46 protein-coding genes are annotated in these 45,244 nt (G+C 50.9%); 36 read left to right on the top strand and 10 right to left on the bottom strand.

The window, feature by feature from the left end:
* The first annotated feature begins 286 nt into the window (after positions 1–286).
* The 8 genes from AV656_RS03385 to AV656_RS03350 all read left to right on the top strand — a co-directional run bounded on the left by AV656_RS03385 (position 287) and on the right by AV656_RS03350 (position 9,254).
* On the top strand, positions 287–838 hold the full coding sequence (locus AV656_RS03385; protein ID WP_063178804.1) for a restriction endonuclease: 552 nt from the start codon (positions 287–289) through the stop codon (positions 836–838).
* Positions 839–943: 105 nt separating this feature from the next.
* Positions 944–1,897 carry an AEC family transporter gene (locus AV656_RS03380; RefSeq protein WP_063178802.1) on the top strand — a complete coding sequence of 318 codons (954 nt, stop codon included), beginning with the start codon at positions 944–946 and terminating at the stop codon, positions 1,895–1,897.
* 183 nt (positions 1,898–2,080) lie between these two features.
* Complete coding sequence (locus AV656_RS03375; RefSeq protein ID WP_063178800.1) at positions 2,081–3,625, top strand: AbgT family transporter; 1,545 nt, start codon at positions 2,081–2,083, stop codon at positions 3,623–3,625.
* Between the two features lie 22 nt (positions 3,626–3,647).
* Positions 3,648–4,856, top strand: coding sequence for a metal-dependent hydrolase family protein (locus tag AV656_RS03370; protein ID WP_156484784.1), 1,209 nt, complete (start codon positions 3,648–3,650; stop codon positions 4,854–4,856).
* Positions 4,819–6,018, top strand: a complete 1,200-nt coding sequence (locus tag AV656_RS03365) for a M20 metallopeptidase family protein (RefSeq protein ID WP_082818583.1) — start codon at positions 4,819–4,821, stop codon at positions 6,016–6,018. Before AV656_RS03370 ends, AV656_RS03365 begins: the two co-directional genes overlap by 38 nt.
* A gap of 123 nt (positions 6,019–6,141) precedes the next feature.
* Complete coding sequence (locus AV656_RS03360) at positions 6,142–7,878, top strand: helix-turn-helix domain-containing protein (RefSeq protein ID WP_197462192.1); 1,737 nt, start codon at positions 6,142–6,144, stop codon at positions 7,876–7,878.
* Between the two features lie 280 nt (positions 7,879–8,158).
* The gene (locus AV656_RS03355) at positions 8,159–8,683 is read left to right on the top strand and encodes a hypothetical protein (RefSeq protein ID WP_063178793.1); all 525 of its coding nucleotides are present in this window, start codon (positions 8,159–8,161) and stop codon (positions 8,681–8,683) included.
* 40 nt (positions 8,684–8,723) lie between these two features.
* A complete protein-coding gene (locus tag AV656_RS03350; protein WP_063178791.1) occupies positions 8,724–9,254 on the top strand; it encodes a hypothetical protein in 531 nt (176 codons plus the stop codon).
* A 41-nt stretch (positions 9,255–9,295) separates the two neighbouring features.
* Here AV656_RS03350 and AV656_RS16660 read toward each other — a convergent pair whose 3' ends face one another.
* The gene (locus AV656_RS16660) at positions 9,296–9,430 is read right to left on the bottom strand and encodes a hypothetical protein (protein ID WP_269447378.1); all 135 of its coding nucleotides are present in this window, start codon (positions 9,428–9,430) and stop codon (positions 9,296–9,298) included.
* 160 nt (positions 9,431–9,590) lie between these two features.
* On the opposite strand from AV656_RS16660, the gene AV656_RS03345 reads away from it, so the two are divergent.
* The 14 genes from AV656_RS03345 to AV656_RS03280 all read left to right on the top strand — a co-directional run bounded on the left by AV656_RS03345 (position 9,591) and on the right by AV656_RS03280 (position 22,786).
* Positions 9,591–10,892 (top strand): hypothetical protein, encoded by a 1,302-nt coding sequence (locus AV656_RS03345; protein WP_063178789.1) that lies wholly within the window; start codon positions 9,591–9,593, stop codon positions 10,890–10,892.
* A 212-nt stretch (positions 10,893–11,104) separates the two neighbouring features.
* A complete protein-coding gene (locus AV656_RS03340) occupies positions 11,105–12,337 on the top strand; it encodes an MFS transporter (protein ID WP_063178787.1) in 1,233 nt (410 codons plus the stop codon).
* A gap of 23 nt (positions 12,338–12,360) precedes the next feature.
* Positions 12,361–13,776 (top strand): M20 family metallopeptidase, encoded by a 1,416-nt coding sequence (locus AV656_RS03335; RefSeq protein ID WP_063178785.1) that lies wholly within the window; start codon positions 12,361–12,363, stop codon positions 13,774–13,776.
* A 79-nt stretch (positions 13,777–13,855) separates the two neighbouring features.
* Positions 13,856–14,857 (top strand): glutaminase, encoded by a 1,002-nt coding sequence (locus AV656_RS03330; RefSeq protein WP_231877229.1) that lies wholly within the window; start codon positions 13,856–13,858, stop codon positions 14,855–14,857.
* 214 nt (positions 14,858–15,071) lie between these two features.
* Positions 15,072–15,431, top strand: a complete 360-nt coding sequence (locus AV656_RS03325) for a hypothetical protein (RefSeq protein WP_063178783.1) — start codon at positions 15,072–15,074, stop codon at positions 15,429–15,431.
* Positions 15,431–15,715: a DUF5344 family protein gene (locus tag AV656_RS03320; protein ID WP_063178781.1), complete on the top strand. Its 285-nt coding sequence runs from the start codon at positions 15,431–15,433 to the stop codon at positions 15,713–15,715. The genes AV656_RS03325 and AV656_RS03320 overlap by 1 nt, the downstream gene beginning before the upstream one ends.
* A 12-nt stretch (positions 15,716–15,727) precedes the next feature.
* A complete protein-coding gene (locus tag AV656_RS03315) occupies positions 15,728–17,809 on the top strand; it encodes an LXG domain-containing protein (RefSeq protein WP_063178779.1) in 2,082 nt (693 codons plus the stop codon).
* 41 nt (positions 17,810–17,850) lie between these two features.
* Positions 17,851–18,384: a hypothetical protein gene (locus tag AV656_RS03310; protein ID WP_063178777.1), complete on the top strand. Its 534-nt coding sequence runs from the start codon at positions 17,851–17,853 to the stop codon at positions 18,382–18,384.
* A gap of 55 nt (positions 18,385–18,439) precedes the next feature.
* Positions 18,440–18,946: a hypothetical protein gene (locus AV656_RS03305; RefSeq protein WP_063178775.1), complete on the top strand. Its 507-nt coding sequence runs from the start codon at positions 18,440–18,442 to the stop codon at positions 18,944–18,946.
* Positions 18,947–19,105: 159 nt separating this feature from the next.
* Entirely contained in the window at positions 19,106–20,347 is a 1,242-nt protein-coding gene (locus tag AV656_RS03300; RefSeq protein WP_063178773.1) for a dicarboxylate/amino acid:cation symporter, read from the top strand.
* 174 nt (positions 20,348–20,521) lie between these two features.
* Positions 20,522–21,073 (top strand): GNAT family N-acetyltransferase, encoded by a 552-nt coding sequence (locus tag AV656_RS03295; protein ID WP_063178770.1) that lies wholly within the window; start codon positions 20,522–20,524, stop codon positions 21,071–21,073.
* A 118-nt stretch (positions 21,074–21,191) separates the two neighbouring features.
* Positions 21,192–21,641, top strand: coding sequence for a MarR family winged helix-turn-helix transcriptional regulator (locus AV656_RS03290; RefSeq protein ID WP_063178768.1), 450 nt, complete (start codon positions 21,192–21,194; stop codon positions 21,639–21,641).
* 16 nt (positions 21,642–21,657) lie between these two features.
* Positions 21,658–22,212, top strand: a complete 555-nt coding sequence (locus AV656_RS03285) for a GNAT family N-acetyltransferase (RefSeq protein ID WP_063178766.1) — start codon at positions 21,658–21,660, stop codon at positions 22,210–22,212.
* Positions 22,175–22,786 carry an FMN-binding negative transcriptional regulator gene (locus AV656_RS03280; RefSeq protein ID WP_063178764.1) on the top strand — a complete coding sequence of 204 codons (612 nt, stop codon included), beginning with the start codon at positions 22,175–22,177 and terminating at the stop codon, positions 22,784–22,786. The genes AV656_RS03285 and AV656_RS03280 overlap by 38 nt, the downstream gene beginning before the upstream one ends.
* 17 nt (positions 22,787–22,803) lie before the next feature.
* Here the strand turns inward: AV656_RS03280 and AV656_RS03275 are convergent, their stop codons facing one another.
* From AV656_RS03275 to AV656_RS03265, 3 genes are all read right to left on the bottom strand, one after another.
* A complete protein-coding gene (locus tag AV656_RS03275) occupies positions 22,804–23,376 on the bottom strand; it encodes a DUF488 family protein (RefSeq protein WP_063178762.1) in 573 nt (190 codons plus the stop codon).
* Positions 23,377–23,523: 147 nt separating this feature from the next.
* Positions 23,524–24,150 (bottom strand): YdhK family protein, encoded by a 627-nt coding sequence (locus tag AV656_RS03270; RefSeq protein ID WP_063178754.1) that lies wholly within the window; start codon positions 24,148–24,150, stop codon positions 23,524–23,526.
* 133 nt (positions 24,151–24,283) lie between these two features.
* Positions 24,284–24,610, bottom strand: coding sequence for a four-helix bundle copper-binding protein (locus tag AV656_RS03265; protein ID WP_063178752.1), 327 nt, complete (start codon positions 24,608–24,610; stop codon positions 24,284–24,286).
* 153 nt (positions 24,611–24,763) lie between these two features.
* Here AV656_RS03265 and AV656_RS03260 point away from each other — a divergent pair, with 153 nt between their 5' ends.
* The 8 genes from AV656_RS03260 to AV656_RS03225 all read left to right on the top strand — a co-directional run bounded on the left by AV656_RS03260 (position 24,764) and on the right by AV656_RS03225 (position 32,107).
* Positions 24,764–25,003, top strand: coding sequence for an indolepyruvate ferredoxin oxidoreductase subunit alpha (locus AV656_RS03260; RefSeq protein WP_063178750.1), 240 nt, complete (start codon positions 24,764–24,766; stop codon positions 25,001–25,003).
* A gap of 95 nt (positions 25,004–25,098) precedes the next feature.
* Entirely contained in the window at positions 25,099–25,884 is a 786-nt protein-coding gene (locus tag AV656_RS03255) for an SDR family oxidoreductase (RefSeq protein ID WP_063178945.1), read from the top strand.
* A 347-nt stretch (positions 25,885–26,231) separates the two neighbouring features.
* Entirely contained in the window at positions 26,232–26,645 is a 414-nt protein-coding gene (locus AV656_RS03250; protein WP_063178748.1) for a hypothetical protein, read from the top strand.
* Positions 26,642–28,111: a sodium:solute symporter family transporter gene (locus AV656_RS03245; protein ID WP_063178746.1), complete on the top strand. Its 1,470-nt coding sequence runs from the start codon at positions 26,642–26,644 to the stop codon at positions 28,109–28,111. Before AV656_RS03250 ends, AV656_RS03245 begins: the two co-directional genes overlap by 4 nt.
* 26 nt (positions 28,112–28,137) lie before the next feature.
* Entirely contained in the window at positions 28,138–29,709 is a 1,572-nt protein-coding gene (locus AV656_RS03240; protein ID WP_063178744.1) for a class I adenylate-forming enzyme family protein, read from the top strand.
* Positions 29,710–29,723: 14 nt separating this feature from the next.
* Positions 29,724–30,173, top strand: coding sequence for a MaoC/PaaZ C-terminal domain-containing protein (locus AV656_RS03235; protein WP_063178742.1), 450 nt, complete (start codon positions 29,724–29,726; stop codon positions 30,171–30,173).
* 152 nt (positions 30,174–30,325) lie between these two features.
* A complete protein-coding gene (locus tag AV656_RS03230) occupies positions 30,326–30,661 on the top strand; it encodes a hypothetical protein (RefSeq protein WP_063178740.1) in 336 nt (111 codons plus the stop codon).
* Between the two features lie 351 nt (positions 30,662–31,012).
* Positions 31,013–32,107: a branched-chain amino acid aminotransferase gene (locus AV656_RS03225; protein WP_063178738.1), complete on the top strand. Its 1,095-nt coding sequence runs from the start codon at positions 31,013–31,015 to the stop codon at positions 32,105–32,107.
* A gap of 110 nt (positions 32,108–32,217) precedes the next feature.
* Here the strand turns inward: AV656_RS03225 and AV656_RS03220 are convergent, their stop codons facing one another.
* Positions 32,218–32,682 (bottom strand): GyrI-like domain-containing protein, encoded by a 465-nt coding sequence (locus tag AV656_RS03220; RefSeq protein WP_063178736.1) that lies wholly within the window; start codon positions 32,680–32,682, stop codon positions 32,218–32,220.
* A 136-nt stretch (positions 32,683–32,818) separates the two neighbouring features.
* On the opposite strand from AV656_RS03220, the gene AV656_RS03215 reads away from it, so the two are divergent.
* Positions 32,819–33,553 carry a YqcI/YcgG family protein gene (locus tag AV656_RS03215; protein WP_063178734.1) on the top strand — a complete coding sequence of 245 codons (735 nt, stop codon included), beginning with the start codon at positions 32,819–32,821 and terminating at the stop codon, positions 33,551–33,553.
* A 59-nt stretch (positions 33,554–33,612) separates the two neighbouring features.
* On the opposite strand, the gene AV656_RS03210 is transcribed toward AV656_RS03215, so the two are convergent.
* From AV656_RS03210 to AV656_RS03200, 3 genes are read right to left on the bottom strand one after another with little or no spacing between them, the layout of a single operon-like run.
* Positions 33,613–34,260 carry a TetR/AcrR family transcriptional regulator gene (locus AV656_RS03210; protein ID WP_063178732.1) on the bottom strand — a complete coding sequence of 216 codons (648 nt, stop codon included), beginning with the start codon at positions 34,258–34,260 and terminating at the stop codon, positions 33,613–33,615.
* 18 nt (positions 34,261–34,278) lie between these two features.
* Positions 34,279–35,301, bottom strand: coding sequence for an ABC transporter permease (locus AV656_RS03205; RefSeq protein WP_063178729.1), 1,023 nt, complete (start codon positions 35,299–35,301; stop codon positions 34,279–34,281).
* Position 35,302: 1 nt separating this feature from the next.
* Entirely contained in the window at positions 35,303–36,028 is a 726-nt protein-coding gene (locus tag AV656_RS03200; protein ID WP_063178727.1) for an ABC transporter ATP-binding protein, read from the bottom strand.
* A 282-nt stretch (positions 36,029–36,310) separates the two neighbouring features.
* Between AV656_RS03200 and AV656_RS03195 the strand changes: the two genes are divergently transcribed.
* A complete protein-coding gene (locus AV656_RS03195) occupies positions 36,311–37,087 on the top strand; it encodes an SDR family NAD(P)-dependent oxidoreductase (protein WP_063178725.1) in 777 nt (258 codons plus the stop codon).
* A gap of 89 nt (positions 37,088–37,176) precedes the next feature.
* Here AV656_RS03195 and AV656_RS03190 read toward each other — a convergent pair whose 3' ends face one another.
* On the bottom strand, positions 37,177–38,916 hold the full coding sequence (locus AV656_RS03190; protein WP_063178723.1) for an AAA family ATPase: 1,740 nt from the start codon (positions 38,914–38,916) through the stop codon (positions 37,177–37,179).
* 224 nt (positions 38,917–39,140) lie between these two features.
* Here AV656_RS03190 and AV656_RS03185 point away from each other — a divergent pair, with 224 nt between their 5' ends.
* The 3 genes from AV656_RS03185 to recQ all read left to right on the top strand — a co-directional run bounded on the left by AV656_RS03185 (position 39,141) and on the right by recQ (position 42,672).
* Complete coding sequence (locus AV656_RS03185; RefSeq protein WP_063178721.1) at positions 39,141–40,061, top strand: NAD(P)H-dependent flavin oxidoreductase; 921 nt, start codon at positions 39,141–39,143, stop codon at positions 40,059–40,061.
* A gap of 299 nt (positions 40,062–40,360) precedes the next feature.
* The gene (locus tag AV656_RS03180; protein WP_063178719.1) at positions 40,361–40,879 is read left to right on the top strand and encodes a DNA topology modulation protein; all 519 of its coding nucleotides are present in this window, start codon (positions 40,361–40,363) and stop codon (positions 40,877–40,879) included.
* 14 nt (positions 40,880–40,893) lie between these two features.
* Positions 40,894–42,672 carry a DNA helicase RecQ gene (gene recQ, locus AV656_RS03175; RefSeq protein ID WP_063178717.1) on the top strand — a complete coding sequence of 593 codons (1,779 nt, stop codon included), beginning with the start codon at positions 40,894–40,896 and terminating at the stop codon, positions 42,670–42,672.
* Positions 42,673–42,808: 136 nt separating this feature from the next.
* On the opposite strand, the gene AV656_RS03170 is transcribed toward recQ, so the two are convergent.
* The gene (locus AV656_RS03170; protein WP_082818582.1) at positions 42,809–44,020 is read right to left on the bottom strand and encodes a TraB/GumN family protein; all 1,212 of its coding nucleotides are present in this window, start codon (positions 44,018–44,020) and stop codon (positions 42,809–42,811) included.
* Positions 44,021–44,171: 151 nt separating this feature from the next.
* Between AV656_RS03170 and AV656_RS03165 the strand changes: the two genes are divergently transcribed.
* Positions 44,172–45,155 carry a ring-cleaving dioxygenase gene (locus tag AV656_RS03165; RefSeq protein ID WP_063178715.1) on the top strand — a complete coding sequence of 328 codons (984 nt, stop codon included), beginning with the start codon at positions 44,172–44,174 and terminating at the stop codon, positions 45,153–45,155.
* Positions 45,156–45,244 lie beyond the last annotated feature (89 nt).

Raw genomic sequence — 45,244 nt, 5'->3', positions numbered from 1 at the left:
CTGCAAGAGTAGGACGTCGCTGGGCACAAGGCCGTCTCCTGATGGAGACGGTTTTTTTTGTGTTCAATAAACGGAGAGCCATTAAACTCTTCTTCTGCTCTGATTAAATTCACTTCTAGCGGAACTCTACCGGCCCCACACCTGTTATGTTAAAATATAGGTAAATTGTATGAATTAAGATGGTGTGGATGTACTGCTTGGGCGTCAGCCAGGCGGTTACGTTTGTTTTAAAGGGTGCTGTTGAGGTCTACTTTGTAGGCAATGTTATAGGTATGGAGGATTTTATATGGCGAAAAAGAAGGATGACCCCATTGAGCAGGCAATCTATATTTTTCCGCTTGCGGCTGGGGGTATTACATTTCTGATGACATTTTCCGTCAGGTCTGCTGCTATTATGTTTTTCGGAGTGCTTGTGTTGATTGTAAGCAGTTTATTCCTTTATTACAGACATAAAAACAGGAAATTGAGCGCTTCTGGTATTATGCAGGTGGATGAGATGTCCGGAAAGCAGTTTGAGGACTTTCTCAGACTCCGGTATGAGGCTAATGGCTACAAAGTGAGACAGACACCTTATCGCAATGACTTCGGCGCCGATTTGATCTTGGAACGAGATCGACAACGTATTGTTGTTCAGGCAAAGAGGTACAAAAGCAATGTTGGCATAAAGGCAGTCCAGGAGATTGTGGCAGCAAAATTGCATTACCGGGCGGATGCTGCCTGGGTCGTGACCAATAGCGGTTATACAAAAGCTGCAAAGAAACTTGCATCCAGTAATGGTGTTCGGTTGGTCGACAGAACGCAATTGATTCATATCCTTCTTGAGCAAAAGGCATCTTAAATTTACTTATTGTGTGATCCAATGTCTTTCGAAGGCATCTGATCATTTTTAAATGAAGGTTTTATGGAGTAGCACCGCAGTACCAGCTTTTTCATAGCCTACAGGATGAAGAAAGGGGGAGGGGACCTGTCCGCTTCCGCATTTATCCTGACGATGATCCCACTTTATCTAATGGCTGTAATCGGTTTTATTGTGAGGAAAATGAACATTCTCAGCAACCATGCCAATTCGGTGATCACCCAGTTAATGCTGTACGTTACATTGCCGGCACTGATTCTGTACTCACTGAATACGACCTTTTCAATTGAGCTATTGGTGGATTTTACTTGGCTCGTCTCCATGTCGGTCTTTGTGATGACTGTTTCCATCATCGCCGGTGCCTGGCTGAGGAAGCGGGCTGCCCTGCCGGATGGTCAGAAGAGCGTTTATGAGAGTCTGATTGTCTTCGGTAATCAGGGGTTTATCGGATTTGCGGTCATTTATATGCTGATGGCTGAGCAGGGGGTGGTCTACCTGACCCTGTTCAACCTCTTTTATCTGGTTCTGATCTGGTCCTACGGGATTTATCTGTTCACCCGTCATGATGTGTCTGTGAGCTGGCGGGTACTCTTTCTGAATCCGGGAATCCTTGCCACACTGGTCGGTTTGGCTATGCTGTTTCTCCCTTTCAGTTGGCCGGGCATGCTGTTAAGGACGTTTGAGGATATCGGGACGATGACGGTTCCTCTGTCGATGATTCTGATCGGCAGTCTGCTTGCAGACACCAGTATGAATGACTTTAGGTATTACAGCAGAAATGTGTATTTATGGACCGCATCTTCTATGAAATTGCTGGTCCTCCCAATGACACTGCTTATCTTTCTTCTTTTCCGAGTCCCCGAACATCTCCTCCTTATTGCTGTACTGACAGCCGGCATGCCGAGCGCCACAACCACTACGTTGTATGCACAGAAGTTTGGAGCAGATGCTGTTTTCGCCTCATATGGCGTGATTTATTCCACAATTCTTTGCATGTTTACCATTCCGCTGTTATACAGCCTTCTGCAATGGTTGTTATAACCGAGGATAATTGCCGAGTTTAGGGTGTCCCTCTGGGGCGCCTTTTTCGTTTCCTGCAGTTAATCAAAGGGATGTTGTTACTTCCCACAAACCTATCTCATGTTCTTTGGTACTTTTCCCATATCCCTTGTGAATTTATTGAGTTAATATTTAAACAATTCATTTTCAAGGGGGGTAGTTGTTATGACTAAACTTGCTGGTATTGAAGAACTTGGCCAGCCGAAAAAACCGAGCTTTTTCCAGAGAATGTTGAACGGAGTGGAGAAGGCCGGTAACAAGTTGCCGGATCCTGTCACGCTGTTTGCCATCTTTACAGTCCTGATTCTTATTGCATCCGCCATCTTCGGAGTGCTTGGCACCTCGGCCGTCCACCCGGGTACGGGTGAGACGATCAAAGTCGTGAACTTGCTTAACGCAGATGGCATACGCAGCATCGTGACGACACTCGTTCCGAACTTTACCGGATTCCCGCCTCTCGGTATGGTGCTTGTGGTCATGCTCGGGGTGGGGCTTGCCGAGTCCACGGGTCTGGTCACGTCTTTCATGAAGACGACCATTCTGAATGCACCGGTGAAAATTATCCTGCCCACCATCCTGCTGATCGCCGTTCTTGGAAACACGGCTGCCGATGCAGCACAGGTTGTTCTTCCGCCGATCGCAGCCATGATCTTCGCGGCTCTTGGACGGAACCCGATCGCAGGTCTCGTAGCCGGTTATGCAACCGTCACTGGAGCTTTCAGTGCCAATCTGATCGTTTCGATGTTGGATCCGCTCCTTTTCGGATTTACACAGTCGAGTGCCCAGATGATTGACCCCTCTTATGTGGGAAACCCGGCTGTTAACTGGTATTTCATGATTGCGTCAACATTCGTCCTGATTCCGGTTGCGGCATTTGTCACAACCAAGATTGTCGAGCCCAGACTGGGAACTTTCCAAGGTGAGGTAGAAAAGCTCGAAAAGACGACGCCGGAAGAAAAGCGTGGGCTTCTCTGGGCAGGAATCACCCTTGCAGCCTACTCTGCAGTCATTCTTTGGCTGGTCGTACCGGAAAACGGAATCCTGCGAGATCCTGAAACAAATGGCATCATCGTTTCGCCGTTCATGACAGGCATTGTTCCGATCATGCTGTTCGGCTTCCTGATTCCTGCACTCGCCTATGGCTTTGCCTCCGGTTCACTGAAGAATGATAAAGATGTCGCCGAGCATCTGGGCAAGGCCATGGCCGGAATGGGCGGCTATATCGTTCTTGCATTTGTTGCCGCCCAGATGATCTCATTTTTCGGAATGAGCAATCTCGGGCCGATCATCGCCATCAAGGGAGCTGCCTTCCTGAAAGGAATCGGCTTCGAAGGATTGTCCCTTTTCCTCGGGTTTATCGTCATCGCTGCACTGATCAACCTGCTGATTGCGAGTGCATCGGCTAAGTGGGCGCTGCTCGCTCCGGTGTTCGTACCGATGTTCATGCTCATGGGCTATGACCCGGCCGTTACCCAGGTTGCCTACCGGGTCGCCGATTCAATTACGAACCCGATCACGCCGATGCTTGCTTACTTCGCCATTCTCCTGACGTTTGCGAAGAAGTATGACAAAAACATCGGGATCGGCACACTGATCGCAACGCTTTTGCCGTATTCCATCGCATTCGCGATTTTCTGGGTGATTCTGTTCTCGATCTGGTTCTTGCTTGGCTTACCGCTCGGACCGGGCGGCGGCATTATGCTGCCATAACAACTGCTAAGGGGGAACTTGTGTGGTACTAAAAATACAGAACGTCACCATGTATACAGGCAATGGGGAAAAACGGCTGAACACATCGATTGTAGTGAAAGGTAAGACGATCCTTGCCACGGGCGAGGAGGCGGATCGCCTGGAGGCCGACACCGTTATTGACGGATCCGGCAAGACAGTGATTCCCGGTCTGTTCGACTTGCATGTCCACCTCGGTATGGACGGAGTCAGTGATCCGTTTGCACAGGTGGCCGGCGACTCGCCTGCCATCTCAGCATACAGGCATCATGTGAATGCGCAGAAACAGCTGAAGTCAGGTGTCACAAGTGTCCGAAACCTTGGTTCCAAGTGGCATATCGACCTGGATTACCGGAATTCGATTAGGGATGGGCTGATGTCCGGTCCGACGGTTTATGGTTCCGGGCAGGCCCTCGTCATGACAGGGGGCCACGGGTACCCTTTCTCCACTGAAGCCGACGGGGAGGACGGCGTAAGAAAGGCAACCAGGGACACACTTAAGGCCGGCGCGGACGTTATCAAGCTGATGGCCACCGGCGGTGTGATGACTCCCGGAGTCGATCCGGGATCTCCTCAACTGTCCGAGAAAGAAATGAGGGCAGCGGTAGAGGAAGCCCTCCATGCAGGCAAGACGACTGCAGCACATGCCCAGGGAACTGCCGGCATCCAGAATGCGGTCCGGGCAGGTATCACAACGATTGAGCACGGAATCTTCCTCGATGACGAGACGATCGACCTGATGATCAAACACGATACGGTTCTGGTACCGACCCTTGCAGCGCCTTATTACATCGTCCAGCATGGGGAGTCGGGTGGGATTCCGGCCCATGCCGTCAAAAAAGCGGTCGACTGCTTCCATACTCACAGGGAGAGCTTCCAAAAAGCGCTTGCTGCTGGAGTCAGGATTGCCGCAGGCACCGATGCCGGAACGCCGTTCAATGTTCACGGAGACTTTGCCAAAGAACTTGAATTGATGCAGGAGTATGGCATGAAAGTTAGGGATATTATTGCAGCTGCGACTTCACAGGCAGCAAAAACACTGAACGTCGATCGAACGGTCGGAACGCTTGAAAAAGGAAAATCGGCAGACTTTGTCCTCTTGGACGAAGATCCTGAATCCAATATCAGCGCATTCCGACAGGTCCATTCTGTATTCAAAGGGGGAATTTGTGTTCATGAGTCTGCAAACAAACTTGAAGCTGTCGTTGGATGAAGGACTCCAGGCATGTCTGGATACCCTTGAAACATTGCTTCCGGAGATGATCGAAATCAGAAGGCACCTGCACCAATATCCGGAACTGTCACACCGGGAAGTGGAGACGCCCAAGTTGATCGCGAAATTTTACCGGGACCTCGGAATTGATGTTCGGACAGAAGTGGGCGGACGGGGTGTTGTGGCCACATTCCGTGTGGAAAATCCCGTCAAGGCCATCGCGTTCAGGGCTGACTTTGACGCACTTCCGATTCAGGACGCAAAAGAAGTCCCGTACAAATCGAAAAACCTCGGAGTCTCCCATGCCTGCGGACATGACGGGCATACTGCCGCACTCCTGGGGTTTGCCAAAAGCCTGGTCGAAAACAAGGAGCGAATCCGGCACAACGTGGTCCTGATCCATCAATTTGGCGAGGAGCTGTACCCGGGAGGTGCCATGGCGATGATTGAAGACGGTTGCCTGGAAGGCGTGGATGCCATTTATGGCTGTCACCTTCAAAGCATGATGCCTTCGGGAACGATGTATTACCGGGAAGGCTATATCCAGGCGGCGGTGGATACATTTGAAATCAAGGTCAATGGTAAAGGGGGCCACGGTGCTGTGCCCCATGAAGCGGTCGATCCGATTGTCGTGGCTTCCCATATTGTGACGGCCCTGCAGACGATTGTCAGCCGGAGTACAGACCCTCTGGAGCAGCTTGTCGTTTCTGTCGGTTCAATTCACGCGGGGGATGCCAACAATGTCATTCCTGGCGAGGCGGTCATGACCGGTACCATCCGCTCTTATGCACCGGAAACCAGGAAAATGGCGAGGGAGAAGCTCGCAAATATCGCTTCCGGCGTTGCCGACGCATTGGGCGCACGTGCAGAGGCTAACCTGGAAAGCGGTTATGATGCGCTATGGAACCATAAGGCAGAAACGGCGGTCGTCAAGAATGCGATGGAAGTTATTTTTGATGAGGGGAACGTTTTGGAAACGCCGCCTGTCATGCCGGGAGAGGATTTCTCCTATTACACCCAGAAAGTCCCTGGCTCCATTTTCTTCGCCGGCGCGTGTCCGAAAGGGGGTCCGTATCCACACCATCATGCCAAGTTCGATTTTGATGAAAAAGCCATGCTGAGTACAGCAAAGACGTTTATGGCGATTCTCCATCAATATTGAAAGACACCCTGGGCAGGGTGTCTTTTTTTAGGATGAAATTTCTGTGATCGCCGTCAACTCAAGGATTCTATTTGTTCCGAATTATGCTACGATAATTAGAAGCATAAAAGGAGGGATCTGATGGTGAGAAGCGCTGAACACCATCTCTCGTCAGCCAGAGCTGAGGCCGTGATCAATGTAGCCAATGCCGTAAACTCCACATTGGAGCTGGACGAACTATTTGAACTGACCCTGTCCGAATCCATACGGGCGATACCCGATGCTGATGGCGGTGCACTGTTTTTATTTGATCCCGAATTACGCCTCCTGATATGCCGTGCTTATGTGAATTTCGATGAAAAGGTTGAGCAAATCCGGCTTTTGCCCGGAGAGTCATTTACAGGAGACTGCTTTAAGTCGAGAAAGCCGATCCTTCTTTCGAACAGAGCGGAAATCACCGGCTATCCCCAATCGATGAGGCCGGAAAACCGTCAATTGCTTGACCGTTCGATGGCGATGCATCCCAGCAATAATTCATACAGGGCTATGAGTGTTCCGCTGATCACTGCCAAAGGGGATTGCATCGGTGTCGTGACACTCAATGGGTTTGCCGAGGCGGGCATTTTTACCGTTGCGGATGTCGAGCTCCTGGAAACGATATCCGGACTAGCCGCAACCGCATTAGAGAGAGCTTCCTTGTATGAAGCCATCAAAATCAAAAACAGTACGTTCAAAACCATGATTGACTATCAGCAGGAGCAGCTGGTCAATATGAATTCCGGCCAAGGATTGGACGTGATGCTGGGACAGTTATTTTCCGTCATCAGGAAGCCCCTTTCCCTTCTCACGGTTTATGGTGAAGTCTTTAATACTTCTTATATCCCGGAATACACTCCGCCCGCCGACGAGTACTTGATCAGGGACGGGCGTCAACTTCTCGGCAAGTTGCTGATTTACGAGGAAGGACAGAATGTAACCAAGCAGACGGATGACTATTTCATCCAGCAGAGTCTTCTTTTTTTCGCCCTGGAGATCAACAGACAGGCAGCAGCCCGCCAAGTAGAGCAACGGTATAAAACAGAACTGATGGACAACCTGATGAACGGTATTTTGGCAGAAGGTTTCCTGAACAGAGCAAAAAGCCTGGGATTAAATACTGCAGGCGCTTTCCTGCCCGTAGCCGTACAAATTGGTGACCCTCGCCCTGCTAGTCCGATTGATCACCTGATGAGACAGAATGAAATGGCCAGCTTTCTTGAAATTGAAATCAGCAGGGCCTTCCCCGGAAGTCTGGTTGTACAGCGCGATCAAATTTATCTTCTGCTCCTGTCGGTGAGTCTTAATTCCGATTACAAGCAAATTTACCATCGTCTCTCTTCGATTGCCGAAGAGACAGGCCAATTTGTACAAAAGGGGAATGGACCGGCCGAAGAAGCCAGATTCGGTGTCGGAAGGCTGGTTCAGCGGATAGAAGAACTACCGGATTCACTCCAGTCTGCCACGATGACACTTAAGTTAATGGAAGAATCTCACTGCCGTGAACGGATTGCCGACAGTTCCCGTTTTCTTTTTCATCGCCTGATTGCCGGAAGCTCGGGCAAGGAGGTTGCCTCATTCATCGCTGCTTTTCTCGGTCCGATCAATAAGTACGACAGGGAAAAAGGGACAGAACTGACAAAAACGCTTCAGGCTTATTGCAGAAATCTTCAGCGGCCTGGCCAGGCTGCAAAGGAACTTCATATCCATCCAAACACGCTGCAGTATCGCATGAAGCAAATTTCCCGTCTGCTTGATGCGGACCTGGCGGATCCGGAAGTTCTATTGAATCTTCAGCTCGCCTGCAGGTTGGCCGGTGACCATCCAGAAGCCGTTGATTCATAAAAGCCGATGCGATGCTGACCTAAATGAAAACAAAGTGACGTCAGATATTCCGAAAGGCGGAAGTCTGACGTGTTTTGCATGTCCGGGGCATGCGTTCGGTAAGGGGGGATTAACGACCATTGTAGTAATATAGGGTAAACGTATATCGGAATTCTCTCTATCTGAGTCTTTGTTCTCATCCTTCAATCTTTTCTACTTTGATACATTGAGCTATGGAAACAGCTTGAATCGGTTCTTAGCCAATCATGGATCCTGTCTGATGAATGAGGGAGGTGCTTAAATGAAACGAATCCATTTTCAATTAATGATGATCATCTTGCCGATCTTTTCTATCGCGGCATGCAATCCCTCCGCTACAGACCAAATCGGTTTAGAAAAGGAATTTGAAGAATATCGGACGGAAGTAATTGAACCTTTAAATGATCGGGCGATCAAAACGGCGGAAATGGGCGGACGCTATACAACGATGCTCGAAGAGGCGGAAGAAGCATTTCAGTACATAAATGAAGAACTGATTCCCTATGTTGCAGAAACCAGGGACATGGCGATGGATGCACAGGACGGACTTGTCAATCAGGAGATTCAAGAGTTAAATAAAATTTTGATTAAAAATCTGGAGCTGACTCTGGAATCGTTTACGATGACAGCAGCCATGACTGAAATGAATATTCCACCAATCGAAGACGAGAAGGCCGTTTACGAAAAAACGGAAAACATCTATGCTGAGCTCATGGAGTTACAGGAGGAAATCGACCGAACATCAGCCGAGTATGAAAAGCGGGTAGAGGAATTAGCGGAAAACTAAATGACCCATTGAATAGAAGCTAGTACTGGAGTGAGGAAGAATGAACCGAAAAAGTGTTATCGTCAGTCTGCTGACGCTGGCTTTGATGGTCCTGGCCGCATGCAGCAATTCAGAGAGCAGCGGCGATCCCAGCCCCGCTGAAGAGTTCGATCAATATCGGACGGAAGGGATCGATCCGATCCATGAACGGTCTTTGGAACTCGCCGAAATGGGTGGCCATCTCAACGCCATGATTCCGGAGCCGGAAAAGGCCCGTGACTATATCACCGACGAGATGATTTCTTATATTGAAGAAACAAGGGTAATGGCCGAAGAGCTGCAGGACGGCCTGATCAATCAGGAAATCAAAGAAGTGAATCAAATTACGATTGATCAACTGAATCTGATGGCCGATTCGTTCAATAAGCAGGCGGAGTTCCTTGAACTGCACATCCCACCGGTAAGCGATGAATCGTATGCAGAGTCTGAAGCGGTCTATGCGGAGATCATGCAGCTGCAGGAGCAGATTGACGAAAAAACTTCAGAGTACAACACCAGCTTGGATGACCTGGAGCAGAAATACAGCAACTAATACGCGAAAAGAGCCGGTGCCCCGGGGCATCGGCTCTCTTTTTAGAAGTAGTTGACCATTTTGCTGACGACATAAATGAACGTTGCGGCAATGCCCGTCAGGTACAGGCTGCCGAGCAAGAAAAAGAGAAGGTCGACGAGGCGGGATTGCGTCTGTCTGGATGTCATGCCGGTCATGGTGAAGGCTGCCTCCTGTCTATCCGTTTAATTGGTTATAGGACGATTCATGGTCATCAGGGTTCCATACCTATTATGACTGTTCGGAGTGATGCAACAGCCTGTGTTATACTCCTAATAAATCATATTTGTTGTTTGAACAGAAGGTAGGAATCAAACCATGTTTCGAATCGGTGTGGTCGGTCCGGCTCCGTCCGTTGAACGGATTATCGGGGTGGCCAGGGAAATTGAACAAGAGATGGAACTGATCCCATATCCGTATCAGGAAACGAGGGAAGTTGCAGATATTGTGCGAAACCATGACCGCCAAGTTGATTACTGGCTTCTGTCGGGTTTCATTCCGTATCAGGTAGCCAAGAACATCATGCCTGCCGCTGACCGGCTGGTATACATTTACTCCACCGAAACCAGCATCTACAAAAGTTTTATGGAACTCGTCTATGCACAGGAGAAGCTGTTGGAACGGATCAGCATCGATATGATCCCGACTACAAATATTGGCGAAGGCGAAAGCCTGGAAACACTGAGGGAAATCGCACAGGAACTGTTTGTTCTAACGATTGAGGCCGATACGGAATCCGAAGAGCTGCTTCGCTTCCATAAGAATCTGTGGGAAGAGGGTAAGACGGATGGTGTCCTGACCTGTTATCCGACTGTACGGAATGCGCTGGAGAAAGCAGGAATCCCGGTTAGGCTCATGTCACCGACACGGATTGAAATCTTCCAGACTCTGCGGATCTTCTTTGAAAAGGTCAAGACATCTTATTATAAAGACACCCAGATTGGTGTAGAGAAAATCGAAATCAAGGATTTTGATTTAATCAAAGAAAAGATGGAAAAGACGTATCAGGTACAGTATTTGGAACTCCGCCTAAAAGAGACATTGATCCAGCTTTGCGAAAAGATTGACGGATCCCTTGTCGACGAAGGCAATGGCAGGTATTCCATCTTCAGTTCACGCGGAGCCATTGAGCGCGAGCTCCAGGCACTCAAGGATAAAGCCCGCTATCTGTCTGTTGAGGCCGATACTCCTGTTGCTGTGGGAATTGGATTCGGCAGTACGGTGCTGGCGGCGGAAATTCATGCCCACCGTGCCCTCCAGATATCGAAAAAGGACGACGGACAAGGGATTGTCATCATCCAGGATGACGGAACCCTCATCGAATCAGCAGGGGATCAGGAAGAACTGAACTATTCGTACCGGACTGATGATCAGGATATCCTGGAAAAGCTGAGTGAAGCCAAAATCAGCGTCAAATCCTATAAGAAAATTGATGCCCTTGTCCAAAAAATGGGGTGGCACCAGTTTACGACGAAGGATCTGGCCGCTCATCTCCAAATGACCGAACGGAATGCCCAGCGCATCGTTGCAGATTTGTGTGATGCAGAGCTGGCCGAGAATGTCGGGGAAGAAGCCCAGCATACCCGCGGAAGGCCGATAAAAATTTACCGGTTAAAATAGCACTGAAATGAGCATCCCAAATGGGGTGCTTGTTTTTTTTGAAAAATATATTGCGCAACAGAGAAACCTATTATAAAATCAATAACGAAAGTTTCGCTTTATCTTCGTTAAAGAAAGTTCGAAATTCGTGTAAACGCTTTTAATGAAGTGGAAGCGTTTCATCTCTAAACACAACATCAAGACCAACATCTCAGAGAATAGGAGTTGAAAGCATGCTTCCCAAGCGTGAACGAAATCTCATTTTGATTCTGCTCTTCCTCGGCTGGTGCCTGGGCAACTTGGACCGCTACATCATGAACTACGCAGTCCTTCAGATTACGGAGGATTTAAACCTGAGCGCTTCAGCTACAGGAATTATTCTCAGCAGCTTCTTCCTCGGCTATGCCATCATGCAGATGCCGGGCGGCTGGCTCGCTGACCGGTTCGGAGCAAGAAAGATCCTGCTGGCCTCAGTCATCTTATGGTCCATCTTCACAGGGTTGTCCGGTGCTGCATGGTCGCTTGCATCCATGGTTGTCATCCGCTTCCTGTTCGGAATCGGGGAAGGCGGCTTCCAGCCGTCGAGTTCCAAAATCATTTCTAACACATTCCCTGTGGCGGAGCGGGGAAGGGCGATGTCCGTCATGCTTTCTTCAAGCGGAATCGTGGCTCTGATCATCCCGGTATTGTCCGCATTTCTTCTGACTGCAATCGGATGGAGGACGACCTTCGTTGTTTTCGGAGCTTTGGGAGCCCTCATTGCCTTCCTTTATTGGAAATACGTCAGACTGCCTGAGGACAGGCCTGAAGAAAAACTGGCACGAGCCACCAAGCCTGCAGAAAAAGGTCTTGTCGGTTCATTGATGAAAACGCCGCTGATCTGGAATATGGTCATTGCGTATTTCTGCATTTATGCCGTGAACTGGGGACTGGCCACCTGGATTCCGACTTATCTCGTTCAGGATCGTGGCCTTGACCTCATCTCGATCGGCTGGGTACAGACGATTCCGGGCGTCACGATGCTGCTGGGCATCTTCCTGAGCGGTTATCTGGTCGACAAATTGCCTGAAGGACGGGAGAAAATTGTTGGTGCGATTTCTTGTGCACTGACCGGACTGATGCTCTATCTGATGTTCACTGCACCAAGTGTTGCGGCGTTCATCACCTACCAGACCATCGTCAATCTCTTCATCGCCTTTGTCATTACTTTGCTTCCGGTCATCATTCTCAAGCAGTTGCCTACTTCGGTCACCGGTACGGCAATGGGAATCGCCAATACAGGCGGTCAGCTGGCCGGATTCGCCACTCCGATGGCCATCGGGTTCATCGTTGATGCATTCGACGGCTCGTTCAATGCGGCATTCTGGATGCTGATCACATTCGCAGTCATCTGCATCATCGCCATCCTCACGATGCGCAATAAAGGTGAATTGTTCGACCGTGCCAAAGCGGAAGCATCTGCGTGAGCTAACTCAAGGAGGCGCTGATTGTGGGATATCATGAAATCATTTCGAAATTGATTGAACAGAAAAAAGACAGGTATATCGAACTGAGCGATCAAGTATGGAGCTGTCCAGAACTTTACTTTGCCGAACATCGCTCTTCAGAGATTCTGGCCGGTGCACTTGAAGAAGAGGGGTTTGAGGTGCAGCGCAAGGCAGCCGGTCTGGAGACCGGGTTTGTGGCAAGCTTCGGATCCGGAAAACCGGTCATCGCCGTACTGGGCGAATTCGATGCACTGGCCGGCCTGAGCCAAGAAAAGGGGCTCACCAAACAAAATCCGGTGGAAGCTGGCGGAAATGGACACGGCTGCGGCCATAACCTGCTGGGTACCGGCTCGCTCGCCGCTGCAGTTGCGGTAAAAGCGTACATGGAGGAAACCGGACTGAAGGGAACCATCCGCTATTACGGCTGTCCGGCCGAGGAAAATGGGTCGGGAAAAGCCTATATGGTCCGCGAAGGGTTGTTTGAAGATGTCGATCTCGCCTTTTCATGGCACCCGATGACCAAGCCGAGTGTCTGGCATGTCAGCACACTTGCTAATTACGCCGTGAGGTTCAAGTTCAAAGGGAAAAGCGCGCATGCGGCCGCAGCACCCCATCTGGGCCGGAGCGCACTGGACGCGGTGGAACTGATGAATGTGGGCGTGAACTACCTGAGGGAACATATAGTGCCGGAAGCCCGTATCCATTATGCGATCACCGATGCCGGAGGTGCTTCCCCGAATGTGGTTCAGGCAGATGCGGAAGTCCTTTACTTCATCAGGGCGCCGAAAAAGCAGCAGGTAAAGGAACTGACCGAACGCGTGAACAATATCGCTAAAGGTGCTGCCCTCATGACCGGAACATCGTTGGAAGCGGTGTTTGAAGGAGCGGCTTCGGACCTGGTACCGAACTCTGTCCTTGCGGAGACCATGTATCGGCACCTATCCGCAATTGGTGTTCCTTCGTATGACGAACAGGATTACCGGTTCGCAGAGGAAATTCAGGCTACGCTGTCTCGTGAAGACATCGAGGCGGACCTGACCGGACCTGATCGGGAAACGGTCCGGAAACTGAAAAACAAAGCCATTGCGGACTTTATCGCACCGTTTGCAGAGGAAGCTGCAATGGCCGGATCTACTGACGTTGGTGATGTCAGCTGGGTCGTACCGACGACACAATGCCTGACTGCCTGCTTTGCGCTCGGCACGCCGCTGCACACCTGGCAGGTCGTCTCGCAGGGTGCCATGCCGATTGCCCACAAAGGCATGCTGCAGGCGGCCAAAGTCATCGCCTGCACGGCAATTGATGCAATGGAAAATCAAGAAATCATCGAAAGCGCAACTGCAGAATGGAAAGAACGGCTGGACGGGGAATCGTACGTTTCCCTGATTCCCGATGATAAAACCCCGCCGAAAAGATAAAAACATAGGAAGAAATGATGAGAATCATCGCATTCTCATCATTTCTTTTGCCTGACAGAAAGGAGAAACCGGCATGACCATGGTGAAAGAAACGCTGCCGAATCATCATGAAACCACTCATGATCTGCAGCGGTTTGCCGCCCAACTGGACAAGTGGGTGGAACAAGACCGCTTCTATACAACTGAAGGGGAATGTGCTTCCTATATCCCCGCCCTCCAAAAAGCCGATCCTTCACAGCTTGGAGTGGTCATGGTCGGAGCGGATGGGACGGTCCTCCAGTCCGGAGACAGTGAAGCCGTGTTTACCCTGCAAAGCATTTCGAAAGTGATCAGCTTCATGGCAGCCTGCATCGATTTCGGAACGTCGTATGTCCTGGACCGTGTGGATGTCGAGCCGACAGGCGACGCTTTCAACTCAATTGTCCGGCTCGAACTCCATAAGCCGGGCAAGCCGTTTAATCCGATGATCAATGCGGGTGCACTTACAGTGGCATCGTTGCTCGGAAAGCGGACACCGCAGGAAAAAGTCGAATCGTTCATTTCGCTGATCAGCAATATGACCGGAAGACGCCCGGCGATTAATGAGGAAGTCTTCCAGTCCGAATGGATCACTGCCCACCGCAACCGTGCCCTTGCTTATTACCTGCAGGAAAACGGCTATCTGGAAGCCGATGTGGAAGAAGCACTTGAAGTGTACCTGAAGCAGTGCTCGGTGGAGATCAATGCCACGGACATTGCCATGATCGGCCTGGTCCTGGCACACGATGGCTATCATCCGATTCTAAAAGAACAGATTCTCCCGGTGCAGGTCGCCCGTATTACAAAAGCACTGATGGTGACGTGCGGCATGTACAATGCCTCCGGAAAGTTTGCTGCCTTCATCGGCCTGCCGGCAAAAAGCGGCGTATCCGGAGGTATCATGGCGGTGGTTCCTTCACACGCGGGCTCCCCACAGTCCCCGTTCCCGAATGGATGCGGAATCGGGATCTATGGGCCCGCCATCGATGAAGTCGGTAACAGTGTGGCAGGCAGCATGCTTCTGAAGCAGATTGCACAGGAATGGAATATGAGCATTTTCTGATCGGTCCTCCAATTTAGACATAATTTGTTAAACTTCAGGGTACAAAGAGAAAGGAGACACTGTTTCCTTTCTCTTTTTTATTTCTTTTGACCGAGTAGACAGCACTGCGTCTCCCGAAAGGAGTCTTTCGGCACCGGTCGTTATTCCTATATTTCCAGTCTTTCCAATTTGCTATGATAAAAGTAACTTTGTTTAGAAAAGGAGATTTCGCCCGATGGCCTTATTAGCTGCTTTGATCGCACAACTCCAACTGAAGAAAGAACAGTTGAGAAGACTGACTGTCTGTGCGGTGAATCTGGGCAATTTGGACGGAGACTTCTCGCAAAACCGAAGCCTTTTGGAGGAGCCGGAGCTAACGGCAAAAACCTGGAAAGGAATGCTTGCGGATAAATTTCTCGAATACCGTGACGTAATGGCTGTGCAATACGACGATATTTCCAGTGTCCAGCTCGCCCTTTCCAGACAGATGCTCAGTGAAAAGATTGCCCAAATCAAACTGGAAATCATGGCGCTGGAATCCAGCATCGCAGCGGAGCGGACAAGGCTGGCTGCTATTCGTGCAGGAAAGGACTGATGTCATTGACTAATCAGATTAAGGTCGAATATGAAACCGTCAGGCAGTCGGTTTCAAATATGGAAAGCATGACCGAGTCTCTGGACCCCGCCCTTCCCCAGAATCTCGCGGGAGACAATGTGCTTGAACTCGTAGAGAAGATCAACCAGCTCAACCTCATCCTTGAACAGCAGGGGGAGGAATTCAAGAGGATCCTGAGGCTTAATCACGAGGCGGTCAGGGAATCGGCGGATATGCTAGATGAAACAGATCATCAGCTCTCCATTTCAATGGATGCGAATTAAGGAGGTGAAGACATGAAAACGCTGGAGGTAAGCTCGCTGCTGGAAGGAATCGATTCGGTTGTCCGACAGATCGAGTCTCAGAAGGCACAGTTAAAGGAGCTTGAGAGAGCGGTTGCGTCATTCACCGATCTCGGAGATTCGTTCACGGGAGTAGGCGGGGATGCCATACGCCGTTATTACCGGGAATGGCATCTTCCTCTGATTGCCTACAGGTCACTGACACTGGAAAAGTTTGAAGGACTTTTGCAAAACCTGAAACAGGCGACATCAGCCCTTGAGCCTGCCCATGATGGATATATTCTGGAATCGCACCTTGAGGGGCCGCTGACGAATGGAGTAACAAAGTCGGAAAGTGTGACGGCAGCTCTGGTTGACGAAGGGAACAGCTACATGGATGCGGTGAGCGACATCATCAGCCTGCCGAGGCTAAAGGACGATGCATTTCGCGAGGGTGTCCGTGACGCAAAACGGCATATCCGCCAAACCATCCAAGATCTAAATACATATGATTATAGCCAGACCGGGGAACTGTCCGCACTTGACGCTGATTTAGATCTGATGGACGGCTACTTGAAAGACTTGTCCGGTATCTTTGGAAATCCGTCATTCCGGATTGAAACATATGATCTCCAGCTCCAGGATTTCAGCGGATATCAGAAGCTGCGTGTGAATCTGGCTCAGGAACAATTAAAGGAATTCGCTATGGGCTTTTCTATGTTCTTCTCGAGTTTGTGGTTGGTATTCGGCTCACATCTTATCCAGAGCAAAAAGTCTGATGAATTTGTGTATGAGATGCTCCGTGGTTACGAGCGGCGGTATGAAGAGCTTGAAAGGATTATTGAGTCTGGTGTGGAATCCCAGGGGGAGGAGTTTATCCGAGGTCCTCACCAGGTGGCACGTGGTAAAGAGATCAATCTGGCGGCTCTTGATGCAATGGACGGTGTTTCCATCGAAACATACAATTTGAGGGGGGTTCCCCTGCATTATTCCATCATCAATAACAAGCTGGTTATTTACCGTGATAATCCGAACCTCTGGTACTCCACGCAGAACGCGGAAGTCACACTTCTTCAGGAAGTCTTGGCAACGTCGGTGAAAACCGTCTCCACGATCCAGGGTGACCGGATGTTAGGCAAGATTGGCAGCAGGTTGCCCGGCTCATCTACAATCTCAGGGAAAATTAAGGGGTCTCCGGAAATACCATTTACCGGGAAGAAATCAGGAGAAATCGTCAAAGAAGAGATCTCAGAAAACATTCAGAAGAAGATCCCGTTCTGGGGTGAAATCATTTCTGCCGATGTGCCTAAAGCAGGAACCAAGCAGGTCATTGTTTACCTGTCCGGTGATGGTGTCCAGTATGATCGCCGGGTTAGCCTGACACTCGGCAAGGACGGGGTACTCTCCATCAAGGAGTGGTATACCGGTGAGCTGAACACCCTTAAGCAAAAAGATCACAATGAAGTTACGTTCAGCGATCTCTGGAACTGGACACAAAATAATACAGATCCGAACTTCAGTAAAGATTCACCGGAAGAAGCGAAACGGACTGTGGCTGATTTTGCGCTCAAAGGAAATCAGCCAGAAGGGTCTGTGCAGGGAATGGGCTTGGACCTCAACAAACTGGAATTTACAAAAGGCGTGGATATCAACACAACAACGGTCAACGACGTCCCGGTCAACTACAGTGTGGTCGGCCAGGAACTCGTAATCTTTCCGGATAATCCCGATGTCCATTACTCGATTCAAAACGTGGAGCACGGAAAACTCAATGAGGTGCTCGGAAGTCTTGCCAAGCGGGCGCTGGAGAGCGCAGTCGATGAGCAAATCGGCAATGGCATCGGCAAAATCAAGGGTATGGACGGTTTTGACGAGTATCTGAATCGCCTGCCTGGGACGGACACGTCTGAAGTGATCAAAAGCTCAGCCTCACAGTTTGCACAAAACCAAATTCCCGGCTGGGAAAAAATCAAGAATGCACCGGTTCCGTCAGCAGGTGAAAAGGAAGTCCTCCTGACCATCAGCGGAGATGGGAAAAAACCGTCGGGCGTCAAACTGTTCAGGCTGAAACCGGACGGAACCATCACTCTGTATTAAGATAGACAGAGTGAAATCGCTGAAGTTTAGGAGTGAAAGCAATGAAACGATCTATATTTAAGTATTTCCTAGTGTTTCTGTTGGCGTTATTCCTCGCTGCCTGCAACAGCGGCAACGGAGCAGAAACACAGAATATCAGTGTGGAAAAAGAATTTGAAGAATATCGGAAGAACATTTTTGAGCCTCTGGATGAGCGATCATTTAAGATTGCAGAAATGCTCAATCACTATACATCCATCATCGAACAACCCGAGGAAGCCCACCGCTATATGGAGGAAGAAGTGATTCCCTTTATGGAAGAATCCAAAAAAATCGCTTCTGATGCCCATGATGGACTGGTGAATGAAGAGATCAGGGAGCTGAACGAGACCACGATTGAGTATTTGAATCTGACGCTCGATTCCCTTCAAAAGACAGCAGACTTATCGGCGCTCGAATTTGTTGATCCGGTGACCGAAGAAACGTACCAAGAGGCTGTCAAGCTAAATGAGGAGAACATGGAGCTGCAGGAAAAAATAGAACGAACCGGAGTGGAAATGGACCGGCAAATCGATGCACTCGTCAATGAACAATGATTCGGGACGTATGGCCGGCACCGCGATTAAGAGACCGGTGAATTGGAGGTGCATCATGAAAAATCTGATCCGGCTGATGGGGATGTTGCTGGTGTTCGCACTGGCGGCTTGCGGCGGTCCGGGAATTGCAGCTGAGTACAAGGAATACAAAGAAGAGGGCAGCACTCCGATTTATCAGAATTCCATTGAACTGATCATGATGAGCAATCAGTTGAATGCCATTCTGGACAGTCCGGAGCAGGCCAATCAGTACCTGAAAACAGAAATGCTCCCGCTGCTTGAAGAATCCAAGGCATTGTCGGAAGATTGGCAGGGCCGTCTGACCCACGAAGAGCTCAAGGAACTGAACGGACTGAAAGATCAGGAACTGGCCTTGCAGATTGACTACTTAGGAAAGCTTTCCGAAGTACTGGAACTGACCGCAGAGCCCGGGGAAGACTTTGAAAAAAAGATAGCTGAACTGTCCGGGGAAATTTCTGATAAACAGGAGCAGCTCGATAAGATTACGGATGATTATGCAGCGAAGTATGAGGAACTGGACCGTCAATACGGATCTGAATAACACAAGAATTTCCCGGGAAGCCACGCTTCCCGGGTGTTTTTTATTCAGGCAAAATAACGGCAAATCTTGTTGTTGTTTTGCACACTTCAAAGAAGGGGATGATTTAGGAAGGGATACATAACCGGTACATCCGGAAGAAAGATGAAGGGAGGTTTATGAATGGGGGCAATCTGGAGATTTTATCGGGACCAGTCATTCATGCTCAAAATGTCCGTCGGTTTTCTGTTGGGCATCGTTGTCGGACTCATTTTTGGGGAATCGGCAAGCGTGCTGTCGCCGCTTGGGGATCTGCTCCTGAGGCTCTTGAATCTGATTGTAATTCCGCTCGTCGTCTTCACGCTGATTGCAGCGGTGGACCAGCTGAATCCTGCGAAACTCGGAAGGGTCGGCGGGAAGGTGTTCACCTTTTATTTCATCACCACAGGGATAGCGATCATATTCGGGATTGTGCTGGCATTAATGATTAGACCAGGTACTGGGCTTACACTTCCGAATGCTGAAGTGGAGGTGCCTGAACGGCCGTCCGTTGTCGATACCGTGCTGTCGATCGTCCCGGACAATTTGTTTTCTGCATTAGTAAATGCTGACATACTGGCGCTTATTTTTGTGTCTGTCGTTGTTGGGCTATCGTTTTCTTCCATGATCCATTCCGGTGAGGAACGGATCAGAAAGATGGGGCACTTCCTGAGTGATCTGACTGCAAGCCTGAGTGAAGTCACATTCCGCGTGCTCAACGGTATTCTTCAGTACGCGCCGATTGGCATCTTCGCCATCGCTGCGTCGGCGATCGGTTCACAAGGACTCCAGACATTGATTTCTCTGGGGAAATTGACGGCAGTCATTTATGGAGGCATTGTGCTCCAGTTTGTATTGGTCTATTTTGTAATAATGAAGCTGTTCGGCGTCCGGATCCGTGAATTCTTGAGAAATGTCAAGGATGCGATTGGCACGGCGTTTATGACTTCATCCAGCCTGGGGACGCTTCCCGTCACCATGAAGGCTGCAAAGCGTGCAGGAATCAGTGACGACGTAGCCTCATTCTCTTTGCCTCTGGGCGCTACGGTCAATATGGACGGAGCGGCGATCCGTCTTGGTGCATCGGTCGTGTTTGCAGCGGACATCGTCGGGCTGGACTTGGGCTTCGCGGCCATTCTCGGAATTATTGTGACCGGCACGCTTGCTTCCATCGGTACTGCAGGGGTTCCCGGGGCCGGCCTCATCGCCCTGTCGATTGTTCTCACCCAGGCGGGTCTGCCCATAGAAGTCGTGGCACTTGTCGCCGGGATCGATGCGATTCTCGGGATGGGCGCAACCGCCACGAATGTCACCGGAGACCTGGTCGGTGCATCAGTCGTGGACAAAAGTGAGAAAAAGCGTTTGGCTAAGTTTGAGCGGGCGTGATTACAGCGATTCGTCTTATAGTGGCGAATCGCCTTTCTATGGAGTTTTATGAAGTGATGGTTAGATAAGACGTTTCAACTTGCTTGTGAAACTTTTCACAGGCCCTGTCCGTATAAAAGATATAGGGTGAAAAGTTGTACGAAATAAAAACTCAGATGGCAGGGGGAATGGCGAGTGGAAATATTGATCAGACAAAGTTTGCCGAGGGATTTCGAGACAATCACTGAAGTTGTGGAGCAAGCTTTCCGGGATGCAGAGATGAGCGATCACAGTGAACATATCCTGGTCGGCCGGCTCCGTGTATCCGATGCCTACGTTCCGGAACTATCTATTGTGGCGGAGAATGAGGCCGGGGACATTGTCGGCCATATTCTGTTGTCCAAAATCCGGATCGTTGACGGGAAGAACTCAGAAGAATCATTGGCACTGGCTCCGGTATCCGTCCTGCCGAAACTTCAGAACATGGGAATCGGGAGCCGGCTGATCCAAACGGCATTGGACAAAGCAAGGGAACTCGGATTTCGCTCAGTAATCGTTCTCGGACATCCCGGTTATTATCCGAGGTTTGGTTTCAGAAAAGCATCGGAGTGGGGGATTCGTCCGCCGTTCGATGTTCCGGACGATGTGTTTATGGCACTTGAACTGTCAGAAGGAGCGCTAAATCAGGTAAGCGGTATTGTGGAGTATTCAAAGCCTTTCAATGAAGCAGCTACCGAGCCGATGTGAAAAAGCATCGGCTTTTTTGTTTGTTATAATAAATGTTGCGTTTGCACTTATTTAAAAGTAAAATAAGTATAATAGAAATGTTGCAAATACAACATACAGATAGGAGGCAACTAATTAGATGGAGCATCTCCGGGAAATCGGGGTGATTGCAAGGTCGCTGGATTCCCTCAGCAACATTGAGTTCAAGGAAGTCGATCTGTCAAAGGGACAATATCTTTATATGGTGAGGATCTGCGAGAATCCGGGGATCATACAGGAAAAGCTTGCCGAGATGATAATGGTTGACCGGACAACGGCTGCAAGGGCGATCATGAAACTGGAGGAGAAAGGGTTTATCGAGAAACGGGACGATGAAAGCAATAGGAGAATCAAGAAACTCTTCCCGACTGAAAAGGGCTTATCAGTTTATCCGTTTATCGTAAGAGAGCATGAGCATTCCAATGCAGTGGCGCTTGAGGGCTTTTCTGAAGACGAAGCGGATATTCTCCTTCGTCTCCTTCGCCGGGTCAGAAAAAACGTAGAAAAAGATTGGGAGTACGTAAAGAAAGGAAACAAGCGAAGCTATTGAACGAGGAGGGACCGTCATGACTGTTGAAATCAGGCTGTGTGGATTGGACGATCTGCAAGCGCTCCGGAACATCAGCATTGAAACTTTCAGGGAGACGTTCAAGACGCAGAACTCACCTGAAAACCTGAATGCCTACCTGGAACAAGCATTTGATCCGGAGCGGCTAGAGGAAGAAATGAGCCACCCGGGATCCCGGTTTTTCTTCATAGAAAAGGAGGGGGAAACCGCCGGCTACCTGAAGGTCAATACAGAAAATGCACAGTCAGAGAAGATGGGCGACCATTCGTTCGAAGTGGAACGGATCTACATCAGCAGCAGGTTCCAGAAGCAGGGGCTGGGGAAAATTCTGTTTGACCACGCGTTGGACCTCGCGAGAGAAGAAGGAAAAGCAAAAGTCTGGCTGGGCGTCTGGGAGAAAAATGAGAATGCCATCGCATTCTATGGGAAGCTGGGTTTTATTCGTACAGGCGCACACTCGTTCTTCATGGGGGATGACGAGCAGACTGACTACATCATGGAAAGGAAAATCGATTTTGTTCATACCGAAGCTGTTCAAGGTTACGGACTTTGAAGAAATCAGAGGATTTGTAGAGGAGCACTCATTCGGGTCCATTGTGACCGTACATAATGGGAGGCCGGTTGCGACCCACATGCCTTTCCAGTTCCGCCGGGTCGGTGAAGATTGGGGGGTCACGGGTCATTTCGCCAAGGCGAATCCTCAGTGGAGAACCCTCGAGAAGCAGGAGGTGCTTGTCATAATCCAGGGCCCGCATGCGTATGTCTCGTCGTCCTGGTATACCCATGAAAATGTCTCGACATGGAACTATCAGGCAGTCCATCTATATGGGGAAGCACAGCTGATGGATGAAAACGAGCTCGAGGAAGAACTGTCCTTGCTGATGAAGAAATATGAGCAGCACCGGGAGAATCCCGTTTTGTGGGAAAACCTCTCTGAGGATACGAAAAAGCAAATAAATGCCGTTGTCGGCTTTAAGATTAGAGTGGATGAAATTCAGGCCGCTTACAAGCTGAGCCAGAACCGAAACAGCACCGATTACAAAAACATCATTGACGGTTTGCGGGGCGAAGGCAGTGCTGATGCAAACCGGATGGCGACACTGATGGAGACAAAGAGAGAAGAGTAAAACAGGAAGCCGATGCGTCAGTCCGCATCGGCTTCCTGTTCGTTGATCTCCGGGTAGATGACTTCCCCGTCCTCCCGCCTGACCGGCTCAGCCCCCCAGCGGCCTGGCTGATGAGGCTCGACGATGGTCTCTCCTTCATTGCCGTCGAGTATATGAAATACCTCACCTCCGTGAAGGGCGATGTAATTGCTGATGAGCATACGGTGACAGCGGGCGGGGTGGTGCTCCGAACAGCAAACTGCCGACCGCTTTCCAGCTGCTGCATCTTGGAGCTTTTGTATTCCTTCTTTGAATTCATCATCCTGCGTATAGTCTGCGTAGTTGTGGAAGGAGCGGTTATTCCAGCCTTCATTCACCCCGTCGCTGACAATTTTGGACTTCCGTCGCCGTCCTCCAAGTTCGGGGACATGTAAGTACTCGACCCCGTTATCCGGAAGCCACTCCTTCATGCGATCCGTATGGAACCATGGGAACTTCCGGCTGCCGGGGAAAGCACGCACATCGACAAGAAGTTCAACGCCTGCATCATGAAGCAGCTTAAGGAACTCCTTTTCATCATGTGTAGAGTGACCGATCGTGTACAGTTCCATATGTTCACCTTCTTTGTACGGCTGTTATAGATCCCGTTCCCTCAAACCGGTATCTGCAATCTTGTTGGTTTTATGGTTCGAGTGTACAGTACCCTGAATCGCAGAAAAAAAGCAAAGGCATCTCCTTTGCTTTCTTCTGATGATCGCTTATTCTGCTTTAGTCAGTTCATCTTCTGTGACCCACTTGTGATTCTCCACTTCTTCGCCGCTTTCACCCGATACGAAATCAACCATATAGACCGTCGTCTGCTGTGCAGACTCAATGATGGCTTCGGCTCCATCCATGCCAGGCATGTGGTCTGCGTTCAGGGTGACGGCTGTACCTTCGTCAAGGGGTTTTTCTCCCGGATCCTGCAGTTCTTCGTGGATCACCCATTTGTGATCCTCGACCGGCTTACCGCCATCCGTAGGCGTGTATGTGACCGAGTACACGGTTGTGGCATATGCACCGGTAACAGTCGCTTTCACGCCGTCCATGCCGGGCATATGATCTGCGTGCATCATGACTTCAGAACCGACGGGGAAATTCGGGTCCTGAGCCTCTGCGAGTCCTTCCGGGACCTCTCCGGAACCGCCATGCATATCATGCATGTCCGAACGATCGTCTGAGTCATGCATCTCATACGGATCGTTGGATTCATCGCGGTCGTATTGCTGTTCCTGACCGGTCGGATCTTCGGCCGGCTGTGCGTGATCCTGTCCGTCATTTGCTCCGCAGGCAGATAAGAACAAGATCAGTGTACTTAAAGGGATTACTGTTTTCCTAAAGGCCATGTCCGATTTCCTCCCGTATCGATAGTAGTTATAACTTGCCCGCTTACCAAGGATGGTATGTAAAATGAGGAACAGGCAGGGAACCGGGTTCCCCGCCTGCAGTCGCTCCTCAACATGTCATTTCGTCCTTGGCTTATGCAGCATTGCGGCATGCTTCCGCACACTTCATGCATGCTTCCGCACACTTCTGGCAGTGTTCATGGTCGTGCTTCCTGCACTCTTCGCCGCAGGCTTCGCAAACTTCCGCGCAAACTTGGGCGAGCTGTCTGACGAACGGTGAATTCCGGCTGATTGCGGCTTCCAGGAATCCGCAGATGTCTGCGCATTCACGGTCTAGCCGGATACACTCCGCCATCATCTTCACATTTTCTTCCTTCAGGCATGCATCAAAGCAGTGGTTGCAGGCTTCCATGCACTCGTGCAGCGTCCTCAACAGCTCTTGATGTTGTGCGTGAGCCACGTTGCCATCCCTCCAGTTTGATCCTGTTTGATTGTACATTCATGTTCTTCCCGATTGTCCGGTGATGAAACAAGAGAAATTTCGACAAGTTCGTGTTTTTTGGAGCGAAATAGCGGGAAATATGGTACCTTGAATAGGTAAGGAGTGATGAAGATGACACACGTGATTACGGCACCGTGCATCGGCGAAAAAGCCGGTGAATGTGTGGACGTATGTCCGGTAGATTGCATTATTGAGGGAGAAGATCAGTTCTTTATCGACCCGGATCTCTGCATCGACTGCGGAGCTTGCACAGCGGTGTGCCCGGTGGATGCAATCTTTTATGAAGACGATCTGCTTCCGGAAGACCAGCCGTTCATTGAAAAGGCGAAACAGTTCTTTATGGAAGCTTAAACCGGAGCCGAAAAGGCTCCGGTTTTCTTTTTGTCCGTTTTTCTTCATTCCATCCGGGGAATGCTAATAGGTAGCACTGAGGAAGGGATGAGATGATGACGAACCGATTTGAAGGAAAAGTGGTGTTAATGACAGGCGCGGGATCCGGCCTGGGCAGGTCGGCCGCACTGCAGGTTGCAAAGGAAGGCGCCAAACTGTCGCTGGTCGATTTGAATGAACAGGGGCTTGAAGAAACCAAACAGGCGATTATGGAGGCTGCTCCTGAAGCAGAAGTGCTTTTGCTGACAGCCAACGTGGCAGAAGAGGAGCAGGTCAAGAAGTATGTCGATGACACGGCTTCACATTTTGGCCGGATTGACGGATTCTTCAACAACGCGGGCATCGAGGGTAAACAAAACCTTACGGAAGAATTTGGAAGTGATGAATTCCAGAAAGTCCTCAGCATAAACCTGAATGGCGTTTTCTATGGAATGAAGTATGTACTGGCCGTCATGAAAAAACAGGGCTCCGGATCCATTGTCAATACGGCATCCGTCGGCGGCATCCGGGGAGTCGGCAATCAGTCTGGCTATGCGGCCAGCAAGCACGGCGTTGTCGGGCTGACACGCAACTCTGCGATTGAATATGGACAGTACGGTGTCAGCATCAAAGCCATCGCACCTGGCGCCATTATGACCCCGATGGTCGAAGGCTCCCTGCGCCAGATGGGCGGCGATAACTGGGAGGAAATCGGAAAGGAATTCGTCCAGCCAAATCCGATGAAGCGATTCGGCAAGCCTGAGGAAGTGGGCTATCTGGTCGCATTCCTTCTCTCTCATCAGGCCGACTTCATTAACGCAGCGGTCATCCCGATTGACGGCGGACAGTCCTATAAGTATTAAATAGGAAGAGCAGGAGGATCCCGATGTTCGGGGTCCTCCTTTTTGTGTTTGTGTACTACGGAATTCAAACAATTAATAATATGATTTTGAGCTTAATAAGTAGTATCCTTAAAAAGCTATTCCAGAGATTAATTGCTTGTAAGACTGAATGGAACGTGCAAATAAACCTATTCTTATAAACCTTCTTGATGAAAAGACAGGAGAGCCAACAAGATATTATTATTTAATTGAGATTGACAACCGGTTGCCTGTTCAATATATTTTATACATTCAGACTATTGTAAGCGCTTACCGTTGGGTTCAACGGCGGTTTTCCGTCGATTTCAAAATAAAGGGAGGTTGTTTGCTTGTACGTTTCGGACCGAATCATGTATCTGTTTTCCGGTCTCATTGTACTGTCTCTGGTCGGCATGTTCCTGGAATCCTGGCGGCTCATTCTGTATCCGTATCTCATTGTCATTGGAATCGCCATTACTCTCGGAATGTGGAACGCAGTCAAGAAAAAGCCGGGAATGCTTTGGGTCCCTATTGTGATTGCAGGCAGTTACCTGACGTTGTTTATCATCCTTGATGTGATTACCCGGAATGATCCTGCCGGAGGAAGTTCCTACATTCTTGGGATGACACCAAGCCTCGCGATTTATCTGCTCGGCATCCTGCCACTGGCCGTAATTGCCTCTCTGATTTATGCACTCATCTTTGACCCAGGCGATACGGAAGAGATGGAAAAGGAGTTTAGAACGGGGGAGGCTGCTGAATGAACGTCACGATTATCAGCATTGTTGCGATCTATCTGATCATCTGTATTTTGATTGGTGTATGGGCGACAAGAAGAACAAAGTCAGCCAGTGACTTCCTTGTTGCCGGCAGAAGCCTCGGCATGTTTGTCATGGCCATTGCGGCGTTCACGTCCATTCAGAGCGGCTTTGGTCTTCTCGGAGGAGCCGGACAGACCTTTACCGGAGGGATGGGATTTGCTGCCGGAGTCCTGATTGCGGCCCCGCTCGGATTTGCCCTGACCTGGTTCCTGGTCGGCAAGCGGATCTGGATGATGGGTGAGCACGGGGACGTCTTTACTCTTGGAGACGTGGTGGAGAAGCGTTATAAGAGCCGCTCAGTGCGCGGATGGCTCGGATTTGCCATCACGCTTGGCGTCATCGGCTATCTCGGCACTCAGGTACAGGCAATGGGCGTTATCATGCACTCGATCTTCGGCGTGTCCCCGGCCGTGGGGGCGCTGATCGGTCTCGGGATTTTGGCCTTTTACTCGGTCGGGGGCGGAATCATTGCCTCAGTTTATACGGACCTGTTCCAGGGCGTCATCATGATTGTCGTATCAATTATCATTTTCTTCTTTGCATTGAACCTTGGCGGCGGCATGCAGAACATCACGGAAACGCTGCAATCATCTGATCCGCTGCTCGCATCGCCATTCGGAAACTTCTCGCTGATCACCATTGCATGCTGGTTCCTGCTGTTCAGCCTCGGAGCTGCGGGGCAGCCTCACTTCATCAATAAATTCCTGATGATTAAAAGCGCAAAGGAACTCCGCTGGGGTGCTTTCACTGCAGGACTGGCATATGCGATCACTGTGCTTCTTGTTGTCAGCATCGGACTGACTGCCCGCTCGCTTCAGATCCAGGGCAGGTTCCCTGAAGTCGCATCTGCCGATGATTCGCTCGTCGTGTTTGTGACGGCGTTCACACCATCCGTCATCGGGGGATTGGTCCTTGCCGGCCTCCTGGCTGCGATCATGTCGACAGGGTCAGGTTTTGTTACGCTCGGTGCGGCCAGTCTCGTACGGGATATCCCGCGTGCATTCGGAAAGGAAGTCAAGAATGAACTGCTCTGGAATCGGATCGTCGTTTTCGGTTTGCTCGTCGTTTCTACCTTATTCTCATTCTATATGGATACACTCGTTGCGCTGCTGGGGGTATTTGGGTGGGGTACATTCGCAGCTGCCGTATTCCCGGCAGTTGTTCTCGGGCTAGTGTGGAATCGGGCCACAAAGCAGGGGGCAATCACCAGCATCATTCTTGGAGTATTCCTGAACTTTACATTTGAAATCCTCAAAAAGTACGGAATCATCCTTCTCCCTGAAGGGGTAGTAGTCGGAGCCATCTCGCTCGTCATTTCGATTCTCGGCTTTGTGGTCGTCTCTCTGATGACACAGCCTCAGGAAACAGCGGAAATGGAACAGCCTCCTCTCAAGGCGATGGAAGGCTGACGATCAACTGACAGGAGGGGTCGCACATGGATGTCGGATATTTGCTGGACCGGGTGGAACCCCGTCTGCAGACGCTCAGGTCGGATCAGGCAGCATTGGCAATGGAAACAGGAGAATTCTGGACGTATGGGGAACTCAATGAGAAAGCCAACCGGTATGCCAATGCGCTTCTGGACAAGGGCGTCCAAAAGGGAGATCGCGTCGGCATTCTGATGTTCAATTCACTTGAGTATTTTGCCGTTTACTTTGCGATTGCCAAAATCGGCGGGATTGCGGTCAGGATCAATTTTAGGCTGGAGACGGAGGAACTGAGGTACATCCTGAATGACTCAGGTTCGAAAGTGCTTTGTTTTGACGCGTCACTGTCAGATCGGCTTGAGCCGATTACTGACCGTACACCTGTAGAATCCTTCATTTGTTATGACAAAGACAGCGGGGAAACGCCGCACTGGGCAGAAGGCTGGGGTGCCCTCGAGAAAGGGGACAAGGAACTGGTCCGCCGGCCGATGATTGAGGAAACGGACCCGGTCATGCTGATGTATACATCCGGCACGACCGGCCGGCCGAAAGGCGCGCTCTGGACGCACCGGAACACGATCTGGTTTGCCGCAATGCAGTCGCTGAAATGGAACTTCAACGGCCGCACCGTGGGCATGACGACAGGGCCTCTTTATCATGTGGGGGCGATGGAAGATGTGGCGCTTGCTGTTCTGCTATCCGGAGGGACAGTCGTCATATCCAGGAGCGGCAACTTCGATATCAGGCGGACGCTCGAGGTGATCGGGGAAAAGCAGGTGTCAGACATTTTTCTGTTCCCGTTCATGATCTATGAAATGCTGAAGCTGAACGATATCGAATCGTATAAATTGGAGTCTCTGAATACGATTTATTCCGGAGGCGATCCCATCATTTCCTGGGCAATTGACCGCCTGTACGAGCTCTTCCCGCACATCGGGCTTGTACAGGTATACGGCCTGACGGAAGGAACGCCGATAGCTGTATCGCTTGATCCGGCAGATGCGAAAACAAAAGGCTACACGGCCGGCAAGCCGATGCCGTTCACTGAAGTGAAAGTGGTCGATGACCGCGGGGAGCGGCTCCCGGCAGGAGAGATCGGCGAAATCTGCACAAAGGGACCGGCAGTCGTCTCGGAATACTGGAACAAGCCGGAGGCGACCTCCAAGACATTCGTGGATGGCTGGTGCCATACAGGGGACCTTGGGGTTCTGGATTCGGAAGGGTTCCTGAAGATATCCGGGCGCAAAAAGGATATGATCCGGAGCGGCGGAGAAAACATTTATCCGGTGGAAGTGGAGGATGTGCTGATCCGGCACGATGCCGTCCAGGATGTCGCCGTCATCGGCATCCCGGATCCGAAATATATTGAGACGGTCTGTGCGGTCATTGTGACCAAGCCCGGACGGTCTGTTACGGAAAAGGAACTCCTGGAGTTCATCGAAGGAAAACTGGCACGGTATAAAAAACCGCGATCATTTGTTTTCTTGGATGAGCTGCCGAGGACCGCATCCGGAAAGGTCCAGAAGTTTCGTCTGCGGGACGAATACAAGCACTTGAGAGAACCGCAAGTGAATTCCTGAAGGGGGAGAAAGGCATGTTTGATAAATATTATGAGGAAATCAATGTCGGTGAAGAATGGGACTCCAAGGGACGCACGATTACCGAAACGGATATTGTGAATTTCGCAGGGGTGAGCGGTGATTTCTATCCGCTCCATATGGACCGGGAATATGCAAAAAATACTCCGTTCGGCAAGCCAATCGCCCACGGCATGCTCGTTTTGTCCGTTGCGACCGGCCTGATGAATCTCACACCCGGCATCATTGCTGCATTCTACGGTATGGATAAAATCCGCTTTGTCCGCCCGACATTCATCGGCGACACGATCAAGGTCAGGATGAAAGCCTCCGACAAGCAGGAACGGAATAACGGTACAGGAGTCATCGCCTGTAAGACGGAAATCATCAACCAGAACGGTGACACGGTGATTGCGGGTACACTCAGGATGCTGGTCAACCGCGTGCCTGTCGGCGCGGAAGTATAAATGTCTCAAGGACCTTCTGTAAAGATGGTCCTTTCTTTGTGTGTTGCCCGAATAGCAAGATCTCTCAAATCTAACATGTTGGTTAAATTCCGGTTTTCTCGGTTTGTTGTTTGGTTTAATGGGAATATTGTATGAAACGGGAGGGGATGTGGTTGGAAACCTTGAAAACCATCGATGAATTTATTGAGGCGGCGATGGGATTCGATGCGGAAGCGCATCCGGGGAACCTGTTCGTGAGCCAGTCGACCGAAAACGGGTTCGAAGCAGAAGAAGTGCTGATGGGTGATGAGGACTCGGTCAGGAAACAGGTCATGCAGGTTTTCGAAGTCCTGCTCGAAACCGAGCGGGGATCGTACTACTTCCATTATCCGTTCAGCGATCCGGCTGAGATTGAAGAGATTGTGGCCAAGCTGGAGCCGGTATATGAACGCTACCCGAAACTTGTCTTGCCCAGTGAAGAGATGGCCGATAAAGTTGCAGTTGCATAGTGCAGATTGACCGGCAGCCGGTGCTGCCGGTTTTGTTATGCCGTTTCCATAGCTAAACAGGATGACGCTCCTGTGGGAAGTTTGTGGGAACTGTCATCTTAATGTGCGAAAATTAGTTGCAACAAATTTCACTTCTGCTGAATGCAGATGTGCAAAGGAGCGCATTGTGCAGGCGTTGCAGAAAAAACGATGCTGATTTGGCCCGTTCAGCGTTTCTATTTAAATGTGAAATAAATAATTTGTGTAAAAGTATTTAAATCTGTCTGAAAATATGTATAATAAGGTCATTATTTCTTTTTCATGAGTATACGATATATCGCGTACCTTGAATATCAAGGAGGAAGATGTTTGATGGGGAACATGCAGATCAGCATCAATGAAAGCCAGGAGCGTAAAACGAAACCATCGACAGACGGCATCGCTTTCGGGCGCAACTTCACAGACCATATGTTCATTGCGGACTATACGGAAGGGATTGGCTGGCACGACCACCGCATTGTCCCATACGAGCCAATTACGCTTGATCCGTCCGCGATCATCTTCCATTATGGACAGACCGTGTTCGAGGGCCTGAAGGCATACCGTGCAAAAGACGGAGCGATCCGCCTTTTCCGTCCGGAAGAGAACTTCCGGCGGATGAATGAGTCATGCGATCGTCTCTGCATGCCTCAGGTTGATGAAGAAGACGCACTCGAAGCATTGAAAACACTCATCAAGGTCGAGCAGGACTGGGTGCCGGAAGCTGAAGGCACATCCCTTTATATCCGGCCTTATATGATTGCGACCGAGCCTCATCTCGGTGTCGCACCTTCGCTCACGTATAAGTTCATCATCATCCTGTCTCCGGTCGGGATGTATTACAAGGAAGGGATCGCTCCCGTCAAGATCCTTGTCGAGAACGAATACGTCCGGGCAGTGGCGGGCGGTACAGGTGCCGCGAAAACCGCAGGCAACTACGCAGCCTCGCTGAAAGCGCAGGCCGTTGCGGAGAAGATGGGCTACTCCCAGGTGCTCTGGCTCGATGGCGTGGAGAAAAAGTATGTCGAGGAAGTCGGCAGCATGAACGTCTTCTTCAAGATCGACGGCGAGGTCATCACTCCGGAACTCAACGGCAGCATCCTCGGCGGGATCACCCGCAAGTCGATCATCGAAATGCTGAAAGCTTGGGGTGTCCCGGTGACCGAGCGCCGCATCTCCATGGAGGAAGTCAAGACTGCCCAGCAGGAAGGCCGTCTTGAGGAAGCATTCGGAACCGGAACGGCGGCTGTCATTTCTCCGATTGGCGAGTTTAGCTGGAAAGGCGAGGCTTTCACGATCAACGGCGGTCAGGCCGGCGAACTGTCAACCAAGCTATATGAAGAATTGACCGGCCTGCAGAGCGGAGTGAAAGAGGATCCGTTCAACTGGGTGACGGAAATCCGGGAAGAAGCGGCTGTACGCAACTGAATATCATCAAAAAGCTCCCGTTAAGCGGGAGCTTTTCTTATGTTTGATGGGGAATACAGACGTCTGAGGCTGGCTTCACCTTCATAGAATGAACGGTTGCTGTCGGCGGCTTACCTATTCGGAAATGTTTCTCTGGTCAGGAGCGGCAAGTAAATTTCGACGTCTTCACCAAAATCTTTTGGAATATAGACCTCAATGATCAATTCATTCCTGTCGATCTGGTATCCGTTGCCGGCTGTCCAATCAAATAAATCGGCATGAAGATTGTTCAAATCTTCGATGTTGCCGCTTGCCGTTGCAAACTCGCCTTCAATTTCCATATACACCATTCCGGCGGGGACATTGTGAACGGGCTTGTCCACCATCAGACCGGCAATAAATTCCCCTTGGATATGGTCATCTGATAGCTTCGGTTGGAATACCGCAATTTCATGTCCGGTTGAAGATCCTAGCTCAGCCGATCGCACCAGGACTTCCCGTGCGACATCCGGCACAATAGTTCCGAACTCCGCAAAAGCTCCTTTTCCTTTTAAACCCACGAAACGAAACTGTCTATTCACTGTCCTGTCTGTCATTTGCCGCCTCCTTAGTCGATTGCCTATTATAAGTTCTGCATAGCTGAATCAATTCCTATCAAATTCTCAATGAAAATCGTTTTTGTCGTCCTGAAAAAGGGCATAATGGTATTAGAGATCAGACGGAGGGGTCACGATGAAAACCTTAGATAATAAGATGCTTGTAAAAGAAGATTTCAGTAACCGGGATGACCTGCCCGGATGGCTTATAAAGGAATACGAAACCTTTCGTCAGACCGTGACAAACAAAACATTCCCCTGTTATTTCGGAATGGCCGCGGAGCTCGGCGGGGAGCTCCGCTATGCCTACATTGAACGCGATGATTGGTCCAATCTGCCACAGGCGCTGACGGAATTCCTGGAGCTTTTCAAGAATCCGAAGCATAAGCGGTATGGTTTCTTTGTGTTCGTTGAACCGTTTGAAGAAGAGGGTTCTCTGGAAGACTACAGGAAAGAATTCTGGGATATCCTCCAATACCTGCACGAACAGGATCCGGTTGAGTGGCCCGAGGATGCCCCGAAAGACCCGGACCATTACCTCTGGGATTTCCGATTCGGAGGAGAGCCGATTTTCGTTTTCGGTAATGCGCCGGCCTATAAGCAGCGCAAAACCCGCGACCTCGGCAATGCGATGGTACTCGGTTTCCAGCCGCGCAAGATCTTCAAAGGGCTCGAGGGGACAGAACCTGGCGGCATCAATTCGCGCGAGAAAGTTCGGGAGCGCGTAGAGAAATGGGATAACCTCCCGAAACACCCGGACATCAGCCATTTCGGCGACCCGACGCACAATGAATGGAAGCAGTTCTTCATCGGTGATGACGCTGTGCCGATTGAGGGCAAGTGTCCGTTCAGACATAAGGATATGAAATGACAAAACGCCGGCAGTGCGCCGGCGTTTTGTCATTTTAAACTGGGAAAGACGATCATGATTTAGTTAGGTGAAAGTCCACGAATCAGGAAGCGGATGGTTTCTTCAATCTCTTTTTCATCTTCCCAATCCGCTTCGGGAAAAATGGTATACCGGGCAAGGAAATAACTTCCGATTGACGAGAGTGTCAGCCGAAGAACGGTTTTGGGCTCCATGTCGATAATCTGGCCTTTATTCTGATAGTGGGAGATGATTTGAATCATCCGTTCAAAGATGTTTTTTCCCACATGTTCTACAAATTGATCTTTCAGTTCGGGATGAAAGGGAATTTCTTGGAGTAGGATACGAATCAGTTTCAAGTTGTTTCGTATGAAATCCTTCCGGTTCTCGATCATTGCCCTCAGGAAGTCTTCGAATTGATCGAAGTCACGGTCCAGCACCTTATTCAGATCATTAATGATGAATGGGGCCATGAACCTAATCATAACTGGTTTGACGATGGTCATGAGCAGATCTTTCTTTGTCCGGTAATGGCGGAAAATGGTTCCCTCCGCAACACCGGCGCGGGTTGCGATCTCTTTGGTGGACGTTCCGGCATACCCCTGATCAGCGAAGCATTCGATGGCTGATTGCAATATTTTTTTCTGACGTTCCGTCAGACTTCCGTCTGCGCCGAACAGATTGTCAATTTCCGGGTCGTTGAGTTTCATTATATGTTCACCTGCTTTTCAGATCTTGCGGTATTTTCGAAGTAGAAGGATGTTCAGGCTGACGAAGAGCAGGGAAAAACAGGCTAATAGGACAAGATTCCATCCGATCGCTCCGACTCCTTCGCCTCTCACCATAATAGCGCGAAGTGCGTCCGCCGCATAGTAAAGCGGTGTCAGCCTTCCGATCCAGGAAAGCCAATCCGCTATGGTATCCAGATTAAACAGGCCGGAAAAGAAAATCTGCGGCACGATGACGAGTGGAATGAATTGGATCATCTGAAGTTCATTGTTGGCAAACGTCGAGAGCAGGATTCCGAGTGACAGGGCGGTAAACGAAAGCAGGACAATAACGAGCAGAACCAGGAGGAAGTTGCCTTCCATCACCATTCCGAGAACGTAAATGGTGTAGACCGCAATGAGCGAGGCTTGGATGATCGTGAATAGGCCAAACCCCAACATGTACCCTGTGACAATTTCCCACTTGCGGAGCGGACTCACGAGCAGACGATCCAGTGTCCCGGTTGTCCGCTCACGCAGGAACGATACGCCAGCGATGAGAAATACGAAGAAGAAGACGAAAAAACCGAGCAGAACCGGTCCGAAATAGTCAAAGACCCCCATGTCGGAAGAGCCGTGAAGATAATGGACCTCTGTTTTCGGGCCTGACTGTCCCGATTCCGGAAATGCTCCCCGGAGCCAAGTCATCACTTCGCCGTTTACAGTTGGGTCGCTTCCCTCGAGGACGAGTTGCGGAAGGCTTCCGTCGATGGTGAGATAGGCATCAAGGGACCCCTCTTCAAGATCCTTTCGTGCATCGGAAACGGCCTCATACTCACGGATTTGCGCTCCTTCCCGGTCGATTTGTTCCGTTAAGGGCACAGGGAGACCGGCAAAGCCGATATTCGGAACGTAGTCCTCTCCTTCAAAAACGAGGTATAGGAGAGTCATTACAAGAATAGGGGCCATGATCAGAAGCCCCATCGTCCTTTTGTCCCGGACAATTTGCCGAAGGATGCGCCGGGTCAATGCCATGATCCGCATCTTATGCACCTCCAAAAGTGAGGAAAACATCCTCGATCGAATGGGTTTTTGTTCGGGATTTAAGATCATCAGGTGTGCCGACGGCGATCAGGCCGCCATTTTGAATCAGTCCAAGCCGGTCGCATTTGGCCGCTTCGTCCATAACATGGGTGGTAACAAGTATCGTGACACCACTTTCCTGAAGTTGACTGAAGACCTCCCATATACTTTTGCGTAGCACCGGGTCGATACCCACCGTTGGCTCATCCAGAATAAGCAGGCGGGGTTCATGAAGAAGGGCGATGGCCAAAGACAGCCTGCGTTTCATTCCGCCTGAGAAGTTTTTGACAGGTTTATTGAGGTCTCCCGAAAGACGGACGATTTTCATGACTTCCTGGATCCGAGCCGTCTGCTGTTTTTTGCCCAATCCGTATAGTGAGGCAAAGAATTCGAGGTTTTCCTTGGCGGTAAGATCTTCATAGAGCGCATCAGATTGGGCCATATAGCCGATTTCGGAAAGCAGGGAAAGGTCCGGCACTTTCTTGCCGGAAATGATGACTTCTCCGGCATCCGGTGTCTCGAGTCCGGTAATATGCCGGACCAATGTCGTTTTGCCTGAGCCCGACGGACCGAGAAGGCCGAACACTTCGCCGCGGTTCAGAGAAAGATCGATATCGCAAAGCACCGCATGCTGCTTATACGATTTAGCAAGATTTTCGACGAAGACACAGACGCTGTTACTGCTCAAAGTAACCCCTCCTGTAAAAGTGAGTACTTACTCATTTTATGATAGACAACTATAAGAAATATGTAAAGTGAGTACTTACTCATTTTTTTATGTCGAACCCGGTTTTCTGCGGATGAAGAGACAAGCCTTGCAAATCACTGGGGCAGCGAAAAAACGCCTCCCGGCATCGGGAGGCGTCTGCTGTTCATTTATGCCAGGGAAGCATGTTTAGGCATATTTCGCTATCAAATTTGTTGCTTGGGTATAATGAATCATGGAAGACATCTTAGAGGAGGCAATCACATGGAACAGACATTTCCGGTTCTGGAAGGCAAGGTAGCAATCATCACCGGCGCGGCGATGGGAATGGGTGAAGCGACAGCAAGGCTGTTCGCAGAAGCAAAGGCCAAAGTGGTCATCGCCGATTTCAACGAAGAAAAGGGACAGGCCGTCGCTGAATCCATCAAACAGGATGGAGGCGAGGCGGAATTTGTCAAAGTGGATGTCTCCAACTCGGATCAGGTCCAAAAGATGGTCCAGTTCGCCGTGGACACATATGGGAAACTGGATGTCGCCGTCAACAACGCCGCGCTCACGCCTGATGATAAGCCCGTTGCAGAGTTTGATGAGGCATATTGGGACAGGCTGATGTCCGTCGACCTGAAAGGAGTCGCAATTTGCATGAAGCACGAGCTTCAGCAGATGCTCAAGCAGGGCAACGGCGGATCCATTATCAACATTTCCTCAGTCAGCGGGTTCCGCCCGCAGCCGAACACCATGGCTTATGTCGCAGCCAAGCACGGCGTAGTCGGATTGACTAAAGTAGCAGCTGTTGAAAACGGACCGCACAATATCCGCATCAACTCGGTAGCACCGGGTGCAATCGACACGCCGATGCTGCGCGGGGCACTTGAGCAATTTAACCTCAATGAAGAAGAGTACGCACCGCAGCTAAGCCTGCTGAACCGCTTCGGCCAGCCGAGGGAAATTGCGCAGGCAACACTCTGGCTCGCGTCTGATGCATCATCTTACGTAACAGGTACGACCATTCACGCGGATGCCGGCTACACGTCCCGCTGATATCCGGAAACCGCCTTCCTTTTTGGGGAGGCGGTTTATTGATTCCAAAAAGAAACGCCTCCCGGCACCGGGAGGCATTCGCTGTTCACTTATGATTCGAAAGCAACCAGATCGTCGCGGACGACTTTCTTGTATCCGACGATTTCCTGAATCTCATCGCCGTCGATTGTTTCCTTTGTCAAGAGTACATCTACGAGGCGGGCGTATTCGGACGGATGGCTCTTAATGAGCAGTTCTGCCATTTCAAGAGCTTCGTTGAACAGTTCCTGCATGCGAACTTCTTTTTCATTGTTGTTGAAGGTAAGCCTGAACCCGTCCTGCAGAAGTCCGGTGTCGACCATTTCCTCAAGCAGATGTTTGGCCTGCTGCACGTCCCCGCCGACACCCAGGCTGTGTTCACCAAGGTGGATCCGCTCGGCAACACCGCCTGCAAGAATCATGGCGACGCGGTCAAGTTGTTCGCTCACTGTAGACAGGTGCAGTTCCTTCTGGAGCGGGGCGACATAGCCGAGCGCCATGCCGCGCGGGATGATGGTCGCCTTCCGTACTGAACCCGGATTCGTCAGTGCCTGGACAAGCGCGTGACCCGCCTCATGGATCGCTACGCGGCGTTTGGTGTCCGGGTCGTTCAGTGAGCGGGCAGTGCTGCCGAGGATAGTGCGGTCGATTGCGAAGTCAAGGTCCGACTTGGCGATCTCGGTCCGGCCGTCACGGAGTGCCCGGCGGCTGGCCATTTCAAACAGTGAGCTCAGCTCGGCGCCGGAAAAGCCGGATGTGCTTTCTGCAAGAGCATCAAAAGACGCGGCGACTTCCGGTGCGAACACTTTGCCTTTTGTATGGATATCGATGATCTCACGGCGTCCATGGGTATCCGGAAGAGGTACCTGGAACTCGAAATCGATCCGTCCCGGACGGACGAAAGCGTCATCCAGCATGTCTTTCCGGTTCGTTGCGGCAATGAAGAGGATCCCATCGTTATCGTTTCCGCCGTCCAGCTGAACGAGAAGTTCTGTAAGAGTCTTTTCAGATTCCTCGCCGCCGTGCTGCTTCCGCTTTCCTGCAAGCGCGTCGACTTCATCGATAAAGATGACAGCCGGCCGCTGCTTGCGGGCATTTTGGAAAAGTGTCCGTACGCGGGATGCACCGACGCCGACGAACATCTCGGTGAATGCCGCACCGCTTGACGAGAAGAACGTTGCGCCAATTTCACGGGCAATGGCCTGTGCCAGAAGTGTCTTACCTGTGCCCGGAGGTCCGTAGAGCAGGATACCCCGGGGAGGCGTCAGGCCGACTTCCTCCGCGGCCTTCGGGTCCTTCAGGACGGCAAGCGCCTGGCCGATTTCGTCTTTCATCTCATCCGGGATGCCACCGATGTCGTCAAGGGTGACATCCGGAAGCGGAGCGGCTTTGGCCGTGCTTTGCTTCATAGAAGAAGCTGTGCCCAGCTTGCCCTTCCGGTAGAGGATAAAGAACGTCACTGCGATTGCACCGAAGATTCCGGCAAGGAGGAGCCGGTCGCCGGTGCTCTGTTTCGAGTACTCATAGTTGACCGCATGGTTCACGACGAGCTGTTCAACGCTCTGGCTGTTGGGCGGCACGTTGGTTTGGTAAGTTCCGTCCGGTGTCTTGAGGGTCAGCGTTCCGGAAGCCGATTCGGTGAGCGTCATCGTCGGGCCGGAGGCAGACTGGATCAGTTCCTGGATCTTGGCAAACGGAACCTCTGCAGGCCGGGTGCTGTCATACCAGAACCACCCTGCGCCACCGACTGCCGCGACGAGAAGAAATACGACAAGAAACAACTTTGAAGACAGTTTGGAAATCGGCTTCAAGACGTCAACTCCTAAGTCAGAATAAGCCCATTATAGCGGAATTTCGTTAAACTTTGTAGGAAAATATGTTGAGTTATATCTTACAATTTATTGTCGGTAGTTAAAGATTGGTAAATAAAGAAGAATGAACATTCATTCATTTCTTCTTGACAGGCTCTGAGTCGGGGTTGAGAATAAGAATGGAAGAGTCTTTATTTTCAAACGATTGTAAAGGGGTGGGGGATATGTTGAAGCTGCCGGTCATCGTGGCACCGATGTTTCTGGTGTCCAATCCGGAGATGGTCATCGAATCGGGGAAGGCGGGCGTCATCGGGACGTTTCCGCTTCTGAACGCACGGCCAGTGTCGGCGTGCGCGGAGTGGCTGCAGCAGGTGAAAGACGGACTGGGCGACATGCCCTGGGGGGTCAACTTCATCTGCCATAAAAAAGCGAATCAGCGTTACAATGAAGACCTGGAACTGATCAGGAAATACGAGCCGCCGATCGTCATCACCTCTCTCGGCCATCCCGGGGAGGTCGTGGAAGTCGTCCATGCATATGGGGGCAAGGTTTATTCGGATGTCGCAAACGTCAAACACGCGAAAAAAGCGGCACAGACAGGCGTCGACGGACTGATTCTCGTCTGCGCTGGCGCCGGGGGACATGGGGGCCTCTTAAATCCGTTTGCCTTCATTTCGGCGGTAAAGACATTTTACGAAGGGGCGATCATCCTCTCCGGCGCAATGTCCAGCGGTGCGGACGTAGCGGCAGCCCGTGCGATGGGTGCGGATTACGCCTATCTCGGCACCCGTTTTCTTGCCGCTGAAGAAAGCGGTGCGTTCGAGGACTACAAGCAGATGGTCATCGACTCGACGGTGGAGGACATCATCTACACCGATGCCATCAGCGGAGTGCCTGCGAATTTCCTGACTCCGTCGCTTGTCAGGCAGGGGCTGGATCCTGAGAACCTGAAAGGGACAACGGGCAAACTGGATTTCTCCGGTGAAGATGAAATCAAGGCCTGGCGGGATGCCTGGTCAGCCGGACAGGGCGTCACCAACGTCACCGGGCGCGAAACTGTCGCCCAAATTGTGGAGAAGCTTTCCGAGGAATACGAGGCAACCATCTCCCGGCTATCGGAAGACCGGAGCGGAATTGTTCATTAAAATAGGTGAGGCACCGGCTGATGCCGGTGCTTTTTTGTGCTAAGTAAGGAATGTTGGCTGCCGTCGCGAAACGGTGTGTTGCCGTCGCGAAAATGCTGGTCGCAATCGCGAACTTACGAGTTGCCGACGCGAATTGCCGATTTGCCGTCGCGAAATCCGAGCATGCGGACGCGAATTCAGCCATTGCCGACGCGAATCCAATTTCTTCGCTACAAATCACTCACATCCAAATAGGAGAATGGGAACCTGCCGGCTGATGCGTTATAATGAGAGTCACATTGAAGGATCGGGGGATCGTCATGGACCGCATCATGCTGATCGGATCAGGCGGGGCAGGGAAGTCGACGCTCGCCCGCCAACTGGGGGAACGGCTGGGCAGCGAAGTCCATCATCTGGATGCGCTTCTGTGGAAGCCCGGATGGACGCTCACGACACGGGATGAACAAAAAGAAATCCAGAGGGGTCTCTTTGACGGGAAACGCTGGATTGTCGACGGCAACTACGGAGCCACGATGGATCTCCGACTGCAGGCGGCCGATACGGTCATTTTCATGGATATGCCGAGACGTGTGTGTTTGTATGGAATTCTTAAACGACGAATCCGGTATCACGGAAAAACGAGGCCGGACATGCAGAAAAACTGCCCGGAACGCCTTGATTTTGAATTCGTCAAATGGGTCTGGAATTATCGGAAAAACAAACGGCCGGGAGTGCTCAGGAAACTGGAGAGCCTCGGCCCTGACAAACGAGTCATAATATTGAAAAGCAGAAAGGACGTCCGCAGATTCCTGAAAGGAATCGGGCGGCGTCCTTCATGATTGGAGTGTCAACCATGCTCGAGCAGGCGCAAGAACAACTGAGAACGTATTTTGGCTATCCGTCTTTCCGGCCGGGGCAGGAGCGGGTGATCGGACAGGTGCTGACCGCCGAGGACACCCTATGTGTGATGCCGACCGGCGGAGGGAAGTCGGTGTGCTACCAGATTCCTGCGCTCGTCAGGGAGGGTACGACGCTTGTGATCTCCCCGCTCATCTCTCTTATGAAGGATCAGGTCGATGCCCTGAACGAGATCGGCATCCCTGCGGCCTACATCAACAGTACATTGTCGCCGGATGAATTCCGGTATACGATGGAGCGGGCAAGGGCCGGTGCCTATAAACTTCTTTATGTTGCACCGGAACGATTTGAGTCAAACTACTTTCTCCAGGATCTGGTCCGGATGGATATTCCGATGTTGGCGGTGGACGAGGCCCACTGTATCTCCCAGTGGGGCCATGACTTCCGTCCGAGCTACCGGCTGATCGGAAGTGTCGTTGAGGCGCTTCCCGAGCGCCCGGTGATTCTCGCACTGACCGCCACGGCAACTCCCGAGGTGCGGGCGGACATATGCCGGCAGCTCCAAATCCCGGAGGGCAATACGGTCCTGACAGGTTTTGAACGGGAGAACCTTTCCTTCTCCGTCGTCCGCGGACAGGACCGCGGTAAATTCGTAAAGGATTTTCTGAAGAAAAACCGGGAAGAAGCGGGAATCATCTATGCCGCTACACGGAAGACAGTCGATTCGCTGTATGAAAACATGAAAAAAGCAGGACTCCCTGTAGCCCGCTATCACGCCGGGCTGTCCGAGGAAGAGCGCGGGGATGCACAGGAAGCGTTCCTGAACGATGAAGCGCGGATCATGGTCGCGACGAATGCATTCGGCATGGGCATCGACAAGTCGAATATCCGCTACTGCATCCACTACCAGGTCCCGAAAAATATGGAAAGCTATTATCAGGAAGCCGGCCGTGCCGGCCGTGACGGACTGCCGAGTGAGTGTATTCTGCTGTATTCCCCGCAGGACGTCCAGACGCAACGCTTTCTGATTGACCAGACGGACGACCGGAACGGCATCCCGCGCGAACTTGAAAAGCTTCAGGCGATGGTGGACTACTGCCACACCGAGGACTGCCTCCAGCAGTACATCGTCCGTCACTTCGGCGACTCGGATACAGTCGCCTGCGGACGCTGCGGCAACTGTACCGACGACAGGGAAAGCATTGATGTAACGGAAGACGCCCAGAAAGTGCTTTCCTGCATCATTCGGATGGGACAGCGCTGGGGCAAGGCAATCACCGCCAAAGTTCTCTGCGGCTCCGCCGACAAGATGGTGAAGGAACGCGGATTCGAGGAATTGTCTACTTATGGCATCCTGAAGGGCGACTACAGCATGAAGGAAGCGACCAACCTGATCGACTTCATGATCTCCCGTGATTTGATCGGAGTGAGCCAGGGAGAGTTTCCGACAATCTTCGTTACAGAAAAGGGCAAAGAAGTACTGACGGGCGGCGAGCGTGTCACCCGCAAGCAGGCAGTCGTGACTGTCGCGATCGCCGATGCCGATCCGCTTTTCGAAAAACTGCGTGATTTGCGGAAGTCACTTGCCGATGAAGCGGGGGTTCCGCCGTATGTCATCTTCTCGGACAAGTCGCTGAAGGATATGTGCGCGCGGAAGCCAATGGACGAGGAAAGTTTTCTTGAAGTTCATGGTGTCGGAGAAAACAAGCTGGCTAAGTACGGGGGTCCATTTTTGGAAGCAATCCGGGAGTTTCAGAGTACGGAAGTTCAATAAACCGTTGTTCAGCGTCACTGGGTAAATAATAATCCGGTGGCGCTTTCTTTCTCATGGAGAGCATATAATTTTTATGTAAACCTATTTGCATAAAGAAAACCCGTACAGAAGAAAAAACTGTACGGGTTTTCTTTGTTTAAAAGATATGCTGGAAAAACGATCGGATAACATCAGCGCCTCCAATGAAGGTGCCTAGGGAGCTGCCTATGTTGCCGAGGACGACGACAAGCAGCACACGTGTCGCTTTGTTCTGCCAGAAGCCTTTCACACTGAGGACATCATCCGTGAGTCTCTGGAAGTCCTTGACGCTCGGGCGGGTGAAGTAGGCCTGTACGAGTCCCGAAAACCAGCCGACGGCCAGCAGCGGATTCAGCGAGGTGAACGGAGCCGCGATAAAGGCGGTAAGAACGGCAAGCGGGTGGCCCTTTGCAAGGATCGTTCCGAGGGCTGCCAGTGAACCGTTCCACAGCAGCCAACTGAGCATCTGGCTCGTGGCGACATCGCTGTTCTGCATGAATGTGTAGGCGATAATCCCGATGATCAGGAGGGGAATCGTCCAACCGACGACTTTGGGCCAAACCGGTTTCGGCGGTCTTTCAGTCAGTTTCTTCAGGTCATGCTTCCGGTGTATTTCCTTTGTTATACCGGGAACATGGGCTGCCCCGAGAACTGCGACAATCTTTTTGCCCGGAGCAGTGCGGATCTTTTCGGCCAGATACTGGTCACGCTCGTCAATGAGCGGAGTTTTCAGCCGCGGGAATGCTTCCGTAAACTCAGCCAGCACAGCGTTCAGCGTATCCTGGGATTTCATCTTTTCCATTTCTTCTTCTGTGATGTCTTCCCGGCTGAAGATGCTGGCTACCACAGAGGTGAGCAGCTGAGCCTTCCCGCCGGGTCCAAGGTTGCCCCAGATGCGTGAGAACGTGGTCTGGATATTCCGGTCGGCGAGGACAAGTTTTGCTCCTGTCTCTTTTGCCGATTCAATGCCCTGGATCATCTCTGCTCCCGGCTTGACATCGAATTGTTTGGCCATCCTGTTCTGGAAGGAAGAGATGGCAAGGTTCATCAGAAGAAGGGAGGCTTTCTTTTCTTTGATGACCTTGAAGATATCCATGTCTTCCCAACGATTTCCGTTCGTGATGGCGTCAAAACGCTGTTTGTCCAGCTCGACTGCGACTGTATCGGGCTGCTCGCGGTCGATGACGTCCTTTACCTGCTGTGCGCTCAGTTTCGAAACATGGGCGGTGCCGATCAGAATGATTTCTTTATTATCCAGTTGGATTCGGGTGACATTTTCTTCCTCGATGGCAGATGCAGCCTCGGGCAGGATGTTTTGATTATCTTCCATATGATGTTCCTTCGTTTCTGTAGTAGTCATACCGTTAATGATGACTGAAGAACGGTTAAAGTTCAATATTCTGGGCAAAAGAATTGAAGAGAACAAAGAAAGAGCGTATACTTATCTCGAATTCAAGATATAAAACTTTGGAGGCGACATTATGCAAAGCTTGAAAGGGATGCACCACGTCACCGCCATTACGAGTTCGGCAGAGAAGAACTATGAGTTCTTTACTTATGTACTCGGGATGCGGCTTGTGAAAAAAACCGTCAATCAGGACGACATCAGCACCTACCACCTGTTTTTCGCAGATGACAAGGGCAGTGCGGGAACCGACATGACGTTCTTTGACTTCCAGGGGATTCCGAAAGGGACTCATGGTACCGATGAGATCCACCGAACCTCATTCCGTGTACCGGATGACGCAGCACTCGACTACTGGGTCAAACGCTTCGACCGGCTGGAAATCAAGCATGAAGGCATCAGGCAACAATTTGACCGCAAAGTTCTTCCGTTCACCGATTTTGACGGCCAGCTGTATCAGCTGATCTCTGATGAAGGCGACAGCGGCGTCGCGGCAGGCATTCCATGGCAGAAAGGGCCGATTCCTCTTGAATATGCCATCACGGGGCTTGGTCCGATCATCATCCGCGTCAGCAACATCGACTACATGAAGCAGGTCATGGAAAAAGCGCTCGGCTTCCGCGAGATCAATAAGGAAGGTTCCGTCTACCTGTTCGAAGTCGGCGAAGGCGGCAACGGCGCCCGTGTCATCATCGAGCACAATTCCGTGCTTCCGCGTGGCATGCAGGGCTTCGGAACGATTCACCACAGTGCATTCCGGGTGGAAGACCGTTCTGTGCTTGAAGATTGGATCGGTCACATGGAGGGCATGGGCTTCAGCACATCAGGCTATGTTGACCGCTTCTACTTTGAGTCCCTTTATGCGCGTGTCGCACCGGGCATCCTGTTTGAGTTCGCGACAGACGGCCCGGGCTTCATGGATGACGAACCATATGAGACACTCGGTGAAAAGCTTGCCCTTCCCCCGTTCCTCGAACCGAAGCGGGAACAGATCGAGTCCTATGTCCGGCACATTGATACGATGCGCAGCGACAAGGATTTAGAAAAAGAATATGAGTAAGGAATGAAACCGGGCCGGCGCCCGGTTTTTTTATTGAATTGAAATTCGCGTCGGCAGAGCAAGGATTCGCGTCGGCAATCCGCGTTTTC

This window comes from Bhargavaea cecembensis (genome assembly GCF_001619585.1).
Classification (GTDB): Bacteria; Bacillota; Bacilli; order Bacillales_A; family Planococcaceae; genus Bhargavaea; species Bhargavaea cecembensis_A.
This window is presented reverse-complemented; position numbering and strand designations above follow the sequence as displayed.

Excerpts from the sequence above, each read along its gene's own strand:
- AV656_RS03350 (WP_063178791.1), top strand. The coding sequence starts at position 8,724 with ATGAACCGAAAAAGTGTTATCGTCAGTCTGCTGACGCTGGCTTTGATG.
- AV656_RS03195 (WP_063178725.1), top strand. The coding sequence starts at position 36,311 with ATGGAACAGACATTTCCGGTTCTGGAAGGCAAGGTAGCAATCATCACC.
- AV656_RS03305 (WP_063178775.1), top strand. The coding sequence starts at position 18,440 with ATGAAAAATCTGATCCGGCTGATGGGGATGTTGCTGGTGTTCGCACTG.
- AV656_RS03275 (WP_063178762.1), bottom strand. The coding sequence starts at position 23,376 with ATGGAACTGTACACGATCGGTCACTCTACACATGATGAAAAGGAGTTC.
- AV656_RS03365 (WP_082818583.1), top strand. The coding sequence starts at position 4,819 with ATGAGTCTGCAAACAAACTTGAAGCTGTCGTTGGATGAAGGACTCCAG.
- AV656_RS03245 (WP_063178746.1), top strand. The coding sequence starts at position 26,642 with ATGAACGTCACGATTATCAGCATTGTTGCGATCTATCTGATCATCTGT.
- AV656_RS03220 (WP_063178736.1), bottom strand. The coding sequence starts at position 32,682 with ATGACAGACAGGACAGTGAATAGACAGTTTCGTTTCGTGGGTTTAAAA.
- AV656_RS03315 (WP_063178779.1), top strand. The coding sequence starts at position 15,728 with ATGAAAACGCTGGAGGTAAGCTCGCTGCTGGAAGGAATCGATTCGGTT.
- AV656_RS03325 (WP_063178783.1), top strand. The coding sequence starts at position 15,072 with ATGGCCTTATTAGCTGCTTTGATCGCACAACTCCAACTGAAGAAAGAA.
- AV656_RS03240 (WP_063178744.1), top strand. The coding sequence starts at position 28,138 with ATGGATGTCGGATATTTGCTGGACCGGGTGGAACCCCGTCTGCAGACG.
- AV656_RS03375 (WP_063178800.1), top strand. The coding sequence starts at position 2,081 with ATGACTAAACTTGCTGGTATTGAAGAACTTGGCCAGCCGAAAAAACCG.
- AV656_RS03380 (WP_063178802.1), top strand. The coding sequence starts at position 944 with ATGAAGAAAGGGGGAGGGGACCTGTCCGCTTCCGCATTTATCCTGACG.
- AV656_RS03215 (WP_063178734.1), top strand. The coding sequence starts at position 32,819 with ATGAAAACCTTAGATAATAAGATGCTTGTAAAAGAAGATTTCAGTAAC.
- AV656_RS03330 (WP_231877229.1), top strand. The coding sequence starts at position 13,856 with ATGGTGAAAGAAACGCTGCCGAATCATCATGAAACCACTCATGATCTG.
- AV656_RS03180 (WP_063178719.1), top strand. The coding sequence starts at position 40,361 with ATGGACCGCATCATGCTGATCGGATCAGGCGGGGCAGGGAAGTCGACG.
- AV656_RS03225 (WP_063178738.1), top strand. The coding sequence starts at position 31,013 with ATGGGGAACATGCAGATCAGCATCAATGAAAGCCAGGAGCGTAAAACG.
- AV656_RS03185 (WP_063178721.1), top strand. The coding sequence starts at position 39,141 with ATGTTGAAGCTGCCGGTCATCGTGGCACCGATGTTTCTGGTGTCCAAT.
- AV656_RS03255 (WP_063178945.1), top strand. The coding sequence starts at position 25,099 with ATGACGAACCGATTTGAAGGAAAAGTGGTGTTAATGACAGGCGCGGGA.
- AV656_RS03205 (WP_063178729.1), bottom strand. The coding sequence starts at position 35,301 with ATGCGGATCATGGCATTGACCCGGCGCATCCTTCGGCAAATTGTCCGG.
- AV656_RS03165 (WP_063178715.1), top strand. The coding sequence starts at position 44,172 with ATGCAAAGCTTGAAAGGGATGCACCACGTCACCGCCATTACGAGTTCG.
- AV656_RS03260 (WP_063178750.1), top strand. The coding sequence starts at position 24,764 with ATGACACACGTGATTACGGCACCGTGCATCGGCGAAAAAGCCGGTGAA.
- AV656_RS03340 (WP_063178787.1), top strand. The coding sequence starts at position 11,105 with ATGCTTCCCAAGCGTGAACGAAATCTCATTTTGATTCTGCTCTTCCTC.
- AV656_RS03385 (WP_063178804.1), top strand. The coding sequence starts at position 287 with ATGGCGAAAAAGAAGGATGACCCCATTGAGCAGGCAATCTATATTTTT.
- AV656_RS03210 (WP_063178732.1), bottom strand. The coding sequence starts at position 34,260 with ATGAAACTCAACGACCCGGAAATTGACAATCTGTTCGGCGCAGACGGA.
- AV656_RS03355 (WP_063178793.1), top strand. The coding sequence starts at position 8,159 with ATGAAACGAATCCATTTTCAATTAATGATGATCATCTTGCCGATCTTT.
- AV656_RS03235 (WP_063178742.1), top strand. The coding sequence starts at position 29,724 with ATGTTTGATAAATATTATGAGGAAATCAATGTCGGTGAAGAATGGGAC.
- recQ (WP_063178717.1), top strand. The coding sequence starts at position 40,894 with ATGCTCGAGCAGGCGCAAGAACAACTGAGAACGTATTTTGGCTATCCG.
- AV656_RS16660 (WP_269447378.1), bottom strand. The coding sequence starts at position 9,430 with ATGACCGGCATGACATCCAGACAGACGCAATCCCGCCTCGTCGACCTT.
- AV656_RS03300 (WP_063178773.1), top strand. The coding sequence starts at position 19,106 with ATGGGGGCAATCTGGAGATTTTATCGGGACCAGTCATTCATGCTCAAA.
- AV656_RS03170 (WP_082818582.1), bottom strand. The coding sequence starts at position 44,020 with ATGGAAGATAATCAAAACATCCTGCCCGAGGCTGCATCTGCCATCGAG.
- AV656_RS03290 (WP_063178768.1), top strand. The coding sequence starts at position 21,192 with ATGGAGCATCTCCGGGAAATCGGGGTGATTGCAAGGTCGCTGGATTCC.
- AV656_RS03345 (WP_063178789.1), top strand. The coding sequence starts at position 9,591 with ATGTTTCGAATCGGTGTGGTCGGTCCGGCTCCGTCCGTTGAACGGATT.
- AV656_RS03285 (WP_063178766.1), top strand. The coding sequence starts at position 21,658 with ATGACTGTTGAAATCAGGCTGTGTGGATTGGACGATCTGCAAGCGCTC.
- AV656_RS03310 (WP_063178777.1), top strand. The coding sequence starts at position 17,851 with ATGAAACGATCTATATTTAAGTATTTCCTAGTGTTTCTGTTGGCGTTA.
- AV656_RS03270 (WP_063178754.1), bottom strand. The coding sequence starts at position 24,150 with ATGGCCTTTAGGAAAACAGTAATCCCTTTAAGTACACTGATCTTGTTC.
- AV656_RS03320 (WP_063178781.1), top strand. The coding sequence starts at position 15,431 with ATGTCATTGACTAATCAGATTAAGGTCGAATATGAAACCGTCAGGCAG.